39 protein-coding genes and 1 pseudogene are annotated in these 44,303 nt (G+C 68.3%); 26 read left to right on the top strand and 14 right to left on the bottom strand.

Annotated elements, in window-relative coordinates; all coding sequences use genetic code 11:
- Positions 1-1,002: HAMP domain-containing protein (locus FXF51_RS57185; protein ID WP_187415146.1), on the bottom strand; the 1,002-nt coding region annotated here is incomplete at its 3' end.
- A 95-nt stretch (positions 1,003-1,097) separates the two neighbouring features.
- Here FXF51_RS57185 and FXF51_RS57180 point away from each other — a divergent pair.
- Positions 1,098-3,566 (top strand): SpoIIE family protein phosphatase, encoded by a 2,469-nt coding sequence (locus FXF51_RS57180; RefSeq protein ID WP_148443278.1) that lies wholly within the window; start codon positions 1,098-1,100, stop codon positions 3,564-3,566.
- Here the strand turns inward: FXF51_RS57180 and FXF51_RS57175 are convergent.
- From FXF51_RS57175 to FXF51_RS57165, 3 genes are all read right to left on the bottom strand, one after another.
- Positions 3,559-4,491 (bottom strand): aldose epimerase family protein, encoded by a 933-nt coding sequence (locus FXF51_RS57175; RefSeq protein ID WP_148443277.1) that lies wholly within the window; start codon positions 4,489-4,491, stop codon positions 3,559-3,561. The genes FXF51_RS57180 and FXF51_RS57175 overlap by 8 nt on opposite strands.
- Positions 4,488-5,450, bottom strand: coding sequence for a LacI family DNA-binding transcriptional regulator (locus tag FXF51_RS57170; protein ID WP_148443276.1), 963 nt, complete (start codon positions 5,448-5,450; stop codon positions 4,488-4,490). Before FXF51_RS57170 ends, FXF51_RS57175 begins: the two co-directional genes overlap by 4 nt.
- 93 nt (positions 5,451-5,543) lie before the next feature.
- A complete protein-coding gene (locus tag FXF51_RS57165; protein WP_262380572.1) occupies positions 5,544-6,338 on the bottom strand; it encodes an NAD-dependent epimerase/dehydratase family protein in 795 nt (264 codons plus the stop codon).
- Positions 6,339-6,473: 135 nt separating this feature from the next.
- On the opposite strand from FXF51_RS57165, the gene FXF51_RS57160 reads away from it, so the two are divergent.
- The 5 genes from FXF51_RS57160 to FXF51_RS57130 all read left to right on the top strand — a co-directional run bounded on the left by FXF51_RS57160 (position 6,474) and on the right by FXF51_RS57130 (position 12,216).
- Positions 6,474-7,784 (top strand): ABC transporter substrate-binding protein, encoded by a 1,311-nt coding sequence (locus tag FXF51_RS57160; RefSeq protein ID WP_148443275.1) that lies wholly within the window; start codon positions 6,474-6,476, stop codon positions 7,782-7,784.
- On the top strand, positions 7,781-8,710 hold the full coding sequence (locus tag FXF51_RS57155; RefSeq protein ID WP_262380571.1) for a carbohydrate ABC transporter permease: 930 nt from the start codon (positions 7,781-7,783) through the stop codon (positions 8,708-8,710). The genes FXF51_RS57160 and FXF51_RS57155 overlap by 4 nt, the downstream gene beginning before the upstream one ends.
- A gap of 436 nt (positions 8,711-9,146) precedes the next feature.
- Positions 9,147-10,007 carry a carbohydrate ABC transporter permease gene (locus FXF51_RS57145; RefSeq protein WP_148443274.1) on the top strand — a complete coding sequence of 287 codons (861 nt, stop codon included), beginning with the start codon at positions 9,147-9,149 and terminating at the stop codon, positions 10,005-10,007.
- A 64-nt stretch (positions 10,008-10,071) separates the two neighbouring features.
- The gene (locus FXF51_RS57140; protein WP_148443273.1) at positions 10,072-10,836 is read left to right on the top strand and encodes an IclR family transcriptional regulator; all 765 of its coding nucleotides are present in this window, start codon (positions 10,072-10,074) and stop codon (positions 10,834-10,836) included.
- A gap of 471 nt (positions 10,837-11,307) precedes the next feature.
- The gene (locus FXF51_RS57130) at positions 11,308-12,216 is read left to right on the top strand and encodes a 5-dehydro-4-deoxyglucarate dehydratase (RefSeq protein ID WP_148443271.1); all 909 of its coding nucleotides are present in this window, start codon (positions 11,308-11,310) and stop codon (positions 12,214-12,216) included.
- 968 nt (positions 12,217-13,184) lie between these two features.
- Here FXF51_RS57130 and FXF51_RS57120 read toward each other — a convergent pair.
- Positions 13,185-14,657 (bottom strand): aldehyde dehydrogenase (NADP(+)), encoded by a 1,473-nt coding sequence (locus FXF51_RS57120; protein WP_148443269.1) that lies wholly within the window; start codon positions 14,655-14,657, stop codon positions 13,185-13,187.
- Between the two features lie 103 nt (positions 14,658-14,760).
- Between FXF51_RS57120 and FXF51_RS57115 the strand changes: the two genes are divergently transcribed.
- The 3 genes from FXF51_RS57115 (at position 14,761) to FXF51_RS57105 (ending at position 18,444) form a co-directional block, all read left to right on the top strand.
- Positions 14,761-16,017 carry a glucarate dehydratase family protein gene (locus FXF51_RS57115; protein ID WP_148443268.1) on the top strand — a complete coding sequence of 419 codons (1,257 nt, stop codon included), beginning with the start codon at positions 14,761-14,763 and terminating at the stop codon, positions 16,015-16,017.
- A gap of 664 nt (positions 16,018-16,681) precedes the next feature.
- Complete coding sequence (locus FXF51_RS57110) at positions 16,682-17,527, top strand: hypothetical protein (protein ID WP_262380570.1); 846 nt, start codon at positions 16,682-16,684, stop codon at positions 17,525-17,527.
- A gap of 419 nt (positions 17,528-17,946) precedes the next feature.
- Complete coding sequence (locus tag FXF51_RS57105; RefSeq protein ID WP_148443266.1) at positions 17,947-18,444, top strand: DUF402 domain-containing protein; 498 nt, start codon at positions 17,947-17,949, stop codon at positions 18,442-18,444.
- Positions 18,445-18,498: 54 nt separating this feature from the next.
- Here FXF51_RS57105 and FXF51_RS57100 read toward each other — a convergent pair whose 3' ends face one another.
- Together FXF51_RS57100 and FXF51_RS57095 are read right to left on the bottom strand one after the other, a co-directional pair.
- Entirely contained in the window at positions 18,499-19,140 is a 642-nt protein-coding gene (locus FXF51_RS57100) for a response regulator (RefSeq protein WP_148443265.1), read from the bottom strand.
- Entirely contained in the window at positions 19,137-20,594 is a 1,458-nt protein-coding gene (locus FXF51_RS57095; RefSeq protein ID WP_148443264.1) for a sensor histidine kinase, read from the bottom strand. The genes FXF51_RS57100 and FXF51_RS57095 overlap by 4 nt, the downstream gene beginning before the upstream one ends.
- Before the next feature lie 113 nt (positions 20,595-20,707).
- Here FXF51_RS57095 and FXF51_RS57090 point away from each other — a divergent pair.
- The 3 genes and pseudogenes from FXF51_RS57090 to FXF51_RS57080 form a co-directional block, all read left to right on the top strand.
- A pseudogene (locus FXF51_RS57090) lies at positions 20,708-21,361 on the top strand (ABC transporter ATP-binding protein); the annotation flags it as partial.
- A 62-nt stretch (positions 21,362-21,423) separates the two neighbouring features.
- The gene (locus FXF51_RS57085; RefSeq protein WP_148443263.1) at positions 21,424-22,188 is read left to right on the top strand and encodes an ABC transporter permease subunit; all 765 of its coding nucleotides are present in this window, start codon (positions 21,424-21,426) and stop codon (positions 22,186-22,188) included.
- Between the two features lie 249 nt (positions 22,189-22,437).
- Positions 22,438-23,214: an ABC transporter permease gene (locus FXF51_RS57080; RefSeq protein ID WP_148443262.1), complete on the top strand. Its 777-nt coding sequence runs from the start codon at positions 22,438-22,440 to the stop codon at positions 23,212-23,214.
- Between the two features lie 451 nt (positions 23,215-23,665).
- Here FXF51_RS57080 and FXF51_RS57075 read toward each other — a convergent pair whose 3' ends face one another.
- From FXF51_RS57075 to FXF51_RS57065, 3 genes are all read right to left on the bottom strand, one after another.
- Positions 23,666-25,351: a ribonuclease J gene (locus FXF51_RS57075; protein WP_148443261.1), complete on the bottom strand. Its 1,686-nt coding sequence runs from the start codon at positions 25,349-25,351 to the stop codon at positions 23,666-23,668.
- A gap of 54 nt (positions 25,352-25,405) precedes the next feature.
- Positions 25,406-26,323, bottom strand: coding sequence for a 4-hydroxy-tetrahydrodipicolinate synthase (gene dapA, locus FXF51_RS57070; RefSeq protein ID WP_148443260.1), 918 nt, complete (start codon positions 26,321-26,323; stop codon positions 25,406-25,408).
- Between the two features lie 324 nt (positions 26,324-26,647).
- On the bottom strand, positions 26,648-27,094 hold the full coding sequence (locus tag FXF51_RS57065) for a GNAT family N-acetyltransferase (protein ID WP_148443259.1): 447 nt from the start codon (positions 27,092-27,094) through the stop codon (positions 26,648-26,650).
- Between the two features lie 915 nt (positions 27,095-28,009).
- On the opposite strand from FXF51_RS57065, the gene FXF51_RS57060 reads away from it, so the two are divergent.
- The 4 genes from FXF51_RS57060 to FXF51_RS57045 all read left to right on the top strand — a co-directional run bounded on the left by FXF51_RS57060 (position 28,010) and on the right by FXF51_RS57045 (position 32,078).
- The gene (locus tag FXF51_RS57060) at positions 28,010-28,303 is read left to right on the top strand and encodes a hypothetical protein (protein WP_148443258.1); all 294 of its coding nucleotides are present in this window, start codon (positions 28,010-28,012) and stop codon (positions 28,301-28,303) included.
- A gap of 582 nt (positions 28,304-28,885) precedes the next feature.
- Positions 28,886-29,602 (top strand): GntR family transcriptional regulator, encoded by a 717-nt coding sequence (locus FXF51_RS57055; RefSeq protein ID WP_148443257.1) that lies wholly within the window; start codon positions 28,886-28,888, stop codon positions 29,600-29,602.
- Between the two features lie 632 nt (positions 29,603-30,234).
- Positions 30,235-30,891 (top strand): RadC family protein, encoded by a 657-nt coding sequence (gene radC, locus FXF51_RS57050; protein WP_148443256.1) that lies wholly within the window; start codon positions 30,235-30,237, stop codon positions 30,889-30,891.
- Positions 30,892-31,865: 974 nt separating this feature from the next.
- Entirely contained in the window at positions 31,866-32,078 is a 213-nt protein-coding gene (locus FXF51_RS57045; protein WP_148443255.1) for a hypothetical protein, read from the top strand.
- A 136-nt stretch (positions 32,079-32,214) separates the two neighbouring features.
- Here the strand turns inward: FXF51_RS57045 and FXF51_RS57040 are convergent, their stop codons facing one another.
- Positions 32,215-32,904, bottom strand: coding sequence for a DUF4386 domain-containing protein (locus FXF51_RS57040; RefSeq protein ID WP_222871947.1), 690 nt, complete (start codon positions 32,902-32,904; stop codon positions 32,215-32,217).
- 548 nt (positions 32,905-33,452) lie between these two features.
- Here FXF51_RS57040 and FXF51_RS57035 point away from each other — a divergent pair.
- The 3 genes from FXF51_RS57035 to FXF51_RS61595 all read left to right on the top strand — a co-directional run bounded on the left by FXF51_RS57035 (position 33,453) and on the right by FXF51_RS61595 (position 34,772).
- Positions 33,453-33,941 (top strand): winged helix-turn-helix domain-containing protein, encoded by a 489-nt coding sequence (locus FXF51_RS57035; protein WP_262380568.1) that lies wholly within the window; start codon positions 33,453-33,455, stop codon positions 33,939-33,941.
- A gap of 40 nt (positions 33,942-33,981) precedes the next feature.
- On the top strand, positions 33,982-34,458 hold the full coding sequence (locus FXF51_RS57030) for a winged helix-turn-helix domain-containing protein (RefSeq protein ID WP_148443253.1): 477 nt from the start codon (positions 33,982-33,984) through the stop codon (positions 34,456-34,458).
- Between the two features lie 170 nt (positions 34,459-34,628).
- Entirely contained in the window at positions 34,629-34,772 is a 144-nt protein-coding gene (locus tag FXF51_RS61595; protein WP_187415144.1) for a hypothetical protein, read from the top strand.
- 310 nt (positions 34,773-35,082) lie between these two features.
- Here the strand turns inward: FXF51_RS61595 and FXF51_RS57025 are convergent, their stop codons facing one another.
- Together FXF51_RS57025 and FXF51_RS57020 are read right to left on the bottom strand one after the other, a co-directional pair.
- Positions 35,083-36,105, bottom strand: a complete 1,023-nt coding sequence (locus FXF51_RS57025) for a hypothetical protein (protein ID WP_148443252.1) — start codon at positions 36,103-36,105, stop codon at positions 35,083-35,085.
- A gap of 337 nt (positions 36,106-36,442) precedes the next feature.
- Positions 36,443-37,363: a DMT family transporter gene (locus FXF51_RS57020; protein ID WP_148443251.1), complete on the bottom strand. Its 921-nt coding sequence runs from the start codon at positions 37,361-37,363 to the stop codon at positions 36,443-36,445.
- Between FXF51_RS57020 and FXF51_RS57015 the strand changes: the two genes are divergently transcribed.
- The 7 genes from FXF51_RS57015 to FXF51_RS56985 all read left to right on the top strand — a co-directional run bounded on the left by FXF51_RS57015 (position 37,362) and on the right by FXF51_RS56985 (position 43,412).
- Positions 37,362-38,762 carry a PLP-dependent aminotransferase family protein gene (locus tag FXF51_RS57015; protein WP_148443250.1) on the top strand — a complete coding sequence of 467 codons (1,401 nt, stop codon included), beginning with the start codon at positions 37,362-37,364 and terminating at the stop codon, positions 38,760-38,762. The two genes, FXF51_RS57020 and FXF51_RS57015, sit on opposite strands and share 2 nt — an antisense overlap.
- A gap of 84 nt (positions 38,763-38,846) precedes the next feature.
- Positions 38,847-39,359, top strand: a complete 513-nt coding sequence (locus tag FXF51_RS57010) for a CGNR zinc finger domain-containing protein (RefSeq protein WP_148443249.1) — start codon at positions 38,847-38,849, stop codon at positions 39,357-39,359.
- A gap of 164 nt (positions 39,360-39,523) precedes the next feature.
- Positions 39,524-40,012, top strand: a complete 489-nt coding sequence (locus tag FXF51_RS57005; RefSeq protein WP_080042081.1) for a GNAT family N-acetyltransferase — start codon at positions 39,524-39,526, stop codon at positions 40,010-40,012.
- Positions 40,013-40,027: 15 nt separating this feature from the next.
- Positions 40,028-40,903 (top strand): 1,4-dihydroxy-2-naphthoate polyprenyltransferase, encoded by an 876-nt coding sequence (locus FXF51_RS57000; RefSeq protein WP_148443248.1) that lies wholly within the window; start codon positions 40,028-40,030, stop codon positions 40,901-40,903.
- A gap of 9 nt (positions 40,904-40,912) precedes the next feature.
- The gene (locus FXF51_RS56995; RefSeq protein ID WP_148443247.1) at positions 40,913-41,911 is read left to right on the top strand and encodes an adenosine deaminase; all 999 of its coding nucleotides are present in this window, start codon (positions 40,913-40,915) and stop codon (positions 41,909-41,911) included.
- Between the two features lie 70 nt (positions 41,912-41,981).
- On the top strand, positions 41,982-42,686 hold the full coding sequence (locus FXF51_RS56990) for a GAF and ANTAR domain-containing protein (protein WP_187415143.1): 705 nt from the start codon (positions 41,982-41,984) through the stop codon (positions 42,684-42,686).
- A gap of 132 nt (positions 42,687-42,818) precedes the next feature.
- Complete coding sequence (locus FXF51_RS56985; protein ID WP_187415142.1) at positions 42,819-43,412, top strand: helix-turn-helix domain-containing protein; 594 nt, start codon at positions 42,819-42,821, stop codon at positions 43,410-43,412.
- Here the strand turns inward: FXF51_RS56985 and FXF51_RS56980 are convergent.
- Positions 43,409-44,146, bottom strand: a complete 738-nt coding sequence (locus tag FXF51_RS56980; RefSeq protein ID WP_187415147.1) for an ATP-binding cassette domain-containing protein — start codon at positions 44,144-44,146, stop codon at positions 43,409-43,411. The two genes, FXF51_RS56985 and FXF51_RS56980, sit on opposite strands and share 4 nt — an antisense overlap.
- Between the last annotated feature and the right edge of the window lie 157 nt (positions 44,147-44,303).

Raw genomic sequence — 44,303 nt, 5'->3', positions numbered from 1 at the left:
GATGGTGTCCTTGAGCTGGAGGATCTCGCCCCGCGCGTCGACTGTGATCTTCTTGGACAGGTCGCCGTTGGCCACCGCCGTGGTGACCTGGGCGATCGAGCGCACCTGGGTGGTGAGGTTGGTGGCCATGAAGTTGACGTTGTCGGTCAGGTCCTTCCAGGTGCCGAGCACGCCCTTGACCTCGGCCCGGCCGCCGAGCTGCCCCTCGGTGCCGACCTCGCGGGCCACCCGGGTCACCTCGCTGGCGAACGAGGAGAGCTGGTCCACCATCGTGTTGACGGTCAGCTTCAGCTCCAGCAGCTCACCGGTGGCCTCGACCGTCACCTGCCTGGTCAGGTCGCCCCTGGCCACGGCCGTGGTGACGACCGCGATGTCACGGACCTGCGCCGTCAGCCGCCCGGCCATCGCGTTGACCGCCTCGGTGACGTCGCGCCAGCTCCCCGACATGCCCTGCACCTTGGCCCGGCCGCCGAGCCTGCCCTCGGTGCCGACCTCGCGCGCCACCCGGGTCACCTCGCCGGAGAACAGCGCGAGCTGGTCCACCATGCGGTTGACCGCCTTGCCCATCAGGCGCAGGCCGCCGCGCAGCGGCCGGTCGTCCTCCTGGAGGTCCACCCGTTTGGACAGGTCGCCGTCGGCGACCGCGTTGAGCACCCTGGTGGCCTTGGCCATCGGGATGACCAGCGCGTCGACGATCGAGTTGACCGCGGCCACGTTGACCGCCCAGCCGCCCGTGCCAGGGCTGGGGCCGAGCCGCTCGTCGAGCCTGCCCCGCCTGGCGACCTCCGTGCGCAGGCGGGTCAGCTCGCCGGACAGGTGCTCGTTCCTGTCGACGACCTGGTTGAACGTGATCGCCAGCTCCGCGAGGAAGGGATCGTCCGGCATGTCGAGCCTGCTCCTGAAGTTGCCGTCACGCAGCCCTTGCAGGGCGACGAGCAGCGGGCGGAGCTCCGCGTGGTGGAGCGATCCAGCGCGGTACGGGGAGTCCAACTGCGCGACCATGGCGGCCTTCTTCACAACTGGAGGTATCAACGCCATCAGTCTGCCACTCTGAGAGTGACCGAACTGCCACATCGAGTGATGTTCTAGGACGCAGAGTGGACACGACCAGGGTGTCGAGCACGGCCTTCGACGGCACTCCCCATGCACCGGCGCACGCGCGCAAGTTCGTCCGCCAGGTGCTCGGCGAATGGCGCCTGAGCCATCTGGCCGAGGATGCCGTGCTGCTGACCAGCGAACTCGTCACGAACGCCGTGGTGCACGCGGGCACCGGCGTCGAGCTGACGTGCCGCCTGGACGTGGACGCCAGCCCCCCGAAACTCGAGATAGAGGTGGACGACCACCACCCCACCCGCACCCTGCCCGCCGGGGAGGCGGTGCCGGGCGAGGGTGACGGCACGCTGTCCACCTCTGGGCGCGGCCTGGCGCTCGCCGGGATGCTCGCCGACGCCTGGGGCGTCACCTACACCAGGACCGCCAAGCGCGTCTGGGTGCGCATGGAGCTGGGCGAGGGCTGCGACATGCAGGACCACGTGTCGTGCCCGCCCTGCCTGGTCCCGGGACCCGTCGCGCCGCCGCTCGACACCCTGCACGTCGGGGTGGTGATCTGCGATCTCGACGGGGTGGTGGAGTCGTGGAACCCCGAGGCGGAGCAGCTTCTCGGCTGGGACGGGGAGCAGGCCATCGGCCGGTCGCTGAAGGAGCTGGTGGCCTGGCGGGGGCACGGCCCGTACGCGCTGTCGCTGACCGACACGCTCAGCCTGGGCCGCTGGCGGGGCGAGGCCAGGATGCGGCACCGCGACGGCACGCTGGTGCCCGTCTACGTCTCCCAGCTGCGGGCCAGGGGGCACGCGGGCGAGCGCAGGGCCATCTGGATGATCGTCTCCAGCGACCATCGGTTCGTGCTGACGCCGCCGTCGGCGCCGCTGCGCAGGGAGGCGGGGCGGCGGATCAAGGACCTGCTCGACCGGGACATGCCGTTCACGGAGCTGCTGGCCACGATCGCGCAGATCGTGCAGGTGTCGAGCGGCGGCGACGCCTCGTACGTGCTGCTGGCCACCGAGGGCGGCAGCCGGTTCGGCGTGGCGGCGGGCGTGGGCGCGACGGCGGGGCTGGTGGGCGTGCTGGCCACCGGCGTGTTCAGCCCCGACAGGAAGTCCCCGACGATGATCGAGGACCTGCTGGCCGGCGACGTCGAGCTGGCCCAGCAGCTTCGCGCCAGGTCGCTGGCGTGCGCGCCGCTGCTCGTGGCCGGCGAGGTGGTCGGCCACCTCGTCGTCACCGACGCCCAGCCGAGCCGCTTCGACCAGGAGCTGACGGTCAGCCTGCAGCACATCGCCGACCAGGTGGCGGTGACCGTGCAGCGCGAGCGGCTGGCCGAGCAGGACCGGGCGCACAGGGGGCGGCTGTCGTTCCTGGCCGAGGCGGGCGAGCTGCTCGCGGGCGTGCACGACGAGGAGCTGATCGCCGCGCTCACCGCGCAGCTCGTCGTGCCCAAGATCGCCACGTGGGCGGCCGTCTACCTGACCGACCTGACGGGGATGACCAGGCTCGCGCACGTCTGGCACAGCGAGGAGCGCCACAACGCCGACCTGCGCAAGTCGCTGCCCGCCATCCCCCGCACGGCGCTCACCGAGATCAGCTGGCCGGTCGGCCCGGAGAACGTGCTGGCCTTCCCGCTGCTCACGCAGGGCAGGTCGCACGGCGCGCTGGTGATCGGCCGGGCCGAGTCGACGCTGCCGCTGGAGCTGGCCGACCTGCTCGCCGACCTGTGCCGCCTGGTGGCGCTCAACCTGCACACCGCCATGCTCTACACCCGGCAGGCGACCACCTCACGGGTGCTGCAGCGCAGCCTGCTGCCGATGCGGGTGGCGCCCATGCCCGGCCTGGAGTCCGCCGTGGTCTACGAGCCGGCCGAGGAGGGCGCCGACGTCGGCGGCGACTTCTACGACCTGTTCACGGTGGCCGACCACTGGTGCTTCGCGCTGGGCGACGTGTGCGGCAGCGGCCCCGAGGCCGCCGCCGTCACCGGGCTGGCCAGGCACGCCGTCCGGCTGCTGGCCAAGGAGCACTACACCGTGGCCGACATCTTCGACCGGCTCAACCACGCGCTGCTGGACGAGGGCGAGGAGGGCAGGTTCCTCAGCCTGCTGTGCGGCGAGCTGACCCCGCTCCCCCAGGGCGGCGCGCTGTGCACCATCGCCTCCGCCGGCCACCCCTCGCCCCTCCTGCTGCGGCAGGGCGGCGACGTCCAGGCGATGGCCACGCCGCAGTTGCTGCTCGGCATCGAGTCCACCGCCAGGTTCTACGTGGAGTCGTTCGAGCTGGCGCCGGAGGAGGTGCTGCTGTGCGTCACCGACGGCGTGACCGAGCGGCGCAACGGCGACCGGCTGCTCGACGACCGCGACGGGCTGTCCGAGCTGCTGTCCACCTGTACGGGGCTGAGCGCCCACGCGGTCGCCGAACGGGTGCGGCACGCCGTCGAGACGTTCGCCGCCGAGCCGTCGCAGGACGACGTGGCCCTGCTGGTGATCAAGGCCAACGCCGCGCTGCGGAAGGTCAGATGAACGCGTACGTCGTCGTGGAGGTGCGGCGCTCCCCCGGGCGCAGCACCGTGGACGGGAACTGCGGCTGGTTCGGCGCGTCCGGGTAGTGCTGCGTCTCCAGGCACAGCCCGGCGAACGGCCCGAACGGCGTCGCCACCCCGTCCAGCATGCCGCCCGCGTAGAACTGCACCCCCGGCTCGGTGGTGGTGACCTCCATGGTCAGGTCGCCCGCCGTCACCTTGACCGCGCCGTCGAGGACGAAGCAGTGGTCGTAGGCGCCGTCGTAGCGCTCGCCCACCGCGTGCGGCTCGGTGAAGTCGAACGGGGTGCCCTTGACCGGCGCGGGCTCACCCGTGGGGATCTTGTCGTCGTCCACGGGCAGGTAGTGCTCGGACGCCATCTGCACGACGTGGTCGAGCACGTCGCCGCCGCCCTTGAGGTTGAAGTAGGAGTGGTTGGTCAGGTTGACCACCGTCGGCGCGTCGGACTCGGCGGTGTAGTCGATGCGCAGGGCGTCGTCGGCCAGCGTGTAGGTGACCGAGACGGTCAGCGTGCCGGGGAAGCCCTGGTCGCCGTCGGGGCTGGTCAGCGTCAGCGTCACCGACGAGCCGGTGCGCTCGGTGATCGTCCACACCTTGCTGTCGAAGCCCTCGACGCCGCCGTGCAGGCAGTTGGGGCCGTTGTTGGCGGGCAGGCTGTAGGTGGCCCCGTCGAGGGTGAAGCTCGCGTTGGCGATGCGGTTGCCGTACCTGCCGACCACGGCGCCGAAGTAGCGGCTGCGGGTGCGGTAGTCGTCGAGCGTGTCCAGCCCGAGCACGACGTTGACCCCGGACACCTCCAGCGTGCGGATGACGGCGCCGTAGGTGAGCACCTCGGCGCGCAGCCGTCCCGACGACAGCTCTACGCACTCGACCTGCTGGCCCGATGGCAGCGTTCCGAAGATCATGTCTGTGCCCTTCCCGTGGACTCGCGGACAATGAGGGCGGTGTCGAGGGTCACCGTCGCGCCCTCGCCTCCCGACTGCAGCAGCAGATCGACGGCCATCCTCCCGGCCTGCACGGCCGGCATGGCCACCGTGGTCAGCTTGGGCCGGTTGAGCCGCCCCGGCAGGATGTCGTCGAACCCGATCACACTTATCTGGTCTGGTACCCCTATCTCCATCGCCGACAGCCCCTCAATCAGGCCGAGTGCCACCAGATCGTTGTAGGCGAGCACCGCGGTGGCGCCGCAGGCGGCCACCTCGGGGGCCACGGCCAGGCCGCCGCCCTCCGTGGGCTGGTTGGGGCCGAAGAAGACCAGGTCGAGCCCGGCCGCCTCGGCGGCCACGCCCTGCATCTCGTTGCTGGTCCAGGAGCCGATCGGGCCTGACACGAGCGCGATCCTGCGGTGGCCGAGCCCCGCCAGGTGGTCGAGGGCCAGCCTGGCGCCCTGGGCGACGTTCATGAGCACGGCGGGCATGCCCTTGATGCGCCGGTTGACCACGACGAACGGCACGTCCTCCGCCAGGCGCTCGATCATCTTGTTCGACAGGCGCGGGCTGCACAGCAGGACGCCGTCCACCTGCTTGGTGAGGGTCCTGATCAGCTCTTCCTCGACCCGCGGGTCCTCGTCGGTGTCGGCCACGAACACGTGGTAGTCCCGCCCCCTGGCCTGCGCCTGCGCGGCCTTGATGAGGGGCGGGAAGAACGGGTTGGAGATGTCGGCCACGATCAGGCCCATGTTGAACGTGCGTCCGGTGGTCAGGGCCCTGGCCGCCCGGTTCGGCCGGTAGCCGAGGTCGTCGGCGGCGGCCAGCACGCGGCTCCTGGTGGCAGGATTGACCAGGTGCGGCGCGGAGAAGGTACGGGACACGGTGGACACATGGACGCCGCAGGCGCGGGCCACGTCCTTGATCGTCGCAGCCATGCCGCCCTCCCTTGCAAACGGTTGCCAGACTAAACCTTGACCTTTGCGGGTGATGCCGTCAAGGTTCTTGCAACCGGTTGCTGGCTCTTCAGTTCACCATTTCCCGCCGAGTTCGTTGAGTGTGAACACGCCGCCCGCGCGGTCGTGCAGCGGCTCCGACAGGTCGGGCTCGCCCTGCTCCGCGATGAGGCCGGCGGCGAAGGGCTCGGAGGAGTCGCGCGAGACGTACCCGATGGACTTGGCCTCCTCCAGCGACCACCAGCGGCGCGGGCTGTCGGAGACGCCCCAGACGACGTGGTAGCCGGGCGCGGTGAGCCCCGCCTCGACCAGGCGGGTCAGGTCGTCGGCGGAGATCCAGGTGGCCAGGCCGCGTGTGTCGGCCGGGGCCTCGTTGCAGGTGCCGAGCCTGATCACGGTGACGTTCATGCCGAAACGGTCGTGGTAGAGGCTGCCGAGCGCCTCCATGACGACCTTGCTCACGCCGTAGAAGGTGTCGGGCCGCGGGAAGGCGTAGTCGGGCAGGTCCGCGCCGCCCTCCGGCCTGGTCTGGAAGCCGGCCGCGTGGTGGCTGCCCATGAGCACGACGTGCTCGACGCCCTCCTTGTACGCCGCCTCCAGCAACACCTGCGTGCCGTTGATGTTGGCCTGCACGATGTCGGCCCAGGGATGCTCCCGGCTCTGGCCGCCCAGGTGGAGCACGGCGTCCACGCCCTTCATCGCCTCGGCCATGGCGTCGGGGTCGGCCAGGTCCGCCGTCACCCACTCCTCGCCGGGCCCGGGGTCGACCGGATGAATATCGGAAAGCCGCAGCGTGCGGCCCTCCTGTGCGAGACGCGGGCGAAGCAGCGTCCCGACCTTTCCAGAGGCCCCTGTCATGAGAATGCGCATGCCTCATGATGTACACGAATCTGGCGGACTTTCACATACTTGAATATTGACCGTGAGCCACGCCACTGGTTACGTTCGCAGGCACACATCCAAGTCTTCGACTCACGTCCATGTATGTGAACAGGAGGCGGTCTGATGTCACGTCGTCTGCTGGGAGTCGCGATCATGACGACTCTGGCCGTTGGACTGACAGGCTGCGGTTCCGGTGCATCATCAGGTTCTGACAACACTCTGGAGATCTGGATCAGGCAGGCGCCCGATTCAGACTCCGCCAAGACCGCCAAGAAGCTCGCTGACGCCTTCACCAAGGCCAGCGGGGTGCAGACGAAGGTCGTCGCCCTTTTCGACGACTTCGAGACCAAGCTGAACCAGCAGGCGGCACAGAAAGACCTCCCTGACATCGTCATCAACGACACCGCCCAGCTCGGCAACATGGTGTCGCAGGGCTGGCTGGAGCCCGTCGACAAGGCCGCGCTCAAGGGCGGCGACCAACTGGCGGAGACCGCCTGGAAGGCCGCCACGGGGTCCGACGGCAAGTTCTATGCGGCCCCGTTCTCGGCCCAGTCGTTCGCGCTGATCGTCCGCAAGGACTGGCGCGAGAAGGTCGGCATGGAGCCGCCCGAGACCTGGGACGACCTGACCAAACTGGCCGTCGCCTTCACCGAGAAGGACCCCGACGGCAACGGCCAGAAGGACACCGCCGGCTTCACCGCCCCCGCCGGCACCAAGCGCGGCTACGCCTCCTGGTACGCCTCCTCGCTCATCTACGCCAACGGCGGCGACTTCATCAAGTCCACCGGGGCGGGCAAGTACGCCGCCACCGTGAACGACCCCAAGACCGTCGAGGCCGTGCAGTACCTCCAGGACCAGTTCTGCAAGACCAAGACTGTCAACCCCGGCGCCGTCAGCAACGACACCACCGTCACGCACGAGGTGTTCGAGAAGGGGCAGGGCGGCATCTACCTGGTCGGCCCGTACGTGCTGGCCCGCTTCGTCAACAGCGTCGGCACCGACAAGATCGAGGTCCTGCCCGTGCCCAAGGGCCCGGCCGGCGGCCCCGGCACCCTCGGCGAGGGCGAGAACGTCTACCTCATGGCCGGCTCCGCGAACAAGGACGCGCAGAAGAAGTTCGCCGAGTTCGCCATCTCCCCCGAAGGCCAGAAGATCGGCATGAACAAGGACGCCAACGGCGCCATCGTCCGCCTGCCCGTCAACACCACGGTGGACATGTCCGCCGAGCGCCAGGACCCGCGCTGGAAGGTGTTCCAGGAGTCGTACGCGCACGCCGTCTACGCCCCGCCCGTGCCCAACTGGGCGCCGATCCGGCAGACCTCCGCCGACACCATCAACGCCGTCTGGGCCGACTGCACCGCCGACGTCAAGACGGCGATGGATGAGCTCAACACCAAGCTCACCCAGGAACTGCAGAGCCAGAAAGCGTCATGACCTCCACCCTCGCCCCGGCACGCCGCCGGACGGCGGCCTCCGGCCACCCACCGAGATCGGTGCGGTGGCGGGGGCCGCTGATCGCCTGGCTGTTCCTGGCGCCCGCGCTGCTGCTCTTCCTGTACTTCAAGTTCATCCCGATGTTCGTCGGGCTGTGGAAGAGCCTGTTCAAGGTCCAGACGTTCCTCGGTGACGAGTGGGTCGGCTTCCAGAACTACGAGACGATCATCTCCGACGCCGAGTTCGGCGCCGCCATCTGGCACAGCGTCGTCCTGGCCCTGGGCACCACGATCGGCTCCATCGTGCTCGGCCTCGTGCTGGCCCTGCTCGTCGAGGGGCCCGCCCGCTACCTCTGGTTCGTCAGGACCGCGGCCTTCCTGCCCGTCGTCACCACGATGGCGGCCGTGGCCGAGGTGTGGCGCATCATGTTCCACCCGGCCGACAACGGCATGCTCAACGTCATCATCGGCTGGGCCGTGATCGATCCGCAGCCCTGGCTGGCCAGCGAGGACACCTCACTGTGGTCGATCATGCTGATGAGCATCTGGCGCGGCACCCCGTACGACATGATGATCTTCCTCGCGGGGCTCGTCGGCGTGGACCGCGCCCTGTACGAGGCCGCCGCCGTGGACGGCGCCTCCACCTGGCGGCGACTGCGGCACATCACGCTGCCCGCGCTGCGGCCGGTGTTCTGGATCCTGTTCACGCTGGCCGCCATCCGGGGGCTGCGGGTCTTCGTCGAGGTGTACGTGCTGACGAACGGGGGGCCTAACGGGTCGTCCGAGGTGTTGATGACCTTGATCTACAAGCTTGGGTTCCAGAAGAACGAGCTGGGGGTCGCGTCGGCGGGGGGCATCGTGTTGTTCCTGGCCACGCTGGTTCTGACGGTGGTTGTGCAGGTGATGCGGAGGAGGCAGGCGTCATGACGTTCGACGGCACCCCTGACGCGGGGTCTCGCGTCATGACCCTCCACACCACCGCCACCTCCGCTGCCGTCTCCACTCCCACTCTCGCTCCCAGCCCCGCCCCCGCTGCCATCCCCACTCCCACTCTCGCTCCCACTCCCGCCCCCGCTGCCACCCGCACCCCCACTCCCGCTGCCGCTGCCACCCGCACCCCCGCTCCCGCTTCCGCTCCCAGCCCCGCTTCCACTCCCACCGCCACTCCAACTCGAAGCCCCACCCGCACCCGCACGTCCACCGGCACCCGCTCGTCCACCCCCAGCCGCACGTCCACCCCCAGCCGCACGTCCACCCCCAGCCGCACGTCCACCCCCAGCCGCACGTCCACCCCCACCCCCACCCCCACCCCAAAGCCTCGCATCATGACACTCCGCACCACCCCCGACCTGGAGTCGACGTCATGAGGTTCGACAGCGCCCTCGGCCTGGAGTCGCGGCGCGGCCCCTTGGCAACCGTCGGAAAAGTCATCATTTATGCCTTCATGGTGGCGGTCTTCACCGGCCCACTGGTCGGCCTCCTGATCAGCGCCTTCAACAAGACACTCGACCCCACCTCGTTCTCCTTCTGGCCTGACGAGTTCACCCTCGAGAACTTCCTCCAGGCCCAGGACAAGAACGTCTACCTGTACCTCCTCAACTCCTTCATCGTCGTGGGCTTCGGCCTCCTCCTGCAGATGCTGGTGAGCGTCTTCGCGGCCTACTCGCTGGCCCGCAAGAAGTTCCGCGGCATGACATTCGTGATGCTGCTCATGCTCACCACGATGATGCTGCCCGAGGAGATCATCGCGATCCCCCTCTCCCTCGTCCTGGCCGACCTGCCACTGCTGCACCTCAACCTCATCGGCACCTACGCCGGCATGATCCTGCCCGTCGGGGCGTGGGGCTTCTCGATCCTCGTCATGACGGAGTTCATGAAGGAGGTGCCGGTCGAGCTGGAGGAGGCGGCCCGCATCGACGGCGCCGGCGAGCTGCGCATCTTCGCCACGATCATCGTGCCGCTGTGCCGCCCGGCCCTCGGCGTGATCGGCGTCTTCGGCTTCACCATGATCTGGGACCAGTACCTGCTCCCGCTGATCGTCGCCCCGACGTCCGACATGTGGACGCTGCCCATCGCGCTACGCTCGCTCCGGTCGGACGAGGAGGTCGGCATCGGCGTCCTGCTGGCGGCCTCGCTGCTCGCTCTGCTGCCGTCGATCATCGCCTTCCTGGCGTTCCAGCGGCAGTTCATGCGCGGGCTGACCAGCGGCGCGATCAAGGGTTAAGCGTCCATGTATCTGGACGGTATCCCATATCCTGGATCTTTGACGGATACGAGATGGGACGACCATGGAGCAGCCCCCGCTGGTCAAGTCCGCGGAGCGGACCGTACGCATCCTGGAAACGCTCGCCGACTCGCACCACCACCTGACCCTGTCGGAGCTCCAGCAGCGGACCGGCTTCCCCCGCAGCAGCCTGCACGCCCTCATGCGCACCCTGGTCGAGCTCAACTGGGTGGAGACCGACTCGGCCAGATCCGCGTTCGGCATCGGCCCGCACGCCCTGCTGACCGGCACCGCCTACCTCGACAAGGACCCCGCCCTCCCCTTCGCCCAGGACTGCCTCGAAGACCTACGGGACGAGATCGGTCAGACCGTACACTTCGCCCGCCGTGACGGCGCACACGTCCTCTACCTGGCCACCAGGGAGTCACGCGAGGCCGACCACATCATCCCTCGCGTCGGCCGACGGCTCCCCGCCCACGTCACCGCCCTCGGCCAGGTCCTGCTCGCCCAGCTCACCGACGACGAGGTGGGGGCGCTGCTGCCGCAGCCGCTGACGTCGCTCACCTCCCACACCATCACTGACCTCACCAAGCTCACCGGGGAGCTTGATCAGGTGCGCACCAGGGGGTGGTCGTACGAGAAGGAGCAGGGGACGCCGGGGGTGGCCTGCGTGGCCGTCGCCGTTGACTACCGGATTCCGGCCACCGATGCCATCAGTTGCTCCATGCCGGCCGCCCTCGCGCCCGCCGACGTTGAGCCGATCACCGAAGCGATCATCAAACATACGCGCAAGCTGGCCGCCACCCTGCGGAGGGAGGGCATCCGCTAAGGTCGCCGCTCTTCGCCGGGAGATTCTCTGCCAGGGCTGCCTCCCTCCGCCAGCACTGCTCCGCTCCGCACGAACGCACTCGCCAACACCACCGCCCTCCCTCCCGAGAGCCCTCCGCCAACACCACCACCCTCCTCAGAGAAGCCCCTCCGCCACCGCCCCCACTCCCCCGCGGAACCCCTCCGCCACCGCCCCCACTCCCCCGCGAAAACCTTGGGCTCCGCCAACACCACCACCCTTCCCAGGCAGGACACCCGCACCGCCACCTACTCCCCGCGAAGGCCGTTTGCTAGGGCTGCCCCCTCCGCCGGGGAGAGCATCCACCAGGACTGCCCCCTGCCCCTGCCCTGCCCCTGCCCTGCCCCCGCCCTGCCCCCGCCCTGCCCCGCATCCGCCAGGACCTCCCCTCCCCCTGAGGGCACCGCCAGGACCCCTCACCCAGGGAGGACACCCGCCAGGAAGGACCCATCGATGCGGCTAGACGGCGTTCTCTTCTTCCCGGTCACACCGTTCGACCCCGATGGCGCCCTCGCCGAACCCACCCTCGCCCGCCACGTCTCCCAAGGAGTCGCGGCCGGACCGGGCGCAGTGTTCGCCGCATGCGGCACCGGCGAGTTCAACGCCCTCGACCTCGAGGAATACACCCGCGTGGTGTCAACCGCCGTCACTGCCACCGCCGGCCGCGTCCCCGTCTTCGCCGGCACCGGCGGCCCCCTCCCAACTGCCCGCACCCTCGCCCGCGCCGCCGCCGCCGAAGGCGCCGACGGCCTCCTCGTCATGCCGCCCTACCTGGTCAACGGCCCCATCAGCGGCCTCGTCCGGTACGTACGCGAAGTCGCGGCAGCCGGCGAACTGCCCACGGTCGTCTACCAGCGCGGCACCGCCCGCTTCACCCCCGAAGCAGTAGCTACCTTGGCCGCCGAAGTTCCGAACATCGTGGGCTTCAAGGACGGCCTGGGCGACTTCGACCTACTGCAACGCATCATCCTCACCGTGCGCCGAACCACCACCAAGCCCTTCACCTTCTTCAACGGCTTACCTACCGCCGAGCTAACAATGCCTGCTTACCGAGGGATCGGGGTGAATCTGTACTCCAGCGCCGTTTTCGCCTTCGCACCCGAGATCTCGCTGGCGTTTCACAAGGCGGTGACCGGTGGGGACGAGGGCATGGTGCGGCGGTTGCTCACCGGCTTCTATCTGCCTCTGGTGGAGTTGCGAGACCTTGTGCCTGGATATGCGGTCTCTCTCGTCAAGGCGGGGGTCCGGCTTCGGGGGCTGGACGTGGGCGGAGTTCGGGCACCGTTGGTGGATCCGATTGAGGAGCATGTGCGGGTTCTAGAGGGCCTCATTGAGGTCGGGCTCGAGATCGCCAACACCTGACATTTGCTAGTGAGACCCTGGTCTCCTTCTCCCTCACGAACACCTCTCCGTCGTCCCTCGTTCGGAAACGACAGCACGTCCAACCCGAGCCCTACCACGCGAGACAAACATGACTCCGCCCACCATCATGCAGGCCCCGCGCCACCAGGCCCCACATCACCAAGGACCCACACCTTCCAGGCTTCACACCGCGAAACCTTGTACTACGCGAGCCCCCGTACTACGCGAGCCCGACACACGCACGCCTCGCACCACGCACGCCCCGCACCACGCAAGCCCCGCACCACGCACGCTCACTCCCGCCCAGGCCGAACACGCACGCCCCGCACAGCGTTACGTCGCGCCCTTGCACATGCCCCGCTGCGTACCACGCACGCTGCCGCCACCGGCCGCGGTCAAACCAGACACGCCCTCACACCGACCGACGCACAGCACAGCCACGCGCCCGGTTCACAGACGCCCACCACCCGCCCAGCCTCAGCTACGACCGGCCCACCCCTGCGCCAGCGCCAGCACAACACGAGCGCCGATGCACGTTCCGCACCCACCCACCAGTACGGCGCCCCACCAAACGCATCGGTACCGCCCGCAGGAGCCCCGGCCCCGGCACCGACTACAGGCCTTGGCTCAGGCGCCAGCACCAGCACCAGCACCAGCACCAGCACCAGCACCAGCACCAGCATGCAACAACACGGGCTCCGCCGACCCAGCACGGAGAGCGGGCACACACTCAACCCACCACACCACCAGGCCGGCGACCCAACCCGCCGTCACGCGCCGACAACCGCCGCCACAAAGCCACGGTCGTGGCACCGTCATCCAGGCTGCCACCAACCCGGCCACCACCGCGCCGCCGTCAACCAGCCGCCACCAACCAGCCGCCACCAACCCGACCGCCGTCATCCCGGCCACCAGGGGCCAGCCGCCGTCGGCCAGCCGTCAGCCGTCAGACGCCCCCAAACACTCCCTCACCCAACCTGAAGCCGACCATCCACCCTCTGCGGAACACCCAGCGGGTTCCCATCCTTGAGCTCCTCCGGCAGCAGCGCCTCAGGCCAGTCCTGGTAAGCGGTCGGCGCGAGCCACCGCCCGATCGCCGTAGCCCCCACAGACGTGTAGCTGGTCGTAGCAGCAGGCCAGGGCCCACCGTGATGCATGGCCCAGCACACGGCCACCCCGGTCGGCCACCCGTTCCAGATGAGCCGCCCGGCGGTCTTGCCCAGCGCCTCGGCGACCTCCCCGGCCTCCTCCGCGTCGGTGCTGTGAATGGTCGCCGTCAGCGACCCTTCGAGCTGCTCGAGCACCGGCCTCAGGTCCGAGACGTCCCGGTATGTGACCACGATCGACGCCGGCCCGAAGCACTCCTCACCGATGGCAGGCAGCTTCGACGCGAAGGTCTCCAGATCCGCGGTGAACACCTTGGGCGTGACCGCCAGGCTCCCCTCTCCAGGCTTGCCTTCGGCCAGCAACTGCAACTGCCCGAGCCGCTCGACGCCGCCGAGGTACCCGTCCCTGATCCGCTCAGCGAGCATGGGCCCACCGGTCGTCCCCTCGACGGCCTCCACGATCGCCTTCCGCAGTTCGTCCCCCTCGGGCACGAACATGAGCCCGGGGTTGGTGCAGAACTGCCCGACGCCGAGCGTCAGCGACCCGGCGAACCCGGCCGCCACCTCCTTCACGGGCGCGGACGGCAGCACGACCACGGGGTTGACGCTGCCGAGCTCGCCGTAGAACGGGATCGGCACCTCGCGCTCGTCGATCAGCTTCTGGATCGCCTTGCCGCCGGCCACGGACCCGGTGAACCCGGCCGCCACCACGCTCGGGTGCTGCACGAGGTCGGCGCCGGCCTGCATGCCCTGGACCAGCCCGAGCAGGTCCGGGTAGGGCAGCGCCTCCCGCACGATCTTCGCCACCCGCTCGGACGTGTTCGGGTGCCCGGGGTGCGCCTTCACGACCACGGGGCAGCCGGCGGCGAGCGCGGAGGCGGTGTCGCCACCGGCCACGGAGAACGCGAACGGGAAGTTGCTGGCCGCGAACACCGCCACGACGCCCTGCAGCGCGTGGTTCATGCGGCGCACGTCCGGCCTCGGCGGCGTGAGCGAAGAGTCAGCGTGATCGATGATGGCTTCCAGGTAACCACCGTCCCTGATCACCTCGGCGAAGAGCCTGAACTGCCCCGCCGTACGTGCCACCTCGCCGCGCAGCCGCACCTCGCCGAGGGCGGTCTCCTGGTCGGCGAGCTGCCACAGCTCGTCCACGTGCGCGCTCAGCGCGTCGGCGACGGCCTCCAGCGCGACGGCCCGCTCGGCGGCCGGGGTCGCCCGCCAGGCCGCACCGGCGGCGGCTGCAGCAGAAACGATCAGATCGACCCCGGCGGTGTCGGTCTCGGGCAGGGCGGTGCCCACGGTCTCGCCGGTCCTGGGGTCGTGTCCGTAGATCATCGAAAGGCCCTTCGGAGTCTTGACACTTCTTCATTCTGATTCTTACAGTTGCGGCTACTTGTCCACAAATCTGGCTATCGTTCACATATATGGACGGCATGCGATGATCATCAGGCAGATCCACGTAACCCCCGTAGCTTTCCGGGATCCGCCTCTCCTGAACGCCGCCGGAGTCCACGAGCCATGGGCTCTCCGTACTATTGTCGAGGTCGTCACGGACGAAGGCCTGACCGGGTTGGGTGAGACCTACGGCGATCTCGAACACCTCACCGCAGTCCGCGAGTGCGCCCAGGCCTTGGTCGGCCTCGACGTCCACGCCCTCAACACGATGTACGCCCGCATCGCCGCCCTCGTCAGCGGCACCGTGCACGACCTGCACGGCCTCACCGGCGCTGCCACCGCCGAGAAGAGCATCGACCGCGTCTTCTCCCCCTTCGAGGTGGCTTGCCTGGACATCAGGGGCAAGGCGGCAGGTGTCCCGGTATCCGACCTCCTGGGCGGCACGGTCAGGGACGCGGTCCCGTACAGCGCCTACCTCTTCTACAAGTGGGCGGGCCACCCGGGCGACGACCCGGACAGGTTCGGCGCCGCACTCGACGAAGCCGGCATCGTCGAACAGGCGAGACTCCTCATCAACGAGTACGGCTTCCAGTCCATCAAGCTCAAGGGCGGCGTCTACCCTCCGGACCAGGAAATCTCCGCGATCCGCGCCCTCCACGAGGCGTTCCCGGACACTCCGCTCCGCCTCGACCCGAACGCCGCCTGGTCGGTCGCCACCTCCATCCGCGTCGGCAGAGAACTCGAGGGCACCCTCCAGTACCTCGAGGACCCGACCTCCGGCATCGACGGCATGGCGGAGGTGGCCGCCTCCGTCCCCATGCCCCTGGCCACCAACATGTGCGTCGTCACTCCGGCGCACTTCCCGCCCGCCATGGCCTCCCGCGCCATCGGCGTCCTTCTCCTGGACCACCACTACTGGGGCGGCCTCATCCGTTCCTCGCACATCGCCGCCATGTGTGACACCTTCGGCCTGGGCATGTCCATGCACTCCAACTCCCACCTCGGGATCAGCCTCGCCGCCATGACCCACCTGGCCGCCGCCACGCCGAACCTCACGTTCGCCTGCGACACCCACACCCCCTGGCAGGACGGCCAGGACGTGATCGTGCCCGGCCCCCTCCGCTTCGTGAACGGCGCCGTCCCGGTCCCCACCACTCCGGGCCTGGGCGTCGAACTGGACAGGGACGCGCTCGCGGTGATGAACGAGCAGTACGAGAAGTGCGGAATTCGCTCTCGCGACGACACGTCGTACATTCAACGCTTCGACCCCTCCTTCTCCTCGCAGAAGCCCCGCTGGTGAACCTTTTCCAACAGCTCCCGCCACCCCACAGCGGATTTCGCCCGGCGACCCCGCTCCGGATATCACCGGGCACCCCCGCGACCTTGCGGGCGCTCCCACACCCTGGCGCCCGGCTCCGCCCAGCGCGTTCGGTTCCCGGCGGCCACCCAGACGCACCGTTCCGGCCCCATGCGCCCCGACACAGCGCATGCATCCGCGACGCTCAGCCGACGGCACGCCACCCCACCCCCACTTGCCCCGACGCGCACACGGAGCCACCCGTGCGCCACTGCCGAACACCGGCCAGGAGAATTGCGGCTGCTCGTGAACACCCCACCCGCCTGGCGAATTCCAGCGAACTGACCCACCCATGACCGTCGGCAAGGAGACCCCGTTGATGAACGTCGCCTACCTCTACCCCTGGGACGTGGTCGGAGACCCATCAGCCCCCGGCCGCCTGGCAGACCTCGGCGTCCAGACGGTCGCCCTGGCAGCCATGTATCACTCAACGAGGGCAGCCACGCCGTACCACCCCGCTCACCGCGTCCTTGATGTGCCATACCCGGCCTTCTACCTCCCGATTCGCCCGTCATCCTGGTCTCGCCTGGTCCCCGCGTCCCCAACGTGGACTCCTGCCGACGCCTACCTCCAGGCGAGGGACGCTCTGAAGGCAGCCGGCCTCCAGGTGCACGCCTGGACCGTCCTCACGCACAACTCCCACCTGGGCTCCGCCAACCCTGACCTGGTCGTACGCAACGCCTTCGGCGACCCGTACCCGTACGCCCTGTGCCCGGCCCACGAGGACGTCATCGAGTACTGCGAGCGCCTGGTCCAGGAGATCCTCAAGGTGGGCGAACCCGACGGCCTGATCCTGGAAGCCTGTGGCCCGATGGGCTTCGGCCACCAGACCGTCCACGAGAAGACGTCCGGCGCGGACTGGACTTCCGCAGACATCGACCTTCTCTCTCTGTGCTTCTGCACGAACTGCGCCCCCCAATATCCGGAGCCGACGAGGGCCGTCGTCCGCGCCGCCATCGACCGCACCGCTCCTGCCCCGCAGTCGTCCGCCACCACTGCCGAAGACGTTCTCGGCCCTCTCGCCGACGAGGTGCGCACCGTCCGCGTCGCCCAAACGACCGCCCTCCGACAGCGCCTGATCTCCGTAGCCAGAAGAGCCGCCCCGAACGTCCCGATCACCCTGCACGCCAACCCGGACCCCTGGGCCACAGGCGCCTTCGCCCCGCTCCCGTCGGGCGAACCAGGAGCAGACGTCCTGGTGGCCAACTGCTGGGGCGACCCGGCCACGGACGCCGCCCGCCTGGCCCGCCTCAAGGACCTCGCCACGCCGGACCAGCGAGTCGGTGCCTACGTCCTGGCCCTCCCGCCCCGCCCGGCCGACCCAGATGTCCTGGCGGACCAGCTCAGGACGTACACCAAGGCCGGCGCGTCGGAGCTCCACCTGTACCACGCAGGCCTGGCCTCTCCCCCACGCTTGGCAGCCCTCGCCAAGGCCCTCCACCTCCATGGCTGAGTAGGCCCCTGGAGCGGCGAGCGCAGTTCCATGGCCCTCCACCACCACGACCAGCGGCCTCCCAGCGAACTGCACCTCACCACCCGCCCCCGGCCACCTGACCACCCGGTCCCGCGTCCTGACCATCCAACGCCTCCTGACCACCCGTCCCCGCCTCCTGATGCCCCGACCCAAACTTCTCGCCCTGCGATGCCTCACCGGCCCGCTGAGCCTTCACGCCTTCCTCGCGTACCTCCCAGCCGACCGGTGAGGCCCTCGATTCGTCCAACGTGCACTCCCGCAGGGACCGACGTCGCCGAGAGCCGACCACCCCATCCCGCAAACCCCACCACCCGCTGTACAGGCCCACGCCACCCAGCCCGGCCAACCCACATAAGCGTCACGTGTGACGACCACTCAGCAGGGATATGTCTCTTCCTATGACCGACGTGCGAATCGTCTTCAGGAAATACGGCGGCGCATTGCACTGGAACCATCCCGCTCGACTACTCGGTGAGGACGAGCACGGCCTTTGGGCCGAAGTCCCCGGTGGCACGGTCGCCCGCAAGGGCGAAGGCCCACCTGTGACCTGGGAGACCACCGCAATCATGCTGTTCCCCAGGGACGCCTGGTGGACGGCGTCCTTTAACACCCCACCCCACAAGAGTGAAATCTACGTCGACGTCACGACCATTCCGGAATGGAACGACGACGAGATCACGATGCTCGACCTCGACCTAGACGTGATTCGCATGAGAGATGGACGACTCATCCTGGACGATGTAGACGAATTCGCAGAGCATCAGATTCTGCTGCGTTACCCACCCGAATTGATCGCACAAGCAGAAGAGGCGGCGCACTGGCTACTCGATGCAGTAGGCGAAAGGAAAGGCCCGTTCGGCGGCGCACACATGGAATGGCTATCAAAAACACTCTGAAGCTGCATACATTCTAACATGAGACCGGCCAGCAGCACGCCGATCCGAGCGCCGTCACGCGGCGGCTGAAACCAGCCCGCTCTCATATGCGGCAATAACGAGCTGCGCCCGATCCCGGGCCTCCAACTTGGACAGCAGCCGCGTGATGTGCGTTTTCACCGTAGCCATGCTGACCTGCAAATGAGCAACAATCTCCCGATTGGACAGCCCTCGCGCAATCAACAGCAGAACTTCCCGCTCCCGCTCCGTAACGCCCTCCAAGCCCTTGACCTGAGGCAGAACGGGAGTACGTGTGAACTCTTCGATCAGTCTACGCGTAACCGTAGGCGCCAGCAGCGCCTCTCCTTCGGCCACCACCCGTACAGCAGCCAGCAAATCGGCGGGCGGCGTATCTTTCAGAAGAAAGCCACTCGCTCCCGCCCTGAGCGCATCGTACACATAAGCGTCGAGGTCGAACATCGTCACCACGAGAACCCGAGCGACATCCTTGATACGACGAGTCGCTTCGATTCCGTCCATTACCGGCATTCGCACGTCCATGAGTACGACATCCGGCCGCCGTTCCAACACGACGTCAACAGCCTCGGCCCCGGTCGCCGCCTCCCCCACGACCTCCAGGTCGGGCTCGGAGTCGACCAGCACCTTGAAGCTCCCCCTGAGCAACGCCTGATCATCAGCGATGACCACTCGGATCATGAGACCTCCTCGTACGGCAATGTGGCAGACACGCGAAATCCGCCCTCGGGCAGGCTCCCAGCCTCGAACCCACCGCCGTACATGGTGACCCGTTCTCGCATGCCGATCAGACCGTGTCCAGCACCGTCACCAGGCAACGTACGCCGCCCCGGCCCGTCATCGACCACTTCAAGCCCAACCTCCTCGCGCCCGATGACCAGGGACACGCGGCAGCGAGTCGGCGCGGCATGCTTGACCACGTTGGTGAGCGCCTCCTGCATGATGCGGTAAACCGCCAAGCCCACGCCGTCAGGTAGCCGTTCCCAGGCTTCTTCTTCCTCCTCTTGTCGCGCTGCCGTCCTTCCTTGCGACACCGCACCAGCGGACGACTCTCCCCCCTGCCGCCGCGCAACGTCCGCCCATGCCGGTGCCGCCGCTTGCCGCCCTGCTTCAACCGCCCGCCCCAACACCGCCCGCTCCCGAGCCGAATCCACCCTTCCCAGTTCCACCTGTCTCTGCCGCACGTCCGCACGTCCAGATGCAAGCTCATCCCCCAGGACCTCCACTTTCCGCCCCGCCCCTTTCTCCTGCGGTAGCGCCCCAGCGCTTCCGCTCACGCCGGCCTCCACGCGAAAAACGAGCTTCACCTCAACCCCGGCCAACCGAGCCTGCTCCACCAAGCCGCGGATCCCCGCCAGGCCAGGCGTGGGCACGCCGTCGGGCACCGATGTAGACCTGAGCACACCAAGCAGGTGCCGCATCTCGACCAGAGCGCTCCGGCTGGCGGTCTCGATCACGCGCAAGGCGTCGTGCGCCTCTTCCGGCCTGGTCGCCATGACGTGATTGGCGACCCCCGCCTTGACCGCGATCAGCCCCACGCTGTGTGTGACCACGTCATGCAGCTCGCGGGCGATCCTTAACCGCTCATCCGACACGGCCTGCGCCGCCATCCGCTCCGCGTCACGTACGGCAAAGGACCTGCGCTCCTGTACGGCGCGGCCGATCGTCCACGCCCCTCCCAGCGCCGCAATGCCCAGAAGCGGCTGGTCGAGATGCAAGAGCCAGTCAGGGGCCACGTCGCGAGGCGTGCCCGCCACCGTCATGCCGACGATGGTCACCAGGCTCACCACCGCGATGGCCGACGTCGGGACCGCAGGGCCGAGTCTGTCGGACAGCGCGACGATGTACAGGGCGTACGCCGGCGCGAGATACACGAGCCCCGCCGCACCCATCAGCGCGGCGTAGACGGCGATCACCAGGGTGAAGCAGAACACGGGCAGGGGGCAGAGCCTCCGCAGAGCCAGAGGCAGGCCCAGGCCAGCGGGAAGAGCAAGTCGCATCCATGGTGGCAGCGCCTCCGCGTGGACCGTCACGGTGAAGAAGATGAACGCCGCGCACGCGCCCGCCGCCACATCGAGCATGACCAGCTGGCGACGGCTCATGCGCCTGGCGTAGAAGGGGTGGGTGTCGTTCACGCGTTGAACCGTAGTCGCTGAAGCGGGCTGCGCACGTCAACCCAGGGTCTGACCTTGAAGTTCGAACCGTGGTCCGACGCGGCGGCGCCCCGTTTCACCGCATCCTTTACCGCGTGATCGAACTCCACCATCTCACCAAGCGCTACGGCGCCACCGTCGCCGTAGACGACCTCACCTTCAAGGTCGAGCCCGGCCACGTGACCGGGTTCCTCGGCCCCAACGGCGCTGGCAAGTCCACCACGATGCGCCTGATCCTAGGCCTGGACGCGCCGACGTCGGGCCAAGCGCTGGTCAACGGCCGACGATACGCCTCACTACGCGAGCCGATGCGCGAGGTCGGGGCGCTCCTGGACGCGGGCGCCGTCCACGGTGGCCGCAGCGCCTACAACCACCTGCTGTGCCTGGCCCGCACCAACGGCATCGGTCCCGTACGCGTCTCCGAGGTGCTCGATCAGGTCGGGCTGGTAAGTGTGGCGCGTAACCGGGTGAGCGGATTCTCCCTGGGCATGAAACAGCGGCTCGGCATCGCGGCTGCGCTGCTGGGAGATCCCGCCATCCTGATGTTCGACGAACCAGTCAACGGGCTCGACCCCGACGGTGTGCGCTGGATCCGCGACCTCATGCGCTCGCTGGCCGCCGAAGGTCGCACGATTCTGCTCTCCAGCCATCTGATGAGCGAGATGGCCCTCACCGCGGAGCGCATCATCATCGTCGGCCGCGGCCGGCTCATCGCCGAAGCCACTGTCGCGGAGCTGACGGCCCGCTACCCATCTCTCGAAGACGCCTACATGGCCCTGACCGCCGACAGCGTGCAATACGGAGCGGCCCGATGAAGACGGTTTTGTCCTCCGAGTGGCTGAAGCTCCGCTCAGTGACCTCAACGTTCCACACCATCGGCGCAGCGGCCCTGACGGTGCTCCTGGGCATCGCATGGACGCTCTACGTGGCCGCCCTCGCCGACGAACGCGGCACGCTACGCGCGGCGGCCCCCGAGCAGGGCTTCCTGCCGCTCGTCCAGATGAGCCTGGCACTGCTCGGCGTGCTGGCGATCACCTCCGAGTACGCCACAGGCATGATCCGCACCGCCCTGATCACCGTCCCGAAGCGCAGCACCTTATTTCTGGCCAAGGCGGGCATCGTCGCCGCGGTCACTTTCGTGGCCGCGAATTTGATCCTCTTGCTCACGTACGCGACGAGCCGTCTGCTTGCGAATGGCCGTCACCTGGGCTTCAACCAGGTTTCGTTCACCGACGAGCTGCCCACGCTGCTCGCCTCGGGCCTGTCGGTGACCGCCCTGGCTCTGGTGGGCCTCGGCCTCGGCACCGCCATGCGATCAACCGCAGGCGCCATCATGTCGGTCGTCGCCCTGCTGTTCGTCCTCCCCGGTGTGGCCACCTACCTGCCGGCACCGTGGAACACACGCATAGCCACGTTCCTCCTGCCGAACCTCGTCCCCCAGATGGCGGGCGAACGGCTCTCGTCCCGTCTAGGAGAAGGCTTCCTACCTCCCTGGGCCGCGCTGGTCGTGCTCCTTGCGTACCCGCTCGTCGCCCTCACCGTCGGCTACTACCAGCTGAAGCGAACAGACGCATGACCGTACGCACTCCCAGCCCCGACCCCACACGGGCCGTCACTCGGACACGCCTCCATCACACAGATACGACCGACTACCCGCACCGACGCACCCGAAAGACATCTCCATCTCCATGCTGAGGACAGTCGTCGGCTCGCCAGGTCGATCGCATGAACGTCTCCGCATCGCAACGCCGCATGCGACACAACACCCCCGCTCTCTGCCGCGCGCGTGCACTCGTCCACCTCTCTCACCCCAAGGAACGCGGGTATGACCGTCCTCACCTCCGAGTGGCTGAAGCTTCGCTCTGTCCGCTCGACCTACTTGGTCCTCGGGCTCAGTCTCAGCACCGTCCTCCTCGGCCTTGCCCTCGCCGCAGCCGCGGCCGGCATGTACGACACCGCTTCGCCCGAACAGCAAGCGCGTGCCCGGATCGCGGACCTGGAGGAAGTGTTCACGATCATCCCTCAGCTCTGCATGGGCATCCTGGGCGCGTTGGCCATCACGTCCGAGTACACGACAGGCTTGATCAGAACCAGCCTGGCCCTCGTCCCCCGGCGCTGGCCCGTCCTCGCCGCCAAGGCCGCGATCATCGGCGGCCTGGGCCTGCTCGTCGGTGCGGTGGCGGTCTTCGGCACCTACTTCGTGACCCGCGGCGCAATCGGCGACCGCTTCTCCGGCGCCTACGCCACCGCCTTCAGTGACCGGGTGCCGTTGCTGCTCGCGCTCAGTCTCACGGTGCCTGTGTTCGCACTGCTAGGCGTAGGACTGGGCGCGATCCTCCGCTCCGTGGCCGGCACGACGGCCATCATCGTCGGCCTTGTCTACGTGATCCCTATGATCATCGGCAGGATCCCTGAACCATGGAGCGAACGCCTCGGCTCCCTGATGATCGGTGCCCTGCCCCGCCAGATCACCGGCGACATCATCACCACCTCGGTGTACGGTTCACTTCTGTCACCGCTGGCGGCCTCTACAGTCATGTTCGCGTACGCGGGCATACCCCTGTGCGCGGCCATCTTGCTACTCCGTCGCAGGGACGCTTGAGATGCCGTCTCTGACGTTCTCACTCCAACGGCTGCGCGAGGTTCTCACACGCACGCGGAACGCCATGGCCCATCGGCTCACACGAATACGCCGTGACGAGCACGCACAGGGATGCCGTGTCAGAGCACTGCGACACGAAACAGGCACCAGCAGGCGCGCCACAGGCAGTTCTGGCGCTGATCTGACATTGAAGGCGCCTGGTGGCGGCCTCTCTTCGGTTCATCGAACCGGACGGCCAACGATCCTCACCGTTCACCGCAGGTCACGAACTCGACAGCGCCCACCGCAGGACCCGCGAGCCGAACGTCCGCTGAAAGCACAGGCCGAATTCCCGCAGACACCGCAAGGAGCAGTCCGGCCAGGCCCCAGGCCCGAACGTCTCCAGCGATCACAGGCTGAATCTCCGCAGGTACGGCAGGCAAAAGCGCCTGCCGTACCCTCCGCAGGAGGCTCAGACCTCGAGCACCACTGGAATGATCATCGGTCGGCGCCGGTAGGTGTCGCTCACCCAGCGCCCCACCGTACGACGTACCACCCGACGGATCTCCTGCATGTCGACCACACCGTCCGCGGCCTTCTCCGCGAGGGCCCGTTCGATCTGCGGGATGAATTCGTCGAACTGTGCCGGATCAATGCCGGATCCTCGAGCGTGGATCTCGGGGCCGGCGGTGAGCTTGCCCGTGTTCGAGTCGACCACGACGACCACGGAGATGAACCCCTCGTCCCCGAGAATCCTCCGGTCCTTCAGGGAGGTGTCGGTGATCTCGCCCACCGACGAGCCGTCGACGTAGACGTACCCGGCATGGACCGCACCCACGATCCGTGCGCGACCGTCGACCAGGTCCACCACGACGCCGTCTTCGGCGATCACGATGTGGTCGTCGGGCACGCCGGTGAGGGCGGCCAGCTTGGCGTGGGCGCGGAGGTGGCGCCATTCGCCATGCACGGGCATGAAGTTCGAGGGACGCGTCAGGTTGAGCACGTAGAGGAGCTCGCCCGCGGCCGCGTGCCCCGAGACGTGCACCTTGGCGTTGCCCTTGTGCACGACGCGGGCGCCCCACCTGGTCAGGCCGTTGATGACCTTGTTGACCGCGGTCTCGTTGCCCGGCACCAGCGACGATGCCAGCAGCACGGTGTCGCCCTCGGCGATGCGGATCGGATGGTCGCGGTTGGCCATCCTCGACAGCGCGGCCATCGGCTCGCCCTGCGAACCGGTGCAGATCAGCACCACGTCCTGCGGCGGCCACTCCTCGATGTCGCGCGAGTCGACGATCAGGTCCGGCGGGACCTTGAGGTAGCCGAGGTCGCGGGCCACGCCCATGTTACGCACCATGGACCGGCCGACCAGGGCCACCTTACGGCGGTGCCTGGCGGCGGCGTCCATGACCTGCTGGATGCGGTGTACGTGCGAGGCGAAGCTCGCCACGATGACGCGCTGCTCGGAGGTGCGGATCACCTCGTCGATGACCGGCCCGATCTCCCGCTCGCTGGTGACGAACCCCGGCACCTCGGCGTTGGTGGAGTCGGACATCAGCAGGTCGACACCCTCGGTGCCGAGCCTGGCGAACCCACCAAGGTCGGTGAGGCGGCCGTCGCTCGGCAACTGGTCCATCCGGAAGTCGCCGGTGTGCAGGACGATGCCCGCAGGCGTCCTGATGGCGACGGCCAAGGCGTCGGGGATGGAGTGATTGACCGCGAGGAACTCGCAGTCGAACGGCCCGAACACGTGCCGTTCGCCCTCGATGACCTCGAACTTGGTCGGTTGGATCCTGTGCTCGGTCAGCTTGGCCTCGATGAGGGCAAGCGTGAGCTTGGAACCGATGAGCGGAATATCGCGCCGCTCGCGCAAAAGGTACGGCACCGCCCCGATGTGGTCTTCGTGGGCGTGCGTCAGCACCACGGCTTCGACGTCGTCGAGCCGGTCCCTGATGTATTCGAAGTCAGGCAGGATGAGATCGACACCCGGCTGGTCGGGCTCGGGGAACAGCACCCCGCAGTCGACGACCAGCAGGCGACCGTCATATTCGAAGACGGCCATGTTTCTGCCGATTTCTCCCAGCCCGCCCAGCGCAACGATGCGCAGGCCGCCTTCAGGCAGCACCGGCGGGGGGCCAAGCTCAGGATGCGGATGGCTCATGCCTGGCCCCCACGGTCAGATCTTGTTCTCAAAACTCCCGGTTCCTCCCCGTTCCTATGCGTCTGTCAACTTCACCCCGCCGGCTACCAGGCAAGCACGCAGCTCGGCGATTTGCTTCTCCGTGGCGTCCACGAGCGGCAGCCGTACCGGACCGACCGGTACTCCCACCATGCCCAGTGCCGCCTTCGCCATGATTGCGCCGCCCGCCCGCAACATGATCCCGTCCACCACGGGGGTCACCTGCGTGTGCACGACCAGGGCCTGGGCGACGTCGCCGTTCTTGTGCAGGTGGATCATGCGGGCCAACTCGGCGCCCACCACATGCCCGACCACGCTGACGAACCCGGCCGCGCCGAGAGACAGCCAGGCCAGGTTGAGCAGGTCGTCGCCGGAGTAGAAGGCGAGATCGGTCGCGGCCATCACCTGGCTGGCGGCGAACAGGTCACCCTTGGCGTCCTTCACTGCCACGATGCGCTCGTGCTGCGCCAGTCGGAGCAAGGTCTCAGTCTTGATCGGCACGCCGCTACGTCCGGGAATGTCGTACAGCATCACCGGAAGCTCGGTTGCATCCGCAACGGCGGTGAAGTGCTGGTACAGACCCTCCTGCGGAGGCTTGTTGTAGTAAGGCGTCACCACCAGCAGGCCGTGCGCGCCAACGCGTGCCGCTTGCTTCGCGAGCTCGACGCTGTGCCGGGTGTCGTTGGTACCCGCCCCCGCCACCACAGTAGCGCGGTCGCCAACCGCATCGAGGACGGCGCTGACGATGCGCTGCTTCTCCTCGTCCGAGGTGGTGGGCGACTCCCCGGTCGTCCCGTTGACGATCAGTCCGTCATTGCGCTGCTCGTCCACCAGGTAGGTGGCAAGACGTCGCACAGCCACATAATCGACCTCGCCGTCGGAGGTGAACGGCGTGACCATCGCGGTCAGCATACGGCCGAAGGGTGCGTCGGTGGTTCCAGTTGGCGATGCCATAGTGCGAACGCTACCTGGATTCGGAAATCCATTGGACGTCGCCACCCCGCTTCGCCTGCCTGGAGCCGCTTTTTGCCCACCTCCACGGGCCTCTGGGCACCGGGCCGCGTCATGCGGATCGACCTGCGCCAGGCGGACGGATCAAGCCTATGTGCGCCGTTGGCCGGGCTGAGACGCTCTCCTCTAAGTTTCAGGGGTGGTTTGCATGACCAAGTCGACCGAATCTCCTGTCGCCGAAGTCACATAAACAACACGCGTATGACATGGAGGTCGCCTGCGCAGCTCGGCCACCTCCGGCGTCATCGAGCATCGAGCGGAAGATCCCTATCGGAGCAGTTCGATCTGGTAGCGGATGAAACCCCGGTTCTCCGCAACCTTGTCGTACAAGTGCCGTGCCGTGCTGTTCGACTCGTGCGTGTTCCAGTACACGCGAGAGCAGCCGCGTTCTTGAGCCCAGTCGGTGACGGCCACGATCAAGGCGCGACCCACACCCTTGCCTCGGACGTCGCCCTCAGTGAACAGGTCCTGCAAGTAGCAGACATCGGCGTCGGGCGCGGAAGTGCTCCCGTGGGTCAGGAAGTGGGTGATGCCGACCAGCCGGCCATCCAGCCTCGCGCCGAGGGCGTGCAGGCGGGTGTCCGCCTGGAATTCCTGCCACGCCCGCTCGTACATCTCGTCCGGCTCGACGCGTTCGTAGAAGTCGATGTACGCGCGGAACAAGCCCTCCCAGGCATTCCGGTCGGAGGGGAGGAGCTTGCCGATGTCGATCATGTAGATCCTCTTGGTGGTGCAGCCCAGCGCGGTGCAGGACGGTTCTGGACGTGTGCGGAGATCCGGTGGGGGATGGAATGGGTTCGCTGTCACAACCTAGGAAGAGGTGCCTGGCTGGGGGTACGGCCACTCGGCTGCGATACCTGGTGACCACTTGGACGCTTGGTGACCTGAGGGCTTGCGCTGGGTGGGAGCTTGCGTGGGGTGGGAGCTTGCGTGGGGTGAGGGCACTGGCGCAGGGAGGCCGCAGCGATGGGAGGCGGCGCTAAGCCGTTGAGCCACACAGCTGGCAAGCGGGAGGCCGCACCTGCACGAGGTCGCACCGCCGGCAAGCGGGAGGTTGAACGCGTGTAGCCGCCTTGCGTCTGTGCCGCTTGGTTCGTTGACGGGTGTTCTGGTCGACTTGCTCAGAGCCCCCCGCATTGATCGCCATTCGACGCTGCGGCGTGTGGTCCCTCGCCGCCCGTTGATCGCCACCACGGCCAGCGGCCTGCGATCCTACCCACAAGCAAGGTGGGTGTTGGTGGTCAGCTTGGCATGGGAACGGCCGTTCGCTTTCGGATACGCCGTCTGCCTGAACCGCCGACAGGTGTGGCTGCAGGGCACCCGCTACGCGTCAGCGAGGCGTCCATTTTCTTGTGCTGGGGACATAGGGTCCGCCTCGCTCTCGCACAACGGGCGTGTGGCGCTCTGCTCCGGTTCACCACCCCTTGGCCTGTTTCACCTGCGCATCTCTCTGTAACAGAACGAATCCCGGGGAGGAAACACGCCGAGGTCTGGGAGAAAGATTCACACCCGCCGCCGCCTCCTGCGCAGCCACACGCGCCCATGTATGTCACTGTGCTCATCGACAGACAGACCCCGACGCCAGCGGGCACGGGATCCTCCTTCACACCTGGTAAAGGCAGGCAGTGCGTGAACCTAGAGGCACTGATCCTCGACATGATGCTGCGCATCCGGACGCCCGAGAAGAGCGCCTGCACGGGCGTGGATATCACCGCGATCGGCATCCTCTTGGTGCTGAGTGAACTCAACGACCTGCGCACCGAGATGAGACAAGACGTCGCCGCCCTCGGCGATGAACTCGCCGGACTCCGAAGGCACATGAACGAGCACCTGACCATCCTGCGCTGCGAGATGCTGCACCGGCTCGGCACGCTCCAGCAGACCGCGGATCAACTCGCGAGACGGGACCCAGCCGACCGCTGAGCCGCAGGAGGCCTGGTCTGCACCCCCTTCGCCTCGCAAGAGGTCTCGGACCAGGCCATCCCCAGACATCGCCCCCGGGATTGCTCACACGCGATCGTTGTGACGGCCGGCGCGCATGGACGGCACGCGTGGACGGCACGCGTGAACGGCACGCGTGAACGGCACGTATCGAGGCGGCGTACACGCATGGACTCGGCGCGTGTAGGTCGCGCCAGCAGCGACCGGCAGCGGCGTGACGGCCCCGGCGGAACGGGGCTAGTTGGCTGGCGGGACGAGGTGGGGCGCGCCGTAGAGAGCTTAAGGTTTCGCAGCTGACTGCGTCCGGCCTGGGTCTTCATGGGGCTCGGAGGCGGTTGGTCCGGTGGGCGGACATGGAAGAGGTCGCCGATATGTGCTCGGGGGTACACACATCGACGACCTCTACCGGAGAATCGCGACCCCTTACATCCGCGTTACAAGGTTTCTCCGATAATTTTCCGCCATCGCAAAGTTGGGGCTCCAGCGGTCATCGATGACGGTCGGTTACCTGCCGAATACGGCAACATGGGGCAACGCCTCACACGAACCCCCAGGGATGGACTAGTGGCCACCTCAGATCCGGTCTACCTGCGTGTCGTCGAAGACATCCGGCGACAGATCACCGACGGCACCCTTCCCCCCGGCGCGCCGATCCCCTCACGCGCGCAGCTGACCCGCAAGTATCAGGTCGGTGAGACCGCCGCCCGCCACGCGCTACGCGTGCTCGCGGGTGAGGGCCTCATCATCGGCCGCGTGGGCTCGGGTCATTACGTAAGGGAACGCCCCGATCTAACACCGCTGTACCGATGGCGTTTCCTCGATCACCCCGCCCCGTTCGCCGCCGACCTGCAGTCCCAAGGCAGGCGAGTGACATGGGACTGGCACAGCGAGCCCGCCGAAGCGGGCCCCGACATCGGCAGACGGCTGAGGCTCCCTGAGTCCGCCACGCTGACCAAGACGCATTACGTCTTCCGCGGGGACGGCAGGCCGCTCCAGCTTGCGACATCGTATGAGTTGCGGGAGTTCACTCCTCACACGGAGGAGGAGCGGCGGAGCATCGTTGCGCGGATGTACGCGCACGGCATAAAGGTCACGGAGATCGTGGAGAGCGTTCACACCCGCATCCCCCAGCCGGTGGAGAGCGATGCGCTGGATCTCGCGGCGGGTGTGCATGTTCTGCATGTGGAACGTACCCATTGGGCGGGTGATCGTCCGGTGGAGACCAGCGACATCGTGATTCCCGGTGACCGGTTCCGCGTCACGTACAGCATGCCCGTCTAGGGCGGGAGGCTCCGGGTGAGCGTTACCTTGCCCGGAGCTTCCCGGCCTGACGTAGTTGTGGAGGGGTGAGATGGCGGGGATGGCTGTTCGAGCTTGGTGCGGAGTCGCGGCCACCTTGTCGCAGGGGATCCCCAGGGCTCACTTCTGCTGAGAATCATCTGGTTACAGGCCATGGCGTCGGCGTCCTGACGAGAGTGCCCCATGGTGTCCGCGTCCGAGCAAGGACCGTCTGGCCGCGTTCAGCGACGTATCTCTTGGTGAAGAGTGTCTTGGCCACGCGTAACGCGCCGCGTGCCGCCACGAGACCGTCCCGCCGTCGCGTCCTGGCCGGCGCGCATGCGAGATCTGGCCGTAGCGGCCGACTCAGTGGTCTCGCGAGGGGTACAGCAAGCGGGGCATCGGGCAGGCAGTAGGCCCCCCATCGGTCATTGCGGGTGTGCCTCCTTCGCGAGTGCAGAGTCGCCCACCAACACAAACAAACCCACCACCATCCCGCTCGCCGTTGCGGCGTGGGGACATTTCGCTGCGCCAAAGGCGCACATACAACCACGCATGGGACGCCGACCGCGGTCGTAAATCCGCAGGTCAGAGATTGTCGGTGCGCGTTGATACAACGGTTGCGGAGGTTGCCGATGCGAGTCAAAGACCTGTCCGAACGTGACCGGCCGCGCGAACGGCTCATGTCCAGCGGTGCCGCCGCGCTGGCGGATCGGGAGTTGCTGGCCGTGCTGCTCGGCTCGGGGTTTCGTGGGGCGAGCGCCCTCGACCTGGCCACGCAGGTGATCGAGACCTGTGGAGACCTAGATGGCCTCAGTCGGTCCGACCCGCACCGGTTACTCACCATGCGTGGCATCGGTCCCGCCAAGGCAGCTCGGGTGGCCGCGGCGTTTCATCTCGTTCGCCGGGCGGAGGAGTGGCCCGAGCGTGAGCGCATCACCAGCACGTCCGATCTGGCGCATGCGTGCGCGCCGCTGCTGCGTGATCGGAAGCACGAGCGGCTGGTGATGGTGGTGTGCGACACGCGCGGGCGGATTCTCAAGCGTGCGGTGCTGACCGAGGGTGGCAGTGATCACACTCCGATGCCTGTACGGGAGGTGATCACGGAGGTGCTGACAGCCGGCGGGGCGTTGTTCGGGCTGGCTCACAATCATCCTGGCGGGTCGCTCGATCCGAGCCCAGAGGATCTGGAGGCTACCGCCAGGCTTCTCGAGGCCGCGCAGACGGTCGAGTTGCGGCTGCTCGATCACCTCATCATCGCGGACGAGTCCTGGAGGCGGATTCCGCTGTAAATCCATTCCATGGCGGATTATGACCGCAGTGAATCACAAAAGGCATCATCCCGCTTATAGCGCCGAACCGCAGTTTTCCAAGGGACGGCCATGAGAACCTAATGGCGCGGGTAGGCCGTAACGGACGTCAGCCGGCAACTACTCGTCATGACGTGGTCCCCATGCCTCGTGGAAGCAGGGGGCCACGTCCATGGTCTCGCGTAGGTCCTGGGTGGGGCCCATGCCTTTTCGAGGTTGTGGGCAGGCGCGCCATCAAGGGTCCTGCGCGAACGCAGGGTGCGCCGACCGCGATGCCCTGTTCGCGTTGTCGCCAGCGGTGTCCGGTTCGCATGAGCGGTGGCATAGCACGAACAGGGTGTTCGGGGCACCTTTGTCGCCGGACGGGGCGCAACACCCGTCCGGCGACAACGCGTTCCCTTATTTACGGCCGCGCGCCGACAAAGTCGGAGCCACTGGTCATGAAACTCTTCACTGAGCGGCGTGCAGGCGGCAGACTGTTGTCTGCGGCCATCGCACTCGGAGTCCTCTAGAACTGCGTCTTCAGAGGATCGCGATGGCCGTCACCAATTCTTTGCGATTGAGCGTGCCGTACAGGTGTTACGCGACCCTGGTTGTTGTCGTGATGCTTTTCCTCTGATGGCTTCGGTTTCGGTATGAATGCTGCGGCGTAGGCAGTCGCTCTTATGCCTTACCTTGGATTGTGCACACTTGGCTGGTTTCGTGTCTGCCGGCCCAAGAGGGTGGCAGGTTTTTGGCGGATCTGCTGCGCCGAACCCTGTGCAGGCATCAAACTTGGTCTGCAGCCGCCACCATTCTCCTTCTCTCTGAGTAAGTGCTTTGAAGGGGTGTGCGCGGTGGTCGCATCGCATGGTTACGGCGAGACCGGCCTGCGATGATGTGAGGAGAGCGTGCGCCTGCGGAAGCGGCACCGCAGGCGCACGAGCCGGTCGCAGCCTCTCGCGGGCGATGGTCAAATGGTGACGGCCATCGCGCTTTCCGAGCTTTCCTTCGAGGGTCTGGTTGAGATCGAAGAGAATAGCGATGCAAGGCGATGGCCGTCGGATTCGATTCTGGTGCCCGAGGATCTCGCTGGTATGGGAATGCGGTATCGGGAACTCCGACTTTTCGAGCTGGTGCTGGTTTTTGGGCGGACTCACGGCTTTGGTTGCGGTTTCGGTGCGGGGTAAGCGTTGATTCTGAGATCGGTCGAAGCGTGGGCTGATTGGCGACGTGGTGCAGAGCACACGGGCCTGGCCCGACTTGGACCGTGGATGGGGCAAGTCGGGCCTAGATCATGGGCGAGCCAGGCTTGCGCGGCAATACCTAGTGGTCAGCGGAGGCCGTGCCGGCCGCTGAGTTGAACCCCTTCACGATGAGCCAGAGGGCCAAGCTCAACTCCCACCCGAACACCGGGATCGCGGCGATCGCGCCCCAGAGGGAGACCTGTTCGTACAGGCCGAACATCACTGCCGTCGCGGAAGCGAAGGCCAGGGGGCCGCCGACCAGGCCCAGCACAGCCACGAACCTGGGGACGAGGCGGGAGCGGAACATCAGGTAAGCCATCAGCAGCGTGTTCACTCCCAGGACGAAGCTGGGGCCGAGCAGGAACGTCCAGTTGTGGATCGCTACGAGTGCTCTGCCGACTGTGATGAGGGTGACTGCGGGCGTTTCCGTTGGTTCTTGGCGGAGCGTGACGATTGCGACGAGGGTGACGATGCCGACGGTGATGATGGCGGACTCGATCGTGCGGAGGCCGACGTAGCCGAGGGCGACGCCTTCCTGTTGCTTCTTGACGATCGGGAACAACGTGACCGCGGTGCCGACGATCGCGAGGGCGAGAATGCCCTCCAGGAACGCGCCCCACAGAACTCGGGTGTCGGCTCCGGAGCCGGCGATGTAGCCGGGGTCGTCGAGGATCGGGGCGTACAGGAGGAGGGCGGCGATCGAGGTGGCGTGCGTGATGAGGTAGAACGTGCCGGCAGCCGCTGCGATCCTTCTTCTTGTCGAGGTCACCGGAGCTCCTTGGGCGGTGTAGGGGTGCGCTCCGGGCGGGGTGTGGGGGTGCGATGAGCGTGTGACGTCCGCTGTGTCGGAGTGCGAAGGTCGTGGCTCCAGCGTCGCGATTTCGGGGGACTGACTCATCGGCAGATGGGTCCTGCTTTTGTAGGCCGATCAGCCAGGCGGGAGGGGTACTTTCGGCTGGGCGACTGGAGCAGCGGAGGCGGGCGTCCCCGCGGGATGGCCGGATGGCTTGGGCCTTTGCGCACTGCCATCGCTGAACGGGTTGCGGCGGGGGCCTCGACCTGTACGCAGAGGGTGACGAGTGGTGGAGCCAGTGCTTGGAGGTGGGATCCGGGGACCGGTCTGGCGGCAGGAAGGGTCCGTCCCCCGGATCGATCAGGGGAGTCGCCCTGCTGTGGGCTCGTTCTTTCCGGTGACCCTGCGTGGTGTGCTTGTGTAGTTATTCATCGAGCGTCTCTTTAGGTCTAAAGGCCGTATGCGTACGCTCGCCGATCGTGTGCTCTGAGCGGGGCATGTACGGTTTCGTCTATAATCCGAGCGTGCTAGATCGCGAAGGCCCCGTGCCCATCTACAAGCAGGTCGCTGACCTGGTCCGCGATCAGATCGAACGCGGCGAGTTGAAAGCCGGCGATCCCGTGCCCAGCGAGGCGACTCTCGAGAAGACGTACGAGATCGCCCGGACGACCGCCCGCAGGGTGGCTCGGGAGTTGCGGGAGCAAGGGCTGGCGTACACGATTCAGGGCGAGGGTACGTTCGTGGGGCCTCCTGGGACGCCTCGGTCACCCAGGAAGCTGCCCATTTATCAAAAGATCGCCACAGAGATCATCGAACGGATCCAGCAGGGCGAGATCCCGTCCAACAGGCCCATTCCCGGCGAGAAAGCAATGATGCGGCAATATGGCGTCGCAAAGGTGACCGCACGGCAAGCGGTCGCACATCTCAGGGAGCTGGGGTGGGTGTTCACGGTGCCATATCGGGGCACATACGTGACTGAGCGCGAAAAATGGCCCAAGCATCCGGGTTCTTAATTGCCCTTCGTTTGACCGCACCATTGGATATCCTTGGGGCGTGCTGAATCGCGAGGGTGACACCTATCTATATCTCCAGATCAGCGAGGTCCTCAGATCGCGTATCCGCGCGGAACTCGCGCCAGGAGACCCCGTGATCAGCGAGGCGGAGATCCAGCGGGAGTTCAAGGTCGCGCGGACGACCGCGCGCCGCGCGATCCGCGTGCTGCGGAACCAAGGGTTGGTGCATACGCGGCAGGGCGAAGGGACGTTCGTCAACGCTCCCGGGCAGGCTGGGCCCGCTGGGCGGCAGGCTCCGTTCTATCGGCACATCGCCGGGGAGATCCGGGAGCGGATCAGGCGGCATGAGTTCGTGTCACGGCAGCAGATTCCCAGCGAGGTTGAGCTGGTGCGTCAGTATGGGGCCGCTCGGGAGACTGTGCGGCGGGCCATCTCGCTGCTGCGTGATGAGGGGTGGGTGTACAGCATCCCGCATCGAGGGAGTTACGTCTCGCCTGAGGAGCAGTGGCCTGGATGAGGTGGTGGGGAGGGTGAGTCAAGGGGATGGGCGAGGTGTGAGGTAGAGGGAGTGGGCGCGGGAGCGGGCGGTGGCCGGGGAGAGGTTAGCGATGGCCAAGCCAGGCGAGCGGGACCGAGCCAATGCGAGCGCGATTGAGTTGGGGCGGGTAGGCCTGAGCTGGTGCGGGCGTGAGCGGACTGGTGCGGGCAGGGCTGAGCTGGTGCGGGCGTGAGCGGACTGGTGCGGGCACGGCTGGGCTGGCGCGGGCAGGGCTGAGCCGGTGCAGGTGCGAATGGACCGGCGCGGGCAGGGCCGAGCCGGTGCGGGTGTGAGCGGACCGGTGCGGGTGTGACGAAGCTGGTGCGGGCATGGCGCAGGCGTGAGCGGGCTGGTGCGGCGTGGCCGAGCCGATTCGAGCGTGGCCCCGCTCGAGCGGGGCCGCACCGATTCGAGCGGGGCCGAGCCGGGTGGGGCATGGCCGAGCGTGAGTGGCCGGTGCAGGCGTCAGCGACCGATGCTGGCGTGAGTGACAAGTGCGGGTGCGATCGGATCGCGAAAGGCTAGATCTGAGTTCTACCGGGCAGGACAACCCGATGCGTTTTCCCGCCAAGATTCGGCGACCTCTTTTATCACTCCCGCACGCTAGAAGACCGGAATTATCTCTTCAGGATCGATGAAATCCACTCGCACGCCTTCGAGATTCAACTCAGGAATAGCCGGAAACGCGATCCCCCACCGCTCCACGATGGCCCGGATATGCGCCATGGCCACCCGCCAGTTCTCTGCCTGCTCCTCCGTGGACAGCACCCCGAGCCCCGCCTGCCGGGCGTGATCCATGAGCACCCGATGGTTGTCGAGGAAGTACGGCGGCAGTTCCCAGAACCCTTCGGGTGGCTCCCACAGAATCATGCTGAGGAAGACGAACCCAGCCCTGAGCTGGCGGGTGATGAGGGAACGGGTCTCGTCGGTGAGGCCCGGCCATTCGTTCTCGAGGATCGTCATGCAGATCTTGAGGTGGCGGGACTCGTCGCGTCCGATGCGCTCGAACATCTTGCTGAAGACCGGATGCCGGGTGCCCGACGACATGCCTCTGAACAGCGTGGACGCCGCCATCTCGCCCATCATGAAGCTGGTGAACAGCACCGGCAGCGAGTACTTGCCGACGGCCGAGTTGTAGCCGGTCCAGTAGCGGCCGCCGTTGTGGTAGAGCCAGCCGATGTTGTTGTGGGCGGCTGATTCGAGGTCGTCGGAGGGGGTCCAGTCGAGGGGGCCGCCCGGCCAGAGCTTGGCGATGGTGCGCTGGCAGCATTCTTCGTGGTTCATCTCGTCACGGGTGATCGAGAAGAAGCACTTCCTGACCGGGTCCTCCTCGTGCTTCTCGAAGGCCTGGATGGTGGCGCGGGCGAACACGGCCGGCCCTGAGGCGTCGAAGTTCGCCAGGACCGCGAACCAGTACATGATGCCCAGGCGTTGTTCCCTGGTGAAGTCGTCCGGGTCGAGGCCGTCCCAGGGCAGGTCGGCCGGGTTCCAGAGCTCGCGCTTGGACTTCTCGTAGATGGCGGCGAGTTTCTCCGTCTCCACCCGCCATTCCATGGGATAGATGTTGGGCTGCTGGATCTCCGGCGCCGGCCAGAAGCCGCCTTCTGGAATTGTGAGGTCCGCCATGGTTGTGACACCTCCACTGTCATCCTGCGGGGCGGCGTCATGGCTTTCAAGTACAGGCGCGCGCTGGAGGCTGTTCAAGTGCACATGTGCCGTGCGGCGCTGCCCAAGTGCAGGCGTGCTGGACGCCATGAAGGTGCTGGCGTGCTGGACGCCGCCCAGGTGCAGGTCTGCCGGGCGCTACGCAGGCGCAGACGTGCCGGGCACTACGAAGGTGCTGGCGTGCTGGACGCGGCCCAGATGCAGGTCTGCCGGGCGCCACGAAGGTGCAGGCGTGCTGGACGCCGCTCAAGCCCAGGCGCGCTGCCGGTGACGACCAGCACGTCACAGCGGCCGCGGCTCACGTACGGGCGCGCTGGGTGATCGCCACGCACACCAGGACGGCCAGCGCCGCCACCACGGTCAGCACCCCGAAGCGCTCCCCCAGCAGCAACCAAGCCCAGGCGATCGTCATCAACGGCTGGGTGAGCTGGGTCTGACCAGCTCTGGCGATCCCACCCCTGGCAAGCCCCGCGTACCACGGAATGAACCCCACGAACATCGAGATCACCGACACGTAGGCGAAGCCCGCCACGGCATCCCAGGTGAGGGTGATGGGGGTGGCGAAGGAGAGCGCGGTCGTGACGGGGATGGTGAGCGGGAGAGAGAGGACGAGGGCGTAGGAGATGACCTGCCATCCGGGGGTGTGCTTGGCGAGCCGCCCCCCTTCGGTGTAGCCGACGGCGGCCGAGGCGAGGGCGCAGAGGAGAAGCAGGTCGGGCCAGGACGGTGTGCCCTGGTGCTGGATGAGGGTGAACGCGGTGATGGCGGCGGCTCCGGCCGTACAGGCTGCCCAGAACAGGGGGCGGGGGCGTTCGCCGGCGCGCAGGACGGCGCAGATGGCGGTGGCGGCCGGGAGGAGGCCGACGACGACGGCGGAGTGGGCGGTGCTGGCGCCGAGGCCGAGGGCGAGGCTGCTGAAGACGGGGAAGCCGAGGACGACGCCCAGGCTGATCAGGGCGTAGGCGGGCCACTGTGAGCGGGGCGGGAGGAGGGGCCGGCGGGCGGCTTTGAGGCAGAGTATGGCGATAAATCCGGCAATGACGGCTCGGCCGATCGCCACGAGCCACGGGTCGAAGCCACGGATGGCGAAGACGGTGGCCGGCATGGTCCCCGAGAACGCCAGGACGCCGAGGAACGCCAGCCCCGTGCCACCACCCGGCCGTCCGGGAGGCGGGACCGCTACTCCCCTGACCTCAGTAGCGCTATTCTCCACTTTCATGAACAACGATAGCAGTATCGTCCAGATCGCCGCGATACTGCGCGAAGAGGCCGACCGCCTCGGCCCCGGCGCGCGGCTCCCGTCCAGCCGGGAGATCATGCGCCGCCACAACGTCAGCCCCGTCACCGTGTCCAGGGCCATCGGCCAGCTCGCGGCGGAGGGCCGGGTGGTGACGAGGCCGGGCAGCGGGGCGTTCGTGACGGGCCGGGCAGGCCGCGCACAGGACGTGCCCGACCTGTCCTGGCAGACCGTGGCGCTGGGCGACCGGGTGGTGGACGAGGGGCCCGTGTCGGTGCTGCTGGGCGCGGCGCCCGAGGGGGTGGTGCCGCTGACCGGCGGATATCTGCGGCCGGGCCTGCGCCCGGACAAGCAGCTCGCCGCCGCCGCCGCGCGGGCCGTGCGCAGGCCGGACGCCTGGGCGATGCCGCCGCTGACGGGCCTGCGGGAGTTGCGGCGGTGGTTCGCGACCCAGGCGGGCGGCGATGTGACGGACGCCGACGCGCTCGTGGTGAGCGGTGGCCAGGCGGCGCTCACGCACGCGTTCAGGGCGCTGGCGGCCCCGGGGACGCCCGTCCTGGTCGAGACGCCCACGTATCCGGGCGCGCTGTCGGCGGCCAAGGCGGCCGGGCTGCGGGCCACGGCGGTGCCCATGGACCGCGACGGCGTCCGTCCCGAGCTGCTGGCGGAGGCGTTCGCGGTGACCGGGGCGCGGGTGTTCTTCTGTCAGCCCACCCTGCACAACCCCACGGGGGCCACGCTGCCGCCGGAGCGCAGGGAGCAGGTGCTGGAGGTGGCGAGGGCGGCGGGGGCGTTCGTGGTGGAGGACGACTTCGCCCGGTACCTGACTCCGCAGCCGCCCGCGTCCCTGGCCTCCATGGACCGGCACGGCACCGTGGTGCACATCGTGTCGCTGACGAAGATCCTGTCGCCGAGCATGCGGGTGGCGGCCGTGATCGCCAGGGGGCCGGCCGCGCACCGGCTGCGGGCGAGCCAGCTCGTGGAGTCGTTCTTCGTGGCGCGGCCCTTGCAGGAGACGGCGCTGGAGTTCGTGGGGTCGCCGGCCTGGCGGCGGCATCTGGCAGCGGTGCACGCCGAGATCGCGACGCGCCGCGACGCGCTGGCGGCGGCGCTGGCCGAGCGCATGCCGGAGGCAGAGCCGCACCTGCTCCCCGCGGGCGGGATGCACCTGTGGGTACGGCTGCCCGCCGACGTGGACGAGACCGCCCTGGTGGAGGCCGCCAGGCGGAACGGGGTGCTGGTGAGCCCCGGCAGGCTGTACTACCCGTCGGAGCCGCCGGGGCCGCGGATGCGGCTCACGCACATGGCCGCCGCGCACGTGTCGGAGCTGCGTGAGGGGGTCAGGAGGCTCGCCGAGGCGATGGCGGCAGTCACGGGCTGAGGAGACACGCCGAAGGCGACGGGCGTCGAAGGCTGAGGAGGCGCGGGCAGGCGATGGCGATCACGGGCAAGTAGAGTGACGGGCATGCCGTTCCCCGCGGAGCTCGTACGAGACTTCGTGAACACGTTCGACGTCGAGGCCCAGGCCGACGAGCTGGCCTCCCCCGCCGAGCTGGCGGTGTGGCTGCGCGAGCACGACCTCATCGGCCCGCGCGACCGCGCCGCCGACGACGACCTGCAGATCGCGCACGCGCTGCGCGAGGGACTGCGGGCCGCGTTGCGGCGCGATCGGGCCGACCTTCCGGACCTGCCGCTGCGGGTGGCGATGCGGGCCGAGGGGCCCGAGCTGGTGCCGGAGGCCGACGGGGTGCGGGGCGGGCTGGCGCGGATCGCGGCGGCGGCGCTGGGCGCGGCGTGGGACCGGCTGAAGGTGTGCGCGGAGGCATCCTGTCAGCAGGCGTTCATCGATCTGTCGAAGAACCGTTCCCGCTCGTGGTGTTCCATGCGGGTATGCGGCAACCGCACCAAGACACGGGCTTACCGGGCGAGGAAGCGGGGTTCGCGTCGTCTGCAAGGCTCAAACACCGATACGGTGTAACTCGTGCCTTGTGGCATGGACGGCAGGCGAAGGAGCGGGCCGAGATGGCAGACGTAGGCGTCCGGGCGGCCCGGCGCGAGGATGTACTCCAGGTTGCGAATTGTCAGATCCGCGCCTGGCGCTACGGCTATCGGGATTTCCTCCCGGAAGGTCCTCTCGAGCAGATGACTGGCGCGGCGGCCGAGAAGATGTGGCTGCGCCAGTGGGACGAGGCGATCGTCGCCCCGCCCAGCCCGATGCACCGGGTGCTGGTGGCGGTGGAGACCATCCTCGACACCGAGGGCTTTCCCGCCCTCGGCGCGGGCGGCAGCGCCGCCCTGGTCACCCCCCGCGGCGGGGAGCGCGTGGTCGGGCTGGTCTCCCATGCGCCCGCCGAGGACCCCGATCTCGACCCCGGGCGGGTGGCCGAGATGCTGACGCTGCTGGTCGACCCCGACTTCGTCCGGCGGGGCCACGGCAGCCGCCTGCTCAACGCCACCGTCGACTACATGCGCGAGGACGGCTTCCGCCAGATCGTCACCTGGGTGTTCGCGGAGAACTACGCGATGCTCGGCTTCCTGGAGTCGGCCGGCTGGGGCGAGGACATGGCCGAGCGCGTCCTCGACATGGGCCGCCCGGTCCGGATGATCAGGCTCACGACCGACATCAGCTAGAGGTAGAACGACAACATGGCAACCCCCGCCCAGTGGATCGCCGGAGCCCGCCCGCGCACGCTTCCCAACGCCGTCGTGCCCGTCATGGTGGGCACCGGCGTGGCGATCGGCGAAGGCGGCTTCGTGTGGTGGCGGGCGGTCCTGGCGCTGCTCGTGGCCCTGTCGCTGCAGATCGGCGTCAACTACGCCAACGACTACAGCGACGGCATCCGCGGCACCGACGACCAGCGCGTCGGCCCGATGCGGCTGGTCGGCTCGCGCGCGGCCACGCCCCGCGAGGTGCTGACGGCGGCGCTTGCCTGCTTCGCGCTCGCTGCCGTGCTCGGCCTGGTGCTGGTGCTGGTCACGCGGGCGTGGTGGGTGCTGCTCGTGGGCGCGGCGGCGATCGCCGCCGCCTGGTTCTACACCGGCGGCAAGCGCCCGTACGGCTACCGCGGCCTCGGTGAGGTGGCCGTGTTCGTGTTCTTCGGGGTCGTGCCCGTGGTCGGCACGGCGTACGTGCAGACGGAGCAGCTGAGCTGGGCGGCGCTGCTGGCCTCGATCCCTGTGGGGCTGTTGTCGTGCTCGATGCTGGTGGTCAACAACCTGCGCGACGTCGGCACGGACGGGCAGTCGGGCAAGCGCACGCTGGCGGTGCGGCTGGGGCCTGAGCGCACTCGCGCGCTGTACGTGGCGTGCCAGCTGGTGCCGTTCGCGGTGGCGGTGTCGATGGTGCCGCTCACGCCGTGGGTGGCCCTGGTGCTGCTGGCTCTGCCGCTGGCGGTCGCCCCCGTCAGGGCGGTGCTGCACAAGGCGGTGGGCCCGGCGCTGATCGGGGTGCTGCAGCAGACGGGCAAGCTGCAGATGGCCTACGGGACACTCTTCGCGGTGGGCCTCGCGATCATCTTCTAGGGTGGGACGGTGAAGGATTTCATCGCCGGTCTGCCCAAGTGCGAGCTGCATCTGCACATCGAGGGCACGCTGGAGCCCGAGCTCAAGTTCGAGCTGGCCGCGCGCAACGGCCTGAAGCTCCCTTACTCCTCCGTGGAGGAGATGCGGGCGGCGTACACCTTCGACAGCCTGTCCTCGTTCCTGACGATCTACTACGAGGGCATGAAGGTGCTGCGCACCGAGCCCGACTTCTACGACCTGGCCATGGCCTACCTCCGCAGGGCCGCCGAGCAGAACGTCCGCTACGCGGAGATCTTCTTCGACCCGCAGGCGCACACGTCGCGCGGCGTGCCGTTCGACGTGGTGATCAGGGGGCTGCGGCGGGCGCTGATGGACGCGCACGCGCAGCTCGGGGTGCGAGCCCAGCTCATCATGTGCTTCCTGCGTGACTTCCAGGCCGAGTACGCGATGGCGACGCTGCTGGAGTCGCTGCCGTACAAGGAGTGGATCGCCGGCGTCGGCCTCGACTCCGACGAGAGGGGCAACCCGCCGCGCAAGTTCGCCGCCGTCTACGAGCGGGCCAGGCAGGAGGGTTACCTGCTGACCATGCACTGCGACGTCGACCAGGACGACGCGATCGAGCACATCAGGCAGGCCATCGAGGAGATCGGCGTCGACCGGATCGACCACGGCGTCAACATCCTGGAGGACCAGCGCCTGGTGGAGGCGGTGCTGGCCCGCGGCATGGGGCTGACCTGCTGCCCGATCTCCAACGGCTACGTCACCGAGTCGATGAAGGCCGAGGGCATCCGCAAGCTGATGGACCTGGGCGTGCGGGTCACGGTCAGCTCCGACGACCCGGCCTACTTCGACGGCTACGTGCTGGAGAACCTCGTCGCCTTGCAGGACGCGCTCCAGCTCTCGCCCGAGGAGCTGGCCCAGCTCCAGCGCAACGCCTTCGAGATCACCTGGCTGCCCAGGCACCTCAAGGATGCTTATCTGGCCGAGGTGGACGCCTACATCTCGTGACGGCGGCGTCGAACAGCTAGCCTGGAAGTACTCCGAGCGATCGCGAGGGATCGTGGTGAACCGGCCGAGCATGCCCACCGACATCGAGGAGTTCGAGCGGGCGCTCACTGACTGTGTCACCATCGCCGACCGGGCGATGCCCGACTGCGCGATGCTCAGCATCGCGCTGTGCGGGGAGGACGACATCCACACCGCGGCCTGCTCGCACGCGCGGGCCGAGCTGCTCGACGGGCTGCAGCAGGCCACCGGGCAGGGGCCGATGCTCGACGCGCTCGACACCGGCAAGTCGGTGACGGTGCTCGACCTGGCCGCCGACACGCGGTGGCCGCGTTTCGCGGCCGGGGCGCCCGAGGTGCGCGTGATGCACTGCGAGCCGCTGGAGTACGACGGCGCGATGCTCGGGGTGCTCAGCGTCTACTCCTGCGACGCCGAGGGGTTACCGGAGGAGGCGTTGGTGGCGCTGCGCGTCACGGCCTCGCACGTCCCTGTGCTGTTCCGTACGGCGCTGGGCGCGGCCCGCATGCGGGAGGTCGCGGCGCAGCTCAAGGAGGCGCTGACCACCCGGGCGATCATCGATCAGGCGCTGGGCATCGTCATGGCACAGCGGCGGTGCACGGCGCGGGAGGCGTTCGAGATACTCCGGCAGGTCTCCCAGGACAGGAACGTCAAGCTGCACCAGCTCGCCGCCTCGATCGTGGAGAAGGTCAGCGGGCAACCGCCGCAGCGTTCGCGCTTCGAGGAACCGCCGCAGCGCATCGCCGGCCGCAGGACATAATGGCCCCTGTGCCCGGCCCAGGACGCCGCTGCGGGCCTCGTCCGCGCTGTCGCGTCTCAAGGTGTGGACGGCCCGGACGAGGGCCGTACCGGGCATCATGGAGTGAGCGACCCGAGGAAGGAACCTGACCACGTGCGGCACGAGAAGAGCCCCGTCCTGGCGGTGACCCCGGGGCCGGCCGCGGGGGTCAGGGGGGCGATCGCCGGCAACCTGCGGCGCACCCGCCTGGCGCGCGGCCACAGCGTGCGGGAGCTGGCCGAGCTGACGGGGGTGAGCAAGGCGCTCATCTCGCAGATCGAGCGGGGCGTGGCCAATCCGACGATCGAGGTGCTGACCAGGCTGGCGGGCGCGCTGGAGCTGACGTTCGCCGAGCTGACCAGGACTCACCTGCTGGAGCCCGAGGTGATCAGGCGCGGCGAGGGCGCCACCGAGGTGGTCGGCGACACGACGGTGCGCAGCCTGTTCGCGGCGGCCGACCGGCGGCGCTTCGAGCTGGCCGAGGGCGATCTGCCGCCGATGACGCGCAGCGCCAAGAGCGCGCACGGGCGGGGCTCGATCGAGCACGCGTACGTCGTCGCGGGCGAGGTGAGCGTGGAGACCGACGCGTGGACGGTGCGGCTGGGCGAGGGCGACGCGGTGCGGTTCGCGGCGGAGCTGGACCACGTCTACGTCACCGGCGGGGCGGGCTGCCGGGTGCTGACGCTGATCTCCTTCTCCGAGGACTAGGGCCAGGCACGCGACCCGTCGGGCACGCTGGCCAGCAGCTCGCGCGTGTAGGGGTGCGCGGGGGCGTCGAGCACCTGCCCGACCTCGCCGCTCTCCACGCACTCGCCGGCCCGCAGCACGTAGAGCCGGTCGGCGAGCTGGCGCACCACGGCCAGGTCGTGGGTGATGAACAGCAGGCCCATCGACAGCCGCTCGCGCAGCCCGGCGAGCAGGGTGAGCACCTGGGCCTGCACCGACACGTCCAGCGCCGAGACGGGCTCGTCACAGACCAGCAGCCGCGGCTCGCCCGCGACGGCGCGGGCGATGGCCACCCGCTGCCGCTCGCCGCCCGACAGGCCCGCGGGGCGCATCGCGGCCAGCGCGGGGTCGAGGCCCACCAGCTCCAGCAGCGCGGCCACGTCGGGCGGGCGGCCGTCGGCCTCCAGCGCCTCCTTGAGCGTGGCGCGGACGGTGCGGGCGGGGTTGAGGGTGGAGTACGGGTCCTGGAAGATCATCTGTGCTGTACGGCGGGCGCTGCGGACCGCCTGGCGGGACATCCGGGTGTAGTCGGAGCAGTCCTCGCCGCCGAGCAGGATCGTGCCGGAGTCCGGGCGTTCCAGGCCGGTCACGCAGCGGGCCAGCGTGGTCTTGCCTGATCCCGACTCGCCGACGACGGCCACGATCTCGCCGGGGGCGACGGTCAGGCCGACGCCGTTCAGGGCCGGTCTGGTCGTTCCCCGGTACGTCTTGCGCAGGTCACGGACGTCGAGGACCGCGTCGGCGGGCGCCCGGACGGGGGCGGGCGCGGCGGGGGGGGGGGGGGGGGGGGGGGGGGGGCCCCCCCCCCCCCCCCCGCCGGGGGGGGGGGGCCCCCCCCCCCCCCCCCCGGGGGGGGGGGCGGGGGGGGGGGGG

The sequence above is a fragment of the Nonomuraea sp. PA05 genome, from assembly GCF_008086045.1.
Lineage (GTDB): Bacteria > Actinomycetota > Actinomycetes > Streptosporangiales > Streptosporangiaceae > Nonomuraea > Nonomuraea monospora.
This window is presented reverse-complemented; position numbering and strand designations above follow the sequence as displayed.

Coding starts and splice junctions, on each gene's coding strand:
- FXF51_RS57075 (WP_148443261.1), bottom strand. CDS start 25,351: ATGAGCCATCCGCATCCTGAGCTTGGCCCCCCGCCGGTGCTGCCTGAA.
- FXF51_RS57165 (WP_262380572.1), bottom strand. CDS start 6,338: ATGCGCATTCTCATGACAGGGGCCTCTGGAAAGGTCGGGACGCTGCTT.
- FXF51_RS57025 (WP_148443252.1), bottom strand. CDS start 36,105: ATGGCGGACCTCACAATTCCAGAAGGCGGCTTCTGGCCGGCGCCGGAG.
- FXF51_RS57105 (WP_148443266.1), top strand. CDS start 17,947: ATGACCGACGTGCGAATCGTCTTCAGGAAATACGGCGGCGCATTGCAC.
- FXF51_RS57120 (WP_148443269.1), bottom strand. CDS start 14,657: ATGATCTACGGACACGACCCCAGGACCGGCGAGACCGTGGGCACCGCC.
- FXF51_RS57015 (WP_148443250.1), top strand. CDS start 37,362: ATGAACAACGATAGCAGTATCGTCCAGATCGCCGCGATACTGCGCGAA.
- FXF51_RS57175 (WP_148443277.1), bottom strand. CDS start 4,491: ATGATCTTCGGAACGCTGCCATCGGGCCAGCAGGTCGAGTGCGTAGAG.
- FXF51_RS57005 (WP_080042081.1), top strand. CDS start 39,524: ATGACTGGCGCGGCGGCCGAGAAGATGTGGCTGCGCCAGTGGGACGAG.
- FXF51_RS57065 (WP_148443259.1), bottom strand. CDS start 27,094: ATGATCGACATCGGCAAGCTCCTCCCCTCCGACCGGAATGCCTGGGAG.
- FXF51_RS57080 (WP_148443262.1), top strand. CDS start 22,438: ATGACCGTCCTCACCTCCGAGTGGCTGAAGCTTCGCTCTGTCCGCTCG.
- radC (WP_148443256.1), top strand. CDS start 30,235: ATGCGAGTCAAAGACCTGTCCGAACGTGACCGGCCGCGCGAACGGCTC.
- FXF51_RS57115 (WP_148443268.1), top strand. CDS start 14,761: ATGATCATCAGGCAGATCCACGTAACCCCCGTAGCTTTCCGGGATCCG.
- FXF51_RS57000 (WP_148443248.1), top strand. CDS start 40,028: ATGGCAACCCCCGCCCAGTGGATCGCCGGAGCCCGCCCGCGCACGCTT.
- FXF51_RS57155 (WP_262380571.1), top strand. CDS start 7,781: ATGACCTCCACCCTCGCCCCGGCACGCCGCCGGACGGCGGCCTCCGGC.
- FXF51_RS57100 (WP_148443265.1), bottom strand. CDS start 19,140: ATGATCCGAGTGGTCATCGCTGATGATCAGGCGTTGCTCAGGGGGAGC.
- FXF51_RS57140 (WP_148443273.1), top strand. CDS start 10,072: ATGGAGCAGCCCCCGCTGGTCAAGTCCGCGGAGCGGACCGTACGCATC.
- FXF51_RS57085 (WP_148443263.1), top strand. CDS start 21,424: ATGAAGACGGTTTTGTCCTCCGAGTGGCTGAAGCTCCGCTCAGTGACC.
- dapA (WP_148443260.1), bottom strand. CDS start 26,323: ATGGCATCGCCAACTGGAACCACCGACGCACCCTTCGGCCGTATGCTG.
- FXF51_RS56990 (WP_187415143.1), top strand. CDS start 41,982: ATGCCCACCGACATCGAGGAGTTCGAGCGGGCGCTCACTGACTGTGTC.
- FXF51_RS57160 (WP_148443275.1), top strand. CDS start 6,474: ATGTCACGTCGTCTGCTGGGAGTCGCGATCATGACGACTCTGGCCGTT.
- FXF51_RS57145 (WP_148443274.1), top strand. CDS start 9,147: ATGAGGTTCGACAGCGCCCTCGGCCTGGAGTCGCGGCGCGGCCCCTTG.
- FXF51_RS57170 (WP_148443276.1), bottom strand. CDS start 5,450: ATGGCTGCGACGATCAAGGACGTGGCCCGCGCCTGCGGCGTCCATGTG.
- FXF51_RS57020 (WP_148443251.1), bottom strand. CDS start 37,363: ATGAAAGTGGAGAATAGCGCTACTGAGGTCAGGGGAGTAGCGGTCCCG.
- FXF51_RS57010 (WP_148443249.1), top strand. CDS start 38,847: ATGCCGTTCCCCGCGGAGCTCGTACGAGACTTCGTGAACACGTTCGAC.
- FXF51_RS57045 (WP_148443255.1), top strand. CDS start 31,866: ATGGTGACGGCCATCGCGCTTTCCGAGCTTTCCTTCGAGGGTCTGGTT.
- FXF51_RS57130 (WP_148443271.1), top strand. CDS start 11,308: ATGCGGCTAGACGGCGTTCTCTTCTTCCCGGTCACACCGTTCGACCCC.